This is a genomic window from Streptomyces sp. NPDC042201, from assembly GCF_055582185.1.
Genome location: NZ_JBVJDS010000007.1, coordinates 57,672 through 113,657, shown reverse-complemented (window position 1 = coordinate 113,657; position 55,986 = coordinate 57,672). Strand labels below are relative to the sequence as shown.

Here is a 55,986-nt window from a genome sequence, read left to right as displayed (position 1 = left end):
AGGGTCCAAGGACCGGCCGTGTCTGGTGCTGTCGGTACGGGGCGGGACCGTGCTGGTCGCGAAGATCACCACGAAGAACCACGACGAGCGGCCGGGGGTGATTCCGCTGCCGCCCGACGTGGTGGGTGACACCCGGGGGCGCCCGAGCTTCCTGGAGACCGGCGAGCTGCGGGATGTGCGCCTGAAGGAATTCCGCCGCCGCGCGGGAGCCGCGGACCCGGCCCTGTGGGACCGGGTCCGGCATCTGGCCGGCTGATAGCCCGGCCGACGGCCCCGCTGACGGCCCGCGAAGATCGATCCGACAGGGCCTACGCCCAGAGCTGGCCGTGCAGCGTTTCGATCGCTTCTTCCGTGGTGGCGGCCGTGTAGACGCCCGTGGAGAGGTACTTCCAGCCGCCGTCCGCGACGACGAAGACGATGTCCGCGCTCTCGCCGGCCTTGACCGCCTTCTTGCCCACGCCGATCGCGGCGTGCAGCGCGGCGCCGGTGGAGACGCCCGCGAAGATACCTTCCTGCTGCAGGAGTTCGCGGGTACGGGTGACCGCGTCGGCGGAGCCGACGGAGAAGCGCGTGGTGAGGACGGACGCGTCGTACAGCTCGGGTACGAAGCCCTCGTCGAGGTTGCGCAGGCCGTAGACCACGTCGTCGTAGCGCGGCTCGGCGGCGACGATCTTGATGTCGGGCTTCCGCTCCCGCAGGAAGCGGCCGACGCCCATCAGCGTGCCCGTCGTGCCGAGGCCCGCCACGAAGTGGGTGACGGAGGGCAGGTCGGCGAGGATCTCCGGGCCCGTGGTGGCGTAGTGCGCGCCCGCGTTGTCGGGGTTGCCGTACTGGTAGAGCATCACCCAGGAGGGGTTCTCGGCCGCCAGTTCCTTGGCGACCCGTACAGCCGTGTTGGAGCCGCCCGCCGCGGGGGACGAGACGATCTCCGCCCCCCACATGGCGAGCAGGTCGCGGCGCTCCTGGGAGGTGTTCTCCGGCATGACGCAGACGATGCGGTAGCCCTTGAGCTTGGCCGCCATGGCGAGCGAGATGCCGGTGTTTCCGCTGGTGGGCTCCAGGATCGTGCAGCCCGGCGTGAGCCGTCCGTCCTTCTCGGCCTGTTCGACCATGTGCAGGGCGGGGCGGTCCTTGACCGAGCCGGTCGGGTTGCGGTCCTCCAGCTTGGCCCAGATCCGGACGGTGTCCGAGGGGGACAGCCGCGGGAGCCCGACCAGGGGCGTGTTGCCGACCGCCGCCAGCGCCGAGTCGTACCGCATCAGGCCGTGTGCGCGTCGGGCGCGCCGCCGGCCACGGCCGGGAGGATGGTGACGCTGTCGCCGTCGGCGAGCTTGGTGGAGATGCCGTCGAGGAAGCGGACGTCCTCGTCGTTCAGGTAGACGTTCACGAAGCGGCGGAGCTGGTTGCCCGCGGCCGGGTCGATGAGGCGCTCCCGGATGCCGGCGTGCCGGATCTCGAGGTCGTCGAACAGCTCGGAGAGCGTGTCACCGGTGGCCTCGACGGCCTTGGCTCCGTCGGTGTACGTGCGGAGGATGGTCGGGATGCGGACCTCGATGGCCATGACATGGGCTCCTGTTCGGGAGATGGCGTGACGGGCGCGCGGCTCGGGCCCCCGCGCGAGGGGGTGGTGCGGAAACGGAAAAGCTGCGCTCGGGGCCGTCGCTCAGCCGGCAGCGCTGTCGGTACAGATGGCACTGGCGAGGCGGCACAGGTCGACGTGCAGCCGCGCCACGAGCAGCGGGGTGCTCGGCGTCTTGTCGCTCACGTCGTGGAAAACCATGCGCTCATCGTATCGATTCCCGGTCCGCGGCCCGGCATGTGATCTCGCCTGGCGGACGATCGACGTTCGTCAGGCGGACGGCGGGAGATAGACGACGGTCGGCGCGCCGGTCACGGGGTGGGTGCTGACCTCGGCCTTCACTCCGTAGACGGCCGCGAGCAGCTCGGGGGTGAGGACCTCGCGGGGGGTGCCGGAAGCGACGAGGTGGTTGGCCGGCTCGTCGAAGACGAGCGGGGACGGCTGGGGGCGACGGTCAGGTCGGCGCCGCCCAGCGCCGCCACCGGCAGCAGGGCGCGACAGGTGGCGCCGACGGCCATCCTCGCGGCGTGCGGTACGACAGGCCCTGAGCCTCCTCCGGGGGATTTCCGCGTCCCCTGGCTGGTGGGAGAAGGGCGGCAGGTCAGTTCCTGGCTGCCAAGCAGAGCTTGGTCACAGTGGCGGGACCGCGCCGGTTTCGCACCGGCTTCCTGGGTCCTGCCGCCTCGTTTCGGCGCTCAGTCTGTCAGACCGTCCCGCTGTCGGACGATCTCGACGTCCTCTTCGGTGACCTCGCCCTCCGCGATGCGGTAGGAGCGGAACTGGAAGGGGCCCGCCTCGTCGGAGTCGGCGGTGGAGACCAGGACGTAGTGGGCGCCCGGCTCGTTGGCGTACGTGATGTCCGTGCGGGACGGGTAGGCCTCGGTCGCGGTGTGCGAGTGATAGATGATCACGGGCTCTTCGTCACGGTCGTCCATCTCCCGGTAGAGCTTCAGCAGATCCGCCGAGTCGAACTCGTAGAAGGTGGGCGAGCGTGCGGCGTTGAGCATGGGGATGAAGCGCTCCGGGCGTCCGGTCCCGGCAGGCCCCGCGACCACGCCGCAGGCCTCGTCGGGATGGTCGCGCCGCGCGTGCGCGACGATCTGGTCGTGCAGGGCCTGGGTGATGGTCAGCATGGTGGAAATATAAGACCGACGGTCCGAACGGACCCGGTGGCCCCCTGGCCGGAGATCCGGGGGGCCACCGGGCCGGACGTGCCGCTGCGAGCGGACCGAGCCTCGGAAGCCGGTCGCGGAGCCGTGCCGCTACTCCGTGGCGGAGGCGTACTCGGGGGTGCCGTCGCTGTCCGTGATCCGCGGGCGCTTCTTCAGGTACTGCCAGCCGACCGCCAGGGCCACCGCCCAGACCGCCCCCACATACAGACAGACGCGCGCGTCCTTGTCGTACGCGATCAGACAGGTGACGAGGGCCAGGAAGGCCACCGCGACCCAGCTGAACAGCGCGCCGCCCGGGGCGGGGAAGGACGAGGCCGGCAGCCGGCCCGCCACCACGGCGCGGCGGTAGCGGATATGGCTGACCAGGATCATCATCCAGGTCCAGATGCCGGCCGCCGTGGCCACGGACGTCACATAGCCGAAGGCCTTCTCCGGAACGATGTAGTTGAGGACCACACCGATGCCCATCAGGGCGACGGAGACGGTGATGCCGAACGCCGGGGTCTTACGGGAGTTGAGCTTGCCGAAGAGCCTCGGCGCCTCGCTGTTGGCGGCGAGGTCGCGCAGCATCCGGCCGGTGGAGTACATCCCGGAGTTGCAGGAGGACAGCGCGGCGGTCAGCACGACGAAGTTGACGATGCCGGCCGCGAGCGGGATGCCCATCTTCTCGAAGGCTTGTACGAACGGGCTGGTGCCGGCCGAGAACTCGGTCCACTTGACGACCGCCAGGATGACGATGAGCGCGCCGACGTAGAAGACGATGATGCGCCAGGGCAGTGTGTTGATCGCCTTGGGCAGGGTCTTCTCCGGGTTCTCGGACTCGCCCGCGGTGACGCCGACCAGTTCGACGGCGAGGTAGGCGAACATGACGCCCTGAAGGGTCATCAGGCTGGAGCCGATGCCGTTCGGGAAGATCCCGTCGTGCGCCCAGAGGTTGGAGACATGGGCGGTGTCACCGGCGTCGGAGAAGCCGAGGGTGAGCACCCCCAGACCGATGACGATCATGCCGATGATCGCGGTGACCTTGATCATCGAGAACCAGAACTCGACCTCACCGAAGATCTTCACCGAGATCAGGTTCACACCGAAGAGCACCACGAGGAACACCAGCGCGCTGACCCACTGCGGGATCTGCGGGAACCAGAAGTGGATATAGATCGCGGCGGCGGTCAGCTCCGCCATGCCGGTGACGACCCACATCAGCCAGTACGTCCAGCCGGTGGCGAATCCGAAGAACGGGCCGAGGAACTCCCGGGCGTACTCCGCGAAGGAGCCCGAGACCGGCCGGTAGAGGAGCAGCTCGCCGAGCGCCCGCATGATGAAGAAGATCACGACGCCGGCGAGGGCGTACATGAGGATGATGCTGGGTCCGGCCTTGGCGATGTTCGCCCCGGCGCCCATGAAGAGGCCGACGCCGATCGCGCCGCCGATGGCGATCATCTGGACCTGACGGCTGCCGAGTCCGCGCTCGTAGCCCTCTTCGGCCGGGCCGCCCTCGGTCGGGCCGCCGGGTCCTTCGCCGCCGTACTCCCTGTCGACCTGCGCAGAGGTCATGGTGGTGCTGCCCTTTCTCCATACTGATCCGCGCCACGCTCGGCCCGTGATCAGTTCCCGGTTCCCCCCGGATGCGATGGAGTGCTACCGGCGGGTAGCCGGTGTCAGCTCCCCCGGGGACAGGGGTGGCGCCCCCGGGGGATCGTGAAGATCTATCACGGCGGAAGGGGCGTTCCGCGGACGGCGCTGTGGCACAGCCCACAAGGAGAAGCGGACAAATCTCCCCCGGAATCGCAAAGGTCGCCGGTGCGGTGACGGGATCGTTATCCCGAATTGAGGGTCAGTTGAGCGTGCGGAAGAGGGCCGCCGGGTGGCCGCGAGGCGGCCGGCGGACGACGCCGGAACCGGCCGGGTCGACGTGGGATCCGGCCGGGTCCGTCGTGGGATCCGGCCGGGTCCGTCGTGGGATCCGGCCGGGTCCGTCGTGGGATCCGGCCGGGTCCATCACGGTCCGTCAGGGCATCAGCGTCTCGACGAGCGTCTCCTGGAGTGCCCCGAGCCAGAGGTACGCCATCACCATCGGCTTGCGCGGATCGGAGTCCGGCAGCCGGTACAGCTCGCCGCCCTCGTCCTCGTCCGTGACCTCCAGGCGGGTGCCGATCGTCAGCCGCAGATCGTTGAGCGCGCCCAGCCAGTGCAGACAGTCGTCGGGGGTCAGCTTGAGTACGGCGCCGCCCTCGCCCTCCGCAGCGAGCGCGTCCAGCGTGCGGACGACCGCTATGCCGTCCTCGCGCTTGCGGCCGCGCAGATCGTTCTCCGTGAACCGCCTGAACTCCGAGGAGAACTCCCGCAGTTCGTCGTCGTCATCGCCGTACGCGTCGGGGAAGAGCCGGGCCAGCGCCGGGTCGGCGGGCGGCTCGCTCGGGCCGACGGCGAAGAGCGCGGCGAGCGGGTCCTCGCCCTGGGCCGGCTCCTTGCCGGGCCCGATCAGCTCCAGCAGCTGTACGGCCAGCGAGCGCAGGATCGAGATCTCGACCTCGTCGAGCGCGACGGCCGCTCCGCCGCCCGGGATCGCCTCGAAGTGCCCGGCCATCAGGCGCGGTCCTGCGAGAGGGTCGCCCACAGTCCGAATCCGTGCATCGCCTGCACGTCGCGCTCCATCTCCTCGCGGCTGCCGCTGGAGACGATCGCGCGTCCCTTGTGATGGACGTCGAGCATCAGCTTGTGCGCCTTGTCCTTGGAGTAGCCGAAATAGGTCTGGAAGACGTACGCCACATAACTCATGAGGTTGACCGGGTCGTTGTGGACGATCGTCACCCAGGGCACATCGGGTTCGGGGACCGCGAAGGTCTCCTCGGCCGATTCGGGGCGTTCGATCTCAGTCGGAGCAACACTCACGGTTCGGGACGACCTTCTTCTCTGCCGGGGCGTGCCGGGGCGTGCGGGGTCTGCCGGGGCACGGGGGCACAGCACCCCGGGGTTCACAGCCTCACATGACCCATGCTGCCACCCAGGAGGGCCTGTCGCACAAACGGCCTCTTAGAAATCGTCAGAGTGACGAGTATGGGGGGTAGCATCCGTCATATGAACACTGCGGACCTTGGGCTGCCGGTGGACGTGCCGTCGACCGCGCTCTTCACCGACCAGTACGAGCTGACCATGCTCAGGGCGGCACTTCAGGCAGGCACGGCCGACCGTCGCTCCGTCTTCGAGGTCTTCACCCGGCGGCTGCCCGAGGGGCGCCGTTACGGGGTGGTGGCGGGCACCGGCCGGGTGCTGGACGCCGTCGAGAACTTCCGCTTCGACGCGGACGTACTGGGCTTTCTGCGGGAGCACGGGATCGTCGACGAGACGACGCTCGCGTGGCTCGCCTCGTACCGCTTCAGCGGGGACATCTGGGGCTACCCGGAGGGCGAGGTGTACTTCCCCGGCTCGCCGATCCTGCGGGTCGAGGGCTCCTTCGCGGAGTGCGTGCTGCTGGAGACGGTGATCCTCTCGATCCTCAACCACGACTCGGCCATCGCCGCGGCGGCCTCCCGGATGGCGGCGGCCGCGAACGGGCGCGGGCTGATCGAGATGGGCGCGCGCCGTACGCACGAGCTGTCCGCGGTCGCCGCCTCGCGCGCCGCGTACGTCGGCGGCTTCGACACCACCTCGGACCTGGCGGCCGGGTTCCGCTACGGCATTCCGACGGTGGGGACGAGCGCGCACGCCTTCACCCTGCTGCACGACAACGAACGCGACGCCTTCCAGGCGCAGGTCGACGCGCTCGGCCGGGGGACGACGCTGCTGATCGACACGTACGACGTGGCCGAGGCCGTGCGGACCGCCGTGGACATCGCGGGGCCGGAGCTGGGCGCGGTCCGTATCGACTCCGGCGATCTGCTGCTGGTCGCCCACCGGGTACGGCAGCAGCTCGACGAGCTGGGCGCGGTGAACACCCGGATCGTGGTGACCTCGGACCTGGACGAGTACGCCATCGCCTCGCTGGCGGCGGCGCCGGTGGACGCGTACGGCGTGGGCACGCAGCTGGTCACCGGCAGCGGGCAGCCGACCTGCTCCATGGTCTACAAGATCGTCGCCCGCGCGCGGTCCGCGGACCCGAAGGCCCCGCTGCAGCCGGTGGCCAAGAAGTCGCTGGGCGGCAAGACCTCGATCGGCGGCCGCAAGTGGGCGGCGCGGCGCCTGGACGCGGAAGGGTACGCAGAGGCCGAGGTGATCGGCACCGGACCGGTACCGCCGGAGCTGCTGGACCGGCAGCTGCTGGTGCAGCTGGTCAAGGGCGGCGAGATCGTGGCGCGCGAGCCGCTGGACGCCGTGCGCGAGCGGCACATCGCCGCGCGTGCCGGGCTGCCGATGTCGGCGATACAGCTCTCGAGGGGCGAACCGGTGATCCCGACCGAGTACCTGTGAGGCGTGTGCCATGGCTGGGGCGGGCAGGCGTGGAGCGAGGGCGGTCCGTGCCGGACAGGGGTACGGGCGGTCCCGTACCCCCTCCCGCCTCGCGGCCCGAGTCTCTACGCTCGAACCGCCCCGGAACGACACCCGCTCCCCCGCTCCCCACTGAAGGACACCCGCCATGCACCGCGCATTGATCGTCGTCGACGTGCAGAACGACTTCTGTGAAGGCGGCAGCCTCGCGGTGGCGGGGGGCGCCGATGTCGCCGCCGCCATCACCGATCTGATCGGCCAGGCGCCGGCCGGCTACCGGCATGTGGTCGCCACCCGTGACCACCACATCGATCCGGGCGATCACTTCGTCACGGCCCCCGCCGTCCCGGACTATGTCCACACCTGGCCGGTGCACTGCGTCGCCGGTACGGAGGGCGTGGGCTTCCACCCCAATTTCGCCCCGGCCGTCGCCTCGGGCGCGATCGACGCGGTCTTCGACAAGGGCGCGTACGCGGCGGCGTACAGCGGCTTCGAGGGCACCGACGAGAACGGCGTCACGCTGGTCGACTGGCTGCGGGCGCGCGAGGTCGCCGAGGTCGATGTGGTGGGCATCGCGACGGACCACTGCGTCCGCGCGACGGCGCTGGACGCGGTCCGTGAGGGCTTCACCACGCATGTGCTGCTCGGCCTGACGGCGGGGGTGTCGCAGGAGACCACCGGCCGCGCCCTGGCGGAGCTGCGCACGGCGGGCGTGGCACTGACCGGCAAGCCGGTCCTCCGGAACACGCCCTTGGACACGGTCTAGGCCCCCAGGACCCTCAGGCCCGCAGGACGTCCTGCGGGGGGCGGCGCTGCTCCGGCAGGGGCACCGTCGCCCGCGGCCTCAGCAGCGCCCGTATCGGCTGCCAGAGCTGCTCCAGGCACTCCGGCGTGGTCCGCCACAGCAGACCGTCCGGGTGGTGGAGCACCGCGGTGATCTCGTCCGGCGTCGGGGGCTCCGCGTTGCCACGGAGGTAGACCGCCCGCAGGCCCAGATTCCGCAGCCTGGTCAGGGCGCGGGCACGGTTCGCCGCGTGCACGAGAACGCGCACCGTATCGCCCTCGGCGGCCGGGCTCGGCAGCGTCAGCGCCACCACCACCCTGCCGTTCGGGAGCTTGCTGAAGCCGCCGCCTGCCATGTCCTTCATCTCCCCCGTGAGACGTCGTGTCAATAAGAGATCCGTAGGACGCACCTAAACACGATCGGCCGCCGCCCGCTAGAGGGCGACGGCCGATCATGCTTTGACCTGCGATTACTCGTGGTTACCTACTGGAGGGCCCCACGTGGACCGTCATCGTCTGGCCATCCAGAGGCTGGCTGAGGATGCTGATCCGGGTGTTGGTGTCAGCTACCTGGACACTTCCGAGCGGGTTGTCCGCACTCCAGTACGTGCCCTTGCGGTCGTCGAAGACCGGCGCACCCAGCTGGGGAGAGATCCGCGTGGCCTTGTCCGCCTTGTGCAGCGTCAGACCGGAAGTCGGCCACCAGCTGAACGTCGAGTCGTACGCCTGGATCCGGTTACGCATCAGCGTGCCGTCCGACCACTTCAGCGCCTTGGCGTGAGCGTCGATCGGCAGGACCAGACCCTTACCCGGGTGCTGGCTGGTGTTGTTGTCCTTCTGCGAGGTGTCCCACAGCCAGATCAGCAGACCGGTCTGGTAGGGGAAGTGCTCCACCTTGCTGTCGTTCGGCGCCGCGAAGCCGAAGTTGTACGGGCCGACCTTGAGGGTCTTGTCGTACGAGACGTACTGGCGGTTCTCGGCGATGTAGTACTGCGGGTAGTCCAGGGTGAAGGACTCGCCGATGCGCGAGAAGCCCTTCGAGGTCCAGCCCGCGTCGTCACCCTCGGCGTTGTCCGTGAACAGCGCCGAACCGTCGGCGGTCACGCTGATCGCGTCCGCGGTGAAGCCCTTGCCGGCCACGCCGCCGTCCGTCTGGTAGCGGAAGCGGAGGTCGAACTTCTGGCCCGCGTAGGCGTCCAGCGGGAAGACGAGCTTCTTGTAGCCGCCCGAGACATCCGTGAGCGCCGGCTTGTCGGCCGAGTCACGGGTGATGGCCTTGCCGTCGGCAGTGCCCTCGAGAGGCGTCCAGTTGGAACCGTCCGTCGACACCTCGGTGTACAGGTAGTCGTAGTCGGCCTCGATGTCCCACCAGCCCTGGAGCTCCAGCGCCGCCGTGGACTTGCCGGTCAGGTCGACCGAACGGGTGAGGGTGTTCTTGAGGTCGTCACCCATGTCGCTCCACCACTGCTTGGAGCCCTCGGCGGGCTTCACCACAGAGGTGGTCTCACTCTTCTTCGGCAGCTCGACGATCAGCGCCTGCGGGTTCTTGGTGTTGTACTCCGAGACACCCAGCTTGGTGGTGGAGCTCGTCGCGGCCTTGGCCTCGGCGTAGTCCAGCCAGCCGAGCTGCAGCTTGTCCCAGGCGGTCATGTCGCCCGGCAGATCGCCGATCGCGTTCTTGCCGGTGCCGAGCCAGGAACCCGACGACATCAGGGTCCAGAAGGCGGTGGAGTTGTCACCGCCCGCGGTGTCGTACAGGTCCGGCAGACCGAGGTCGTGGCCGTACTCGTGCGCGAAGACACCGAGGCCGCCGTTCTCGGGCTGCATGGTGTAGTCACCGACCCAGATGCCGCTGTCGCCGATCTGGGTGCCACCGGCCTTGTTGTTCGACGGGCCGGTGCTGCCCGCCTGGGTGCCGTAGGCGTACCAGCGGTGCGCCCACAGCGCGTTCGTGCCCTCGGCGCCGCCGCCGGCCGACTCGTCCTCGCCCGCGTGGACGATCTGGAAGTGGTCGATGTAGCCGTCGGCCTCGTTGAAGTTGCCGTCGGCGTCGAAGTCGTAGCGGTCCCACTGGTCGTACTGAGTGAGGTCCGCCTTGATCTCGGCGTCCGTCTTGCCCTGGGCCTTCTGGTCGGCGGTCCAGGCGGTGACACCGTCACGCACCGCGTCCCAGACGTTGGCGCAGTTGGAGCTGCCACAGTAGTTCGAGCCGTAACGGGCCTCGTTGTACTTGACCTTGACCCAGTCGGAGACCTCGCCGTCGACCGAGTAGCGCCCGGAGGACGTCTTCTCGTAGTAGGTCTTCAGCGACTCCTTCTGCTGGCCCTTCTTGTCCTTGCCCTCACCGAAGTAGAGGTCCTGGAAGTGCTGCTGGTTGTAGTCGGCCTGCCAGGCGGTGGAGTTGTCCACCTTCCGGTCGGGCTCGGCTATCTCGTTGTGCTGCGGGCCGGGCTCGCCGCCGAACTTGGCGACGGGCGGCTTGGGGCCGTCGGCGCCGTCCGGGTCGTACATCGTGGTGTTGTCGACGTCGTCGCCGAACTCCACGAGGATGGTGAAGATCTTGTCGGTCTTCTCCCGGCCGAGCTCGACGTACTTCTTGTCGCTGAGCTTCACGACCTTGGAGGCGCCGCGCTTCTCCAGCTTGGCGTCACCGGAGATGACCTGCTGGAGCGCCGCGTCGCGCTGCTCCGACTGCTGCTTGCTGAACGGGCCTTCAAGGTCGTGTTCGACCTGGCCCTTCTGCGGCGCCGGGTCACGGCGCTCAATCCCCGAGGGACCGGATGCGGGGTTGTCCTCGGCCTGTGCGGTGGTGAAGGCTGAGGCCGTCGCGGCGGTCGCGGCCAGAGCCACGATCACCGCGGACACTCTTCTCGCCCGTGAAATGCTGCTCACTTGATGCTTGTCCTCCCTGGCGCACGCGATCCGCGGACCGGGAGTGAGGGATCCGCGCGCGTATGCGCGTCATAAGTGACGACATTGGACCGGAGTTGAAGGAGAAAAGACAGACCTTGACTTGAACTGGTCAAGTGCACTATGCGAGAGCCCGGCCCCGGTATCCGGACGGGGTGAAATTCGGACAACAGGCGCACATTTTCAGCCCGTTAACAGGGGGAGTGACTCGATGCGCCCCCCGTGCACCGGCACCGTGGGTTAGGTCACGCTTACTACCTGTTCCTCCCGGGCATCCACCGTCGTAGAGTCGCTGGAGAGTGCGACCTATGTGCGAGACACGCGAGACACCCCCCAACACCCATGCTCCGAGGGACGGATACCGCCATGCCGCGTCCGACTGCCGCACAGCTCGCTTACGGTTCCGCCACCGTCGTCTGTTCCACGCTCGCCATGCTGCTGCTCTCCCGTACCACCACCGGTATCGGTGTCGCGGTGATCGGAATCGCCGCGCTCGGCCTGGGCCTTCTGGTCGCCCTGACCGTGCCCTTGCCGCGCAGGTCCAGGGCGGCGCGTACCGCCCGCGCCCATCGGACGGCGGCGCCCACGGATGCCCGGTCCGCGGGATCCCCGATGTCCGCCGCGCGCTCGCACGCGGGTGCGGAGGCCAGGGTCGGACAGCACTCACTGCGCCGCTGACACCACGACCGTCCTGGCGGCCTTGTCGTGCAGGCCCTGCCGGTAGGGCCTGCTGGCCAGGATCGTCACGATGATGATGACCCACCAGAGAACGAGGCAGCAGATCAGCGCCGGCAGCCAGAGCACGGCCGCGCGCAGCACCGAGGCGCCGGTGTCCGGGACCGTGCCGTTGTTCAGCATCGCGACCCGCAGCTTCATCCAGCGCTTGCCGAGGGTCTGCCCGGTCTTTCGCATCATCAGGGTGTCGTAGCCGACGTACGCGATGATCGAGATGACCGACCAGAGCCACTGCCTGCCCGTATTCACCTGATTGGTGAAATCGTTCCAGCCGCCGGTGCTCGCCGACGATGTGCTCCAGCCGCCGACGAACACCGACAAGATCGCCAGCGGGATGAAGACGATGAGGGCGTCGACGACCCGGGCCACGAACCGCTTGCCGAACGGCGCGAGCGGGGGCATCCCGGCGAGGGGGTCCGTGCCGCCGTACGGGCCTCCGCCGAAGGCGTTCGGGTCGTAGGGCGGGGGCTGGCCGCCGCCGGGCTGAGAGCCGTACGGAGAGCCATGAGGCGAGCCATAAGGATCGCCGTAGGGGGAGCCAGACGGAGGACCCTGCGGAGGCTCCGGCGGGGGCTCCTGCGCCGAGCCGTGCGGCGAGCCCTCCGACGGCGGAGGCTCCTGCGGCTTCTTGAGGAACGGATCGTCCTCGGGGGGCTGGCCGGGCGGCGGCGGGTCGTTACTCATGGGGGCAGTGCACCGCGCCGGACAGGGGGCCGCAACGGCTCACCGTCCGTTCGGGGGAACGCGTCCCGCCGACGGGTTCGGACCGCCCTTCAGCCTGTCCCTCAGCCCGTCCTTCAGCCCGCCCCTCAGCCCGCCACGAAGGTACGGGCCGCCTTGTCGTGCCAGCACTGGCGCCACGGCCGGTCGATCAGACACCACAGCACATTGACGACGCCCACGACGAGCACCCCCAGCACGCCGTAGACCAGCCAGCGGCGCAGCGCGGCGCCGAAGGCCGGGGCCTCGTGCGACTCGATGTCCCGTACCTCGAGACCGCAGAGCTTCTTGCCCAGCGTGCGCCCCCACTTGGCGGTCGGCAGCGCCTCGTAGAGCACCCCGATGACCAGCAGTGCGGCGAGTACGCCGCCGAGGTAGCCGGCCGTCGTCCCGTCGAGCAGCCAGACGGTGACCGTCTCACCGGTCTGCTTCGCCGCCTCGATCTTCCCGTCGATATGGGTACGGGCCTTGGAGACGAGCGGGACGGCGACGGCGCCGACGATCGCTCCCAGTACGACGGTGTCGATGAGGCGGGCCACGAACCGCTTGCCGAGACCCGCGGGCCTGGCCGCCGCCTGGGCCTGCGCGGCCTGCAGGAACGGGTCGTTGACCGGGGGCTTCCACGGCACGACGGGCTGATCGGGCTGCGCGAGCTGGTGCACCTGCTGGGCCCAGGACGCGGCGCCGCCGCCGGCACCGGGGCTGACGGGCTGCGACTGCGGCTGCGACTGCGCGGGGAGCTGCGGCTGAGGCTGCGGCTGCGCGGGCGCCGCGCCCCTGCCGGAGGCGCCCGGGTTCAGCGCGCGGATCGCCATGGTGCCCTCGGGCTGTCCCGTACGGCCGGCCGCGGCGTCCTCGTCCTTCGCCCGGCGGGCGGCGCGCAGGGCGCGGATGGCGACGGTGCTGTCGACGGGCGGCTGGCTGGTCTCACGGGGCGTATGCGGCCGGCGCGTACCGGCGGCGTCCTGGCCGGCGTCCGGCCGGTCCGTACCGGCTCCGGATCCCGCGCCGCCGGATCCCTGACCGGTGCCTGTCCCCGTGCCCGCTCCCGAGGCGGGTCTGATGCCGCGTCGCATGGCGCGGATCGCGATCGTTCCGTCGGTGGGCGGCCGGCCGTCGTCCGGGCCGGGCCCCAGGGCGCGTACGCCGGGCAGGGCGCCGCCGGTCGGATCTCCGGGCGTGGGCGGCGGTACGTCATGGGGCGTCGCGGTGGGCGCGGGCGCCGGGTCGGGCACACGGGGGTCCTGGCCGGCCGCCGCTCCCCAGGAGACGCGGTTGTCGCGCTCGCCGCCGAAGCCGGTCTGACGCGAGGCGTCGGCCTGCCACACGGACGCCGGTTCCTGCCGGTGCTCCTCGGGCGGCTCCTCGTCGAGGAACATCGGCCCGGTCTCGTCGACGACGGGCGACGTGGGGGCGGCCATCGGGCCACCCGGCATCCCCTCGCCGGCCGGCGGCACCTCGCTGCCCTCGGGCGCGGGCCGGCTCGTACCGGGCACCCAGGCGGCGCCGTTCCAGTACCGGACGTATCCAGGGATGGACGGATCTGGATAGAACCCTTCCCGGGGTGCGTTCCCACCATCACCAGGAGGAGTAGCCACTGACCCCAACTCCGTTCACTCACCACACGTTTGACCTGTCCGGGCCACGGGATTCGCGTGGCACATGCCGCAGCGGCGACCGGGCGCGTACCTCCGCTTGTCCAAGGAAGACATTAACGAAGAACGGGGGGCCCGTAAGAAGGAGACGAACAGAATGCCCGCGTTCGTGCGGCTTACTGAAGACGTCACGGCGCAGCGCGGGGCTCCGGAAGCAGGATCCACCCGCTCGGACGTACGAAAAATAGGACACGAGTGCCCAAGAGGCGGCTGTGGCAGCCTTACCGGCCCCCGGGAGCCGGCCCCCGCGCCGCCCTGCGGCTCGGGCACTTTCCTGTCACGGAATGGACACAGAAAGTCCTTACCGAAAGTCGCGTCATGAACGGAGGGGTAGAGCCTCTCATCTGGTACGGCCCCACCGCAGGGCCCCTTGCCAGGAGAGGAAGTGCTGCTCATGCATACCGTTGTGGAACGCGAGCTGGAGCTGAATCTGGTGCTGTCGCCCGAGCGCGGCATCCCCGTTCCGGCTCGGCTGACCTATCGCACGGACGAACCGTTCGCCGTGCAGATCACCTTCCATATCCGCTCCGAGACCCCCGTGAAATGGACCTTCGCCCGCGAGCTGCTGGTGGAGGGGGCGTTCAGACCGTGTGGGCAGGGGGATGTCCGCATCTGGCCGACGCAGGTCGGCGGGCGCAAAGTCCTCTGTATCGCGCTCTCCTCGCCCGACGGCGACGCCCTGCTGGAGGCGCCCTCAGCGACGGTGTTCTCGTGGGTGGAGCGGACGCTGCGGGTCGTGCCCGCGGGTACGGAGACCGAGCGGCTCGGCATCGACGACGCGCTGGCCGAGCTGCTGGCGCGGACCCCGGCCGACGATCTGTGGCTGCGGGATCCCTGGCCCTCGGACGAGTCCGCGGACGGTGAGGCGTAGGGCGTACCCCAGAGATCGCCGCACCGGCCGCCGGCTCGGACAGCTCGGACAGCTCGGACCGCTCAGCCGGCTCCGGCAGCTGAGACAGCTCCGGCAGCTCCGGCAGCTGAGACACAGCTCCGGCAGCTCAGAACAGCTTCCCGGGGTTCAGCAGCCCCAGCGGGTCGAACGTCTGCTTGATACCTCGCTGCAACTCCAGCCCCACCGGACCCAGTTCGCGCGACAGCCACTCCTTCTTCAGCACACCGACGCCATGCTCTCCGGTGATCGTGCCGCCCAGCTCCAGCCCGAGTGCCATGATCTCGTCGAAGGACTCACGCGCCCGCCTGGACTCGTCCGGGTCCGCCGCGTCGAAGCAGACGGTCGGGTGCGTGTTGCCGTCGCCCGCATGGGCGCAGACACCGATCGTCAGCCCGTACTTCTCGCCGATGCGCTCCACGCCCTCGAGCATGTCGCCGAGGCGCGAGCGCGGTACGCACACGTCGTCGATCATGGTGGTGCCCTTGACCGCCTCCAGCGCGGTGAGCGAGAGCCGACGGGCCTGAAGCAGCAGTTCCGACTCGGCCGCGTCCTCCGCGGGCACCACTTCCGTGGCGCCGGCCTCGGTGCACAGCGCGCCGACCGCCGCCAGATCGGCTGCGGGGTCCGGGGTGTCGAAGGCCGCCAGCAGCAGCGCCTCGGTGGTGTCGGGGAGGCCCATGTTCGCCATCGCGTTGACGGCGCGGACGGTCGTACGGTCCATGAGTTCGAGCAGGGACGGAGTGTGCCCGCGCTCCATGATGCGGCAGACGGCGTCACAGGCGGCGGCCGCTGAGCCGAACTCGGCGGCCAGGACGAGCTGCTGGGGCGGCTGGGGCTTGAGTGCCAGGACGGCCTTGACGACGATGCCGAGGCTCCCCTCGGAGCCCACGAAGAGCCGCGTCAGGTCATAGCCGGCGACACCCTTGGCGGTACGGCGGCCCGTGGTGAGGAGACGGCCGTCGGCAAGGACGATGTCCAGCCCGAGGACGTACTCCGCGGTGACGCCGTACTTGACGCAGCACAGCCCGCCGGAGGCGGTCCCGATGTTCCCGCCGATGGTGCACATCTCCCAGCTGGACGGGTCCGGCGGGTAGTAGAGACCCCGCTCACCGACGGCGCGGGAGAGGGTCGCGTTGATGACGCCCGGTTCGACGACGGCGATCCGGTCGACCGGATTGATCTCCAGGATCCGGTCCATCTTCGTCAGGGAGAGGACGATGCACCCGTCCGAGGCGTTCGCGGCGCCCGACAGTCCCGTACGGGCCCCCTGCGGGACGACGGGGACGCGCAGCGCGGTCGCGGTGCGCATGACGTGCTGGACCTGTTCGACCGAGCGTGGCAGGACGACCACCGCGGGCGTGCCCGCCTCGCAGAAGCTCGCCATGTCATTGGCGTAGGAGGCGGTGACGTCCGGATCGGTGATCAGGGCTTCGGCGGGGAGCCCGGCCCGTAGCTGTGCGAGAAGGTCGTCCATGATCCCAGCGTCGCACCCGGGGCCATCGGTGTGAACCCGTCTGCGATCCACACCGCAAGACCGGGTGTGTTCTTCATATTGACGCACAGTAATCAGCATGAACGCCATGAAGACGGAGCAGGTCAGGCAAGTCAGAAAGGCGGCCCTGGCGGTCGGGGTGGGTGCGGCGCTGGTCGGGGGCGTCCTGCTGTTCGTCCCCGACCAGGGCCCCGTGCCCCCGCCGAGCCCCGAGGCACGGGCGATGATCGCGGTGGGCGCGGGGGCGCCGGCCGCGGTCCCGGACCTGACCGCGCTCATCAGCAACCGGGAGACCTGGCTGCGCACCCATCCCGAGGACGATCAGTCGTGGTCCGTGCTCGGCGCGGCCTATGTGGAGCGCGGGATGAGCGGGGCGGATTCGGCGTCGTACCCGAAGGCCGACCAGGCGCTCCAGCGCTCGCTCGCGGTCCGGCCGGCCGAGCGCGGGAATCTCATGGCGCTGGTGGGTCTCGGCTCGCTCGCCAACGCCAGGAACGACTTCGCCGCCGCCAAGAAGTGGGGCGAGACGGTACGGAATCAGGAGCCCGCGCAGTGGATGGCGTATCCGGTGCTGATCGACGCGTACAGCGGTCTCGGCGACTACAAGGCGGCGGCCAAGGCCCTGGACAAGCTGAAGGAGCTGCGGACCGACGGGCCGGTGCTGGAGCGCTCGGCCCAGGTCTACCGCGCCCGCGGCTGGCGTGAGGACGCCATGGCGAAGGCGACCGAGGCGGTCGCGGGCGCCGGGGCGCCGACGGAGAAGGCGGAAGCGCTGTCCATGCTGGGTGAGCTGGCCTGGGACCGGGGTGAGCCGCAGGAGGCGCTGGGACACTACGACGCGGCGCTGGCGGCGGCGAGCGGACACTACGCGTCGCGGGCCGGGCGGGCGAGGGCGCTGGCCGCGCTGGGCAGGACGGAAGAGGCGTACCGCGACTACCAGACCGCGCTTGAGAAGCTGCCGGAGCCCGAATACGCCCTGGAGCTGGGCGAGTTGTACGACTCATTGGGCCTGAGCGGCGATGCGCAGAGCCAGTACGCGACGGTGCTCACCCGGGCCAGGGAGGCGCAGGGGGACGGGGTGGACGAGGACCTGGTGCTCGCCCGGTACGAGACCGCGCACGGGGATCCGCAGGCGGCGGTCGCGCGGCTGAGGACGGAGTGGGAGCAGCGGCACCGGAGCATGGAGGTCGCGGACGCGCTGGGCTGGGCGCTGTACGAGGCGGGTGAGGACGACGAGGCGCTGAAGTACGCGAAGAGGGCGACGGAGCAGGGGCAGGGGCGCGCGCTGTTCCTGTACCACCGGGGGGAGATCGAGCGGTCGCTGGGCATGGACGGATCCGCCCGCCGCCACATCGGGGAGGCGCTGCGGCTGAATCCCTCCTTCTCGCCGCTGCTGGCGCCGAGGGCGCGGGAGGCGCTGAACGAGCTGGGCGAGATGCCGGAGGGCGGGCCGGAGAACATGTACGGGGACGGGGAGGAGGAGGAAGTCGAGCTCGTACCGGCCCGGAAGCCCGCGCCGGGGCGCTCGGGCGCCCCGTCCAGGAAGGCGGAGTCCGCGACCCCGACCCCGACCACACCGGGCCTGCACGCTCCGGTGGGGACGATGGCCCCGGCGAAGCCGTCGCCCGCGACGTACGGCCGAGGCTGAGCGCACGGCCGGTCGCTGGGGCGCGCGCCGTGGACCGCTGGGGCGCGCGCTGTCAGACCGCCGCCGTGCCGATCAGCGCGTTACGGGTGACCAGCGCGGCCAGCTCCTCTTCGGCCAGGCCTTCCGTGCCCTCGGGGCGGCGCGGCAGGACCATGTAGCGGGTCTCCGAGGTGGAGTCCCACACGGTGATCTCCATGTCCTCGGGGAGCGTGAGGCCGAACTCCCCGAGGACGGCGCGCGGTTCGCGGACGACCCTGGACCGGTACGCCTCGCTCTTGTACCAGCTTGGCGAGGGGCCGAGCAGCCGGATCGGATAGCAGGAGCAGAGGGTGCAGACGATGACATTGTGCGTGTGCGCGGTGTTCTCGACGACCCGCAGCCGCTGCGGCTGCACTCCCCCGGCGGCCAGGCCGAGTTCGGTGATCGTGGTGGTCGCGTCGGCGAGCAGCCGTTCGCGGAAGGCCGGGTCGGTCCAGGCCCGTGCCACCACCCGGGCGCCGTTGGCCGGCGAGGCACCGGAGAGGAACGCGTCGATGACCTCGTCGAGCGCGGGGCCGGCCACGATCCCGCGCTCTTCGAGAAGGGTTTCCAGGCGCCGTACCTGCCGGGAGATCCGGGCGTCGGTGTGTGTACCGCTCACTGCGGGTCGTCCTCCAGATAGCTCTCGAACAGGTCCAGTACGACCCGGTGGTCGCCGTCGCCCCACAGCTCGCGGGCGGCGAAGCTGACCGCGTACACCTGCTCCACGGGCGCGTCCCCGCGCCCCTGGGCGTTGATGTCGGCGAGCGGCGCGCGGCCCTCGGGCTCCACGATCGTGCCGTGCTTGCCACGGGCGTAGCGCGGCAGCCGGGTGTGGTGGGGCGGGTCGTGGTGCACAGTGCGTACGGACGCCCCGATCGCGAAGCGGTCGCGCACCGGACCACCCGCCGCTCGCACCGCCCGCTCACCGGCCGCGCGCTCACCGGCCACCCGCTCATTCATCGAGCTCGCCCGCCTCGATGACGCCCTTGCGCTCCAGCAGCGTACGGATCGCGTGGAACCACCGCTCGTAGTACGAGGCGGCCAGATACTCGCCGGGCGGCATGGACTCGACGGCGTCGCGGAACTCGTCGAGGTTGAAGACCTTCCCGGCGATGAGAGCGCGGTTGAGGGCGAACACCCGTGCCTCCCAGTCCGCGTGGAAGGGCTCGGTGTCGTCGGTGGTGTCGATCGGCCCGAAGCCCTGCATGCCGCCCACGTCATTCATCCTCGCCATGACCGCACCCTAAGGGCTGTCCGCGAGCACCGCCCGGCATTCGGCGCGGACGTGGAGCGGCCCCACGGGTGAGTTTCCGTGGGGCCGCTGCACAGCCGGGTCGCGCTCGGGCGCCGCGCGTCAGAGGTTGCCGCGCTTCTCCTGCTCGCGCTCGATCGCCTCGAAGAGCGCCTTGAAGTTGCCCTTGCCGAAGCCCATGGAGCCGTGCCGCTCGATCATTTCGAAGAAGACGGTCGGCCGGTCCTGAACGGGCTTGGTGAAGATCTGCAGCAGATAGCCGTCCTCGTCACGGTCGACCAGGATCTTCAGCTCGCGCAGGGTCTCGACGGGCACCCGGGTCTCGCCGGCCCACTCGCCGAGGGTGTCGTAGTACGAGTCGGGGGTGTCGAGGAACTGGACGCCCGCGGCCCGCATCGCCGTGACGGAGGCGACGATGTCGTTCGTGGCGAGCGCGATGTGCTGGACGCCGGCCCCGCCGTAGAACTCCAGATACTCGTCGATCTGCGACTTCTTCTTCGCGATGGCGGGCTCGTTGATCGGGAACTTCACCTTGAGGGTGCCGTCCGCGACGACCTTCGACATGAGCGCGGAGTACTCGGTGGCGATGTCGTCGCCCACGAACTCCTTCATGTTGGTGAAGCCCATGACCTTGTTGTAGAAGCCGACCCACTCGTTCATCCTGCCGAGCTCGACATTGCCCACGCAGTGGTCGATGGCCTGGAAGGTGCGCTTCGCGGCGGGCTCGACGATCGGGGCGGCGGCGCCGAAGCCCGGGAGGTACGGACCGTCGTAGCCGGAGCGCTCGACCAGGGTGTGGCGGGTCTGGCCGTAGGTGGCGATGGCGGCGAGGACGACGGTGCCGTGCTCGTCCTTGACCTCGTACGGCTCCTGGACGCCACGGGCGCCGTGCTCGGTGGCGTACGCGTACGCGGCCCGCGCGTCCGGCACCTCGATGGCCAGGTCGACGACGCCGTCGCCGTGCTCCGCGACATGCTCGGCGAGGAAGCGGCCCCGCTCGGTGGACGGCCTGATGACGGAGGTGAACACGAAGCGGGCCGCGCCGTTGGTGAGGACGTAACTCGCGGTCTCGCGGCTGCCGTTCTCCGGTCCGGAGTAGGCGACGAGCTTCATGCCGAAAGCCGTGGAGTAGTAGTGCGCGGCCTGCTTGGCATTGCCGACGGCGAAGACGACCGCGTCCATGCCCTTGACCGGGAAGGGATCGGCTTCGCGCGCGGTGTCGGGGGCGGTGTCGAGGTTCATCGAGGTGTCAGCCATGGCCTCAGGCTCCCGCCGTTCCACAAGGTGCGCAACAGTTCGCGCATTCGCTGAGCACTGTGCACAGTGGATCGGGAGAATGGCGGGGCTATCTGCACAGGATGACTACAGCGTGACGGGCCACGATCACACGGCCCACGATCTCAGGGGGACGGTCATGAGCATCGACGGACTCGACGGCAGGCTCATCGTGCTGCTGGCACAGGAACCCCGGATCGGGGTGCTGGAGGCCTCGCGCCGGCTCGGGGTGGCGCGCGGGACCGTACAGGCGCGGCTCGACCGGCTTCAGTCGAACGGAGTCATCCGGGGGTTCGGGCCGACCGTCGACCCCGCCGCCCTCGGCTATCCGGTCACGGCCTTCGCCACGCTGGAGATCAAACAGGGGCAGGGCACGGACGTACGGGCGCACTTGGCGACCGTCCCCGAGGTGCTGGAACTGCACACCACCACCGGACAGGGGGACATGCTCTGCCGGCTGGTCGCCCGCTCCAACGCCGATCTTCAGCGGGTGATCGACCGGGTCCTCGGCTTCGAGGGCATTGTGCGGGCCTCCACCGCGATCGTCATGGAGAACCCCGTACCGCTGCGGATCATCCCGCTGGTGGAGCAGGCGGCGGAGGACTCCGACCGGGGCTAGGTCCGGCCCGGTCCGCCCTGGTCCTCGCTGCCCGAGAGGTTGCAAAGGGTCCGTTGCAAATAAAGGGTTGCAACGAATCCTTTGCAACTTTACGGTGGTGTCATGCCCGACACCCCCGACGCGCCCGCGTCCCCCGGCTCCCCCGAGCCCTCGCTGTTCACGCTCGACCCGCACTCCCTGCGCGGGCTGGCCCATCCCCTGCGGATGCGGCTGCTCAACTCCCTGCGGCACCAGGGCCCCGCCACCGCCTCCCAACTGGCCGACCGCCTGGACGAGTCCAGCGGTGCCACCAGCTATCACCTGCGCCAGCTCGCCGCGTACGGCTTCATCGAGGACGACCCGGAGCGCGGCAAGGGGCGGGAGCGCTGGTGGAAGTCCGTCCATCAAGGCATGACGTTCGGCGACTCCCTCTACTTCGACCAGGACCCCGAGGTCCGCGGCGCCGTGGACTTCTATATGCATGAAGTGGCGAATCTGCACACCCAGGAACTGACCACCTGGCTCGGCACCAGGCGTGAGTGGCCCGACAGCTGGGCCAGGAATTCGGACCTGAGCAATTTCACGCTGCGGCTGACGCCGGGGCTCGCGGAAGAGCTGGACCGGAAGATGCACGAGCTCGTCAACAGCTACCGCGACCTCGCTCCGGCGGACGGCACGGAGGGGGCGGAGGACGCCGCCCAGGTCCGCGTCCATCTGCACCTGTTCCCGCGCGCGACCGACTGAAAGGGCCCACCTGTCATGCATCCCGACGTCCATCTCCAGCTGCACTCCCTACGCGCCGACGAGCTCCGCCGGGAGGCCGCCTGCCGCCCCGACCTCCACCCTGCCGTCCGCCCCGCTCCCCGTGCCGGGCTCCGTACCGACTTCCGCGCCGCCCTCCGTACCCGACTGGGCTGGACCCTGGTCGAGCTGGGGCTGCGTCTCGTCAACCGACCGGCGCTGTCCAAGGCCCGGCTCGCGTGACCGGCACGGGGGGACAGCGAAAACCGCTCGCGGCCGTCCTGGCCGCCAACGCCGTCTCGGCCGCGGGGACGGCCCTGAGCCTGATCGGCATCCCCTGGTTCGTCCTGCAGACCACCGGCAGCGCGGGCCGCGCGGGCGTCGTCGCCTTCTGCGCCACACTGCCGATCATCATCGCCGCCGTCATCGGCGGCCCGGTCATCGACCGGATCGGGCGGCGGCGGATCTCCATCGCCTCCGACCTGCTGTGCGCCACCGCCGTCGGCGCGGTTCCGCTGCTGCACTACGCGGGCGTACTGGAATTCTGGATGCTCTGCGCGCTCGTCGCCGTCAACGGTCTCGCCCATACGCCGGGCAGGACCGCGCGCTATGTCCTCCTGCCGGATCTCGCCACACACGCGGGCATGACCCTCCCGCGCGCCGCGAGCCTCTTCGACGCCGTCGAGCGCGGGGCCAGGATGGTCGGGGCCGCGCTCGCCGGTCTGCTGATCGCACTGATCGGCGCGGAGTCCGCGCTGCTGATGGACGCGGCGACCTTCGCGGCATCCGCCCTGCTGGTCACGGCGGGACTGCACGGCATACGCGCCGCGGAGCCGGTGAAGGGTGCGGCGCCCGTCTCCTTCCGCACGTACAGGACCGAACTGCGCGAGGGATACGCCTTCCTGCTGCGCACCCCGCTCCTGCTGGCCGTCGTCCTGATGGTGATGGCCATCAACGGCCTCGACCAGGGCTGGAACGCGGTCCTGCTGCCGGTGCACGCCGAGCGGAATCTCGGCGGAGCGACGGAACTGGGCCTGCTCACCGCCACGTTCGGCGCCGGAGGACTGCTGGGCGCGCTGCTGTACGGCGCTGTCGGGCACCGCTTCTCACGCCATGCCGTCTTCGCCGTGTGCGCGCTGGTCTGCGGTGCGCCGCGCTTCGCGGTGGCGGGGCTCACGGACTCCACGTGGGCGCTCGGGGTGACGATGGGCGCGGCCGGACTCGCGGGCGGGACGCTCAACCCGATCCTCACGACGGTGATCTACGAGCGCGTACCGCTGGAACTGCGCAGCCGGGTGTCGGGCGCGATGACCGCCGGCTGCGAGCTGACCATGCCGCTGGGCGGGCTGACGGCGGGCCTGCTGGTCGAGGGCTCGGGAGTGGGTCCGGCGCTGCTGCTGATGGGTGGGGCCTATCTGCTGGCGACGCTGAGCCCGCTGGTGTTCCCGGCCTGGCGCGGCCTGAACGGCGAGGCCGGCGGAGAGACCGGCGGCTATGTCGGTGGTAAGGCGGGCGTTGGGGCGGGCGGCGAGGTGGCCGACGACATCAGCAGCTCGGAACCCGGCTGCCCTTCTCCAGCGCCCGGAGCGCGGACACCGCGCCCTTCAGCGTCGTAACGGGCACCAGCCGCATCCCCTTGGGAAGCTCGGACTTGGCGTCCGCGCACTCCGCCTCCGGGACGAGGAAGACGGTCGCGCCGTCGCGGCCCGCCGCCTGTGTCTTGAGGGACACCCCGCCGACCGCGCCGACCCTGCCGCTGCCGGTGATCGTGCCCGTACCTGCGATCGTGCGGCCGCCGGTCAGATCGCCGCCCGAGCCGTCACCGTCGAGCTTGTCGATGATGCCGAGGGCGAAGAGCAGCCCGGCGCTGGGGCCGCCGACATCGGCGAGATGCAGACTGACGCGGACCGTCTTCGGGTCCTTGTGCAGATAGCCGAGGGCCGCCTGGGTCGCGGTGTCCTGTGACCGCACCATGTCGCGGACGTTGTGCTTCTCGATCTGCTGGTCGGACTGTCCCGACGGATAGACCGCCTCGCGCGGCAGCACGGCACGGTCCGTGCGGAACCAGCCGTCGATCACATCGCCGAAGTCGACATCGGCGGAAGGACCGGTCGCCACGATCGTCGTCATCCGCAGCTCGCCCCTGGTCTCCCGGGCGGGCACCCCGCTGATCGTGATGACCTCCCGGCCCTGGTTGGCCCCGAGGACATCCGCGGTCAGACCGGGCTGCGCCAGGGCGTACGGCAGCGGGGCGACGCCGACGATGACGAACAGCACGACGATCGGAAGCGCGCAGAGGACGAGGGCGCTGGGGCGCGAGAGACGAGAGAACACGGTGTCAATGTAGCGGCCGCCCGGGACCGCCGGTCCCGGGCTCCGTCCGGAGCGCCCCCGCACGCCGGGAACGGTCCCGCGCCGTATGCCGGGCGCGGGGTGTCGCGGCAGGTCAGCGGGGGATGTCGCAGGACCTCGAAGCAGGTCAGCGCACGGCCTCGCGGCAGGTCAGCGCAGGGCGTCCGCCACCTCCCTGGCCGCGTCGACGACGCGCGGACCCACCCGTTCCGGTACGGAGTCCGCGAGCATCACCACGCCCACGCTGCCTTCGACCCCGGTCACCCCGACCAGCGCGGCGGCCGCGCCGCTCGCGCCCGCCTCCAGCTCGCCGTGGGTGAGGGTGCAGCGCGGCTCGGTGAAGGAGCTCTGCCGGGCGGCGAGTATCGCCTTGCCCGCGGCGCCCCGGTCGAGCGGATGGCGGAAGCCGGCCCGGTAGGCGACGTGGTAGTCGGTCCAGGTCGGCTCGACGACCGCGACGGCCAGGGCCTCGGCTCCGTCGACGAGCGTCAGATGCGCGGTGGCACCTATGTCCTCGGCGAGCGAGCGCAGCGCGGGCAGGGCGGCTTCCCGTACCAGCGGATGCACCTGGCGGCCGAGGCGCAGCACACCGAGGCCCACCCTGGCGCGGCCGCCCAGGTCGCGGCGGACCAGAGCGTGCTGTTCGAGCGTGGCGAGTAGTCGGTAGACGACGGTCCTGTTGACCCCGAGTTTGTTGGACAACTCGGTGACGGTCAGGCCGTGGTCGGTGTCGGCGAGCAGTTTGAGGACGCGCAGTCCCCGGTCGAGCGTCTGGGAGGTCTCCGCGGTCACGACGCCCTCTCCTTCGGAGTGAGTGACGACGGCACTCTCACGAAGGCCGCGGCGCCGGTCCCATCGGCACCGCACGGAGAGGCCGCCGGCGGCCCTGGCACACCGGCTGCGCTCCGCTGCGGATGCGCAACGGAGCGTTTACATGTGCCGGGACAGTAGCGAGCGGCACCGCTGAGCGGAAGACCTCGTCCAGAATCCGGTCACAGAAGGAAAGTTGGTCCCGACAGCCACGAGTGGCCGCTGCCCGGATCAGGCAGCGGCCACAGAAAGGAAAAGATGGGGTGAGGAGAGGAGGTGAGGAGAGGAAAGGAACAGCTACGGGTACGGCGTCACCGCATCCGGGTGGCCCACTCCTGGACCTTCGCGATCCGCTCCCGGATCTGCCCCGCCGTCGCCTCGGCGCTCGGCGGCCCGCCGCACACCCGGCGCAGCTCCGTGTGGATCACCCCGTGCGGCTTGCCGCTCTGGTGTACGTACGCGCCGACCATCGTGTTCAGCTGTTTGCGCAGCTCCAGCAGCTCCTTGTGGGACACCACGGGCCGCCGCTCGGCGGGCAGTTCGAGCAGGTCCGCCTCGGAGTCCGGCTTCTTGCGGCTGTGCGCGATCTGCCGGGCCTGCCGCTTCTGGAGCAGCAACTGCACCTGGTCGGGCTCCAGCAGGCCGGGAATGCCCAGATAGTCCTGCTCCTCCTCGCTGCCCGGATGCGCCTGCATGCCGAATTCGGCGCCGTCGTACAGCACCCGGTCGAAGACGGCGTCGGACTCCAGGGCCTCGAAGGGCAGCGCGTCCTGCTCCCCGGTGTCCTCGTCCTGCAGCTTCTCGGCCTCCGCCATCTCCTTCTCGGACTCGGCGTAGGGGTCCTCCTCGCCGGTCTTCTTCGGCTTGTCGAGTACGTGGTCGCGCTCGACCTCCATCTCGCTCGCGAAGCCGAGCAGGCCCGGGATGGTGGGCAGGAAGACGGACGCGGTCTCGCCACGGCGCCGGGACCGCACGAAACGGCCGACGGCCTGCGCGAAGAAGAGCGGGGTCGAGATGGTCGTCGCGTACACGCCGACGGCGAGGCGCGGCACGTCGACGCCTTCCGACACCATGCGGACCGCGACCATCCAGCGGTCCTCGCTCTCGCTGAACTCATCGATCCGCTTCGACGCGCCGGTGTCGTCGGAGAGGACGACGGTCGCCTTCGTACCGGTGATCTCGCGGATGAGCTTGGCGTAGGCGCGCGCCGAGTCCTGGTCGCTCGCGATGACAAGACCGCCGGCGTCCGGGATGCCCTTGCGCACCTCGGTGAGCCGCCGGTCGGCGGCGCTCAGCACGTTCGGCATCCAGTCGCCGCGCGGATCGAGCGCGGTGCGCCACGCCTGGGAGATGGCGTCCTTGGTCATGGGCTCGCCGAGCCGGGCCGCGATCTCGTCACCGGCCTTGGTGCGCCAGCGCATGTTGCCGCTGTAGCTGAGGAAGATGACGGGCCGGACGACGCCGTCGCCGAGGGCGTTCCCGTATCCGTACGTGTAGTCGGCGGACGAACGCCGGATGCCGTCGTTGCCCTCCTCGTACGCCACGAAGGGGATGGGGTTGGTGTCGGACCTGAACGGTGTACCCGTCAGCGCGAGGCGCCGGGTGGCGGGCTCGAAGGCTTCGAGGCAAGCCTCGCCCCAGGACTTGGAGTCGCCCGCGTGGTGGATCTCGTCGAGGATGACGAGGGTCTTGCGCTGCTCGCAGCGGTTGCGGTGCAGCATGGGCCGGACCCCGACACCGGCGTACGTGACGGCGACGCCGTGGTAGTCCTTGCTCACCGGCCCCGCGCTGTAGTCGGGATCGAGCCTGATCCCTATCCGCGAGGCCGCCTCCGCCCACTGCTTCTTGAGGTGCTCGGTCGGCGCGACGACGGTCACCTGCTGGACGACATGGTGGTGCAGCAGCCAGGAGGCGAGGGTCAGCGCGAAGGTCGTCTTCCCGGCGCCGGGGGTCGCGACGGCGAGGAAGTCACGTGGCTGCTCCTGGAGATATCGGCCGAGGGCACCCTCCTGCCAGGCGCGCAGCTTGTTGGCGGTGCCCCAAGGGGCGCGGCCCGGGAAGGCGGGTGAGAGGTGGTGGGAGGAGGCTGTAGTAGTCACGGTCTCCGGTTCGGACGTGGGGTTACGTACGACAACCGGGCCACCCTACCGGCGGCGCGACGGCTTCCTCGTACCAGCGACGCCCCGAGCGGGCGGATGCGACAGCGGTCACATTTCTGGGGCCGGCAGATCCCAGAGCCACTCCGAGAGGGCCTTCACCTCATCCACCCGGCCCGTGGCCCACGTGGGGTCGGACTGGCACCACGGCCGGACCTGTACTGCCTAGGTCCTGTCCGGCGGATCTTCGGGGGCCCGGGACGCCTGGCACGGCACCTCGCTGCGTTGTCGAATCGTCCAAGTACGTCCAGTACGAGCACGATCCTCCGCCTTGCGATGCTCCCCCGTAGCCTGAACGGCACGGGAGGTGCCCCCTCCACCAGACGCCCCGGGCTGATCCCCGAAGATCCGCCGGACAGGACCTAGCGCACCCGTACCCGCGTCGCCACCCACACCCCCACCAGCGCCACCGCGGCCATCGGCAGGAACACCGCCGCGAAGGCCGCCGGGTGCGAGCCCGTCGTACCCGCCGCGCCTGCCACCGCGTGGCCGCCCACCGCGCCGCCGCCCAGCGCCGCGAACGCCGCGCCGCCCGCCGCCAGCAGCAGTACGTTCGACAGCCCGTCGGAGATCTGGAGCGCGGCGGAGTTCGCGCCGGCCTCCTCCGGGGCCGAGAGCTTGAGCAGCAGCACGCTCGTCGACGCGATCACCGCGCCCATGCCGAGGCAGCCGACGCCCCAGGCGGCGCCGAGGATCCATACCGGCACGGACTCGATCAGCACGCTCGGCGCCGTCGCGATGGCCAGCGCGACCAGCACCATCCCGCCGGCCATCAGCCGCTCGCGGTACGGCTCCATGCGCGGCCTGGACTGTACGTACGAGCCGAGCGCCCAGGTCGCGCCGCCGAGCGCGAGCGAGAGCCCGGCCATCGTCGGCGACAGCCCGCGCTGGGTGACCAGCATCAGCGGGACGAAGCTCTCCGCCGCTATGAAGGCCCCGGCGGAGACGCCGCGCAGCAGCACCACGGACGGCAGCCCGCGGGCCGCGCGCCAGGTGCCGCCCGGCAGCAGCCCGAGGACGGCGGGGACGAGCAGCGCGACACCCGCGACCGCCGGGACGAGCGAGAGGGGGCGCAGGTCCTGGCCCGCGTACTGGAGCAGCGCCGCACCCAGCGAGATCCCGAGGGCGAGCCGGATCCTGCGCCGGTCGAAGGCCGCGGCGGGCGCCGTGGGGTCGGCGGGGCCGGACGCCATCCGCCGGATCGCGGGCAGGGCGAGCGCCAGCGGCAGCACGACGAGGGCCGGAATGCCGAGGAAGACCCAGCGCCAGCCGAGATGTTGGGTGACGGTGCCGGAGGCGAGCGGTCCGACGACGGAGGGAATCACCCAGCACGCGGCGAACGCGGCCATGATCGCGGGCCGCAGCTTCTCCGGATAGGCGCGGCTGACGACGACGTACAGCGCGACGATGACCAGTCCGCCACCGAGCCCTTGGACGGCCCGGCCGAGGATGAACAGCCACATCGTGCCGGCCGTACCGGCGACCACCAGCCCGGCGGCGAAGGCACTGATCCCGGCGGCGAGCGGCGCGAGCGGGCCGCTGCGGTCGGCCCACTGGCCGGAGAGCACCATGGCGAAGAGGCTGGTGGTGAAGTACGCGGAGAAGGCGAAGGCGTACAGCGGGATGCCGTCCAGCTCACGCGCGGCCACCGGCATCGCGGTGCCGACGGCGGTCGCCTCGAAGGCGATGAGGAGGACGACCGAGACGATGCCGATGCTGAGAGCCCGGTGCTTCGGGCCCAGTACGCCACCGCTCAGGCCGGGCATGCCGTCCAGGCCGAGGTCCGGGCAGGTCGCGGCGATGCCGGATACGGCAGGCAGCGGGGTTACGGCGGACAGGTCGGCGGGAGCGACGTCGGCGTCGCCGGGTTCCAGGGCGGTCATGGCCTCAGCGTAAGGGGCGTAGCCACTGTTGAGCCCTGTCGCGGGACGGAACGGCCCTGGTCCCTTGGTCGTACGACCAGGCGCCCTGAGGCGGCCGGTTCGGGCCGTTCCGGCCGGTTCCAGCCGGTTCCGTCCGCTCCCGGCTGGTTCTGGCGGGTCCTGGCCAGTGCCGGACACTCCTCGCCGCCCCTTCGGCCGACCGTGAACGGAGTGTGGCAGTCGCGTTGCGTGACGCCCGGAAGCCTTGAGCCCCGCTCGCCACCCCCCTACGGTCATGAATGGTGAAAGGCACGGCCGTGTGCCCGAGTGGTTGAGGGACTCGCCTGCAAAGCGAGTTACGCCGGTTCGATTCCGGTCACGGCCTCCACGGACGCGACAGCGGCCGCCCCCGGGGGACGGGGACGGCCGCTTCGGCCTGCGGTGGCCGCGGCGCCGGTGGTGCCTGCGCGCCTGCGGTGGAGCGCCGTGCTCGCTACGCGACAGACTCCAGGGCCGGCGTCTCGGGGAGATCGCCGTTCGCCGCGCAGCCCAGTTCCTTGGCCAGCGCCAGCGAAGCCGAGTGCAGGACGGTCATGTTCGCCTTCATGAACTCGCTCCCGCTCCCGGCGGCTTCGGAACGCTTGCGCAGACTGCCGAGGATCATCGGGGGATCCCCATCGCCGTCCTTCATCCTGGAGGCGTCGCACTCGAAGAAGAGCAGCGACTTCCGTTTGGAGGCAAGCGCCTTGCTCCCCATGGGATAGCCGGCCCAGCCCGGCGGGATCTCGTCCCCCTCGGCGTCCGCGGGATCCGCCAGCTCGAAGCTGATCCTGATATCCGCACGGTCCCGGATGCCGCGGGGATAGACCAGACAGAGATCGTAGGAGTCGCGCAGCCCGCTCCCCTTGTTGACCGGCCCCAGCCGCTCGTAGTCCTCGGCGGTCCGCCCGGCGACCCCCGAGACGCTCTCGCCGCCGGTCGTCGGGGTGAAGGACTTCGCCTCGGTGATCTTTTCCAGCGCCTCGGCCGCCGCGGGCGACAGGCTTCCGTCGCACTGGTCGGCCGCCTCGACGCCCTCTCCGGCCTTCGGGTCCTCCGTACAGCCCTGCGCACCGAGCAGCACGAAGGCGCACACGGCGGGGATCAGCATGCGTCGGGTTCTGTTCAAAGCCACTTTCCTCAATCCTGCGGCCGCTCGCCCTTGTCCAGATTCTGGCTGAGCACATCGTCCGCCTTGAGACCGTGACTGTCCTTTATGCGCGCCCCCGGCGTTTCCTACCGCCCCGGCAGGTCGCCGTCCTCGACACGGGCCGTGTCCAGCCCGGCCAGAATCGCGTCGACGGTCTCCGCCACGCCGAGTTCGGCCGTGTCCAGCCAGAGCCCGATACGCGGAGTCTCCTCCCGGAACACCCGGTCCAGGGCCTCGACAGTCCAGCCCGCCCCGTATCCGGTCTTACCGCGCCCCGCTTCCCTGACCGCGACGGCCGTCGGGCCCGGCGCCAGCACGACGACATAGAGGGGCCGGGTCCGTACGAGACCGACGTACTCCGCCAGGTCCGCGCCGATCACGATGTCCTGCACCACAGCGGCCCAGCCCTCACCCGCATAGGTGTCGGCGACGCTCGCGGAGAGCCGGTACCGGAGCCGCAGTTGGGCGGCGGCCTCCTCGCTCGCCCCCGGCACCATCTCCTCCCGCCCGGAGACGACCATCCGCCGGAAGACGTCCCCCCGCACATGCACGGCCCGCGGCAGCCGCTCGGCGAGCGCCTGGGCGACGGTGGACTTCCCGGCCGCCATGATCCCGGTGACGAGCACCACGGCGGAAGCGAGCGTGCCGGGCTGCGGGCCGCCGAGCTGTGAACTGCCGGGATGCGAACTGCCGGGATGCGGGGCGTTCTCGACCATGCCGCGGACCGTATCGCTATCGCGCGCGGAGCCGTCAGTCCTCGGGCATGTCGGAGTACCGCTGGAAGGTCTCGGTACCGGTACCGCCCGCCGTCCATACGACGCTGATGGAACCGCCGCTGAAGGTGAGGTCGCCACTGCGGTCCTCGGACTCCACCCGCTCCCCGCCCCGCTCGCAGAGCAGCGCGATGCGGTACTTCTTACCCGCCTCCTCGACCTTGCGCACACCCCTGCACTCGAGCCCGGAATGGACGAGCACGACCGAGATCTTGTCCGGCGCGGTGGTGTCCTCGCCCTCCAGCATCCCGAGCATTCCGCCACCGGAATCCGACCGCCACATGCCTTCGATACCGGTACCGGTGGGCGCGGCGCCTATGTCGTCCGTCTCCTCCTCGGAAGGAGTCGGCTCGGCGACCTCCTCGCTCGGGGAGAGTTCATCGCTGGGGGTCACGCTGGGGCCGGCGCTCGACGCGGCGTCCTTGCCGTCGCTCTCACCACCGCCCCCGCCACTGGTCGCGAACCAGACCCCACCCCCGACGACGAGCACAGCCGCCACCGCCGCACCGATCAACACAGCTGTCCTGCGCCCACCAGGGCCTCGGCCACCGGAGCCAGGGCTGCTCTGCGGCGGCGGAGAGGGAGGCGGATACCCGCCGTACTGCTGCACGGCGGCCGGATCCTGCGGGCCGTAGTAAGGCGGCTGCTGCGCATACGGGTTGGCCTCGACGGGCACGCCCTGCGGAGGCTGCACCGGCGGCGGAAACGCATGGGGCCCGGGCTGCCCATACTGCCCCGGCTGACCCGGCTGCCCGTACTGCCCCGGCTGCCCTTGCTGACCCGGCTGCCCCTGAGGCGCCCCGAAGCCGTCGGGCGGAGGAGGATACGGCGGCTGACTCATCGGTCTCTACCTCGATCCACGGGCCTACTGCCCGTACGTGGGGGGATCACTTGCTGGGCCTGCGCACACGCGGCCTCCGAAAGTGGATTCCAACGATTCGAGATAAGTGCGCTGGTCGGGTTCTGGTATTCGGTTCAGTTCTTATAGCCAGGTCCCGGAGGGTTGGCTTGGGGCATGGTCGGGTTCTGGCCGGGCTGCGGGGGGCTGTAGGGCGGCGGGTAGTGCGGCTGCTGGTGGTACGGGGCGAAAGCGGGGGCCGGGGGCTGGGGAGGTGTGGTGGCGCGGCGGCGGGAGCGGACGATCGGGACCGCCACCGCAGCGCCCAGGAGCACGGCCGCGCCGATGCCCAGACCGATCCAGAGGCCGGTGTTGCCACCGTCGTCGGAGGCGCCGGCCGCTGCGGGCGCCTGCTTGTCGTCCTCGTTGCTGCCTGTGGCCTTGGAGGATTCAGGAGCAGGCGCCGCGGGAGCGGCGGCCGCGAGGTCGGGCAGCGGATACTCGTCGGCCGGCCCCGGGTCGCCCGGGGTCTTCAGCGCGCGGAGAGGACGGACCACGCCGTAACCGATGTGGTCGTTGCGCTCGTTGCCGCTCGTCGGGGCGCCGATGGTGTTGAGCATGACCCGAAGGACTTGGTTGTTGGTCCAGTCCGGATGCTTGGACCAGATCAGCGCGGCGGACGCGGAGGCGATGGCGGTGGCATCGCTGGTGCCGTGCGAAGTACACAGACCGGTCTTGCCGCCGCAGGCGGCGACCATCCCTTCACCGGGGGCCGAAACATCGACCTGAGGGCCGTACTGGGACTCGTCGGTCTTCTTCACGTCCTTGCCGATGGCCCCGACACCCACGACTCCTGGGGTACCGGACGGGAACCGCACGCTGTTGTCCGCTTCGGCGTTGTTCCCTGTGGCGGCGAAGACCAAGGAATTTTTTTCGAGGGCGTACTTGACAGCATCCGTCAGCTCTTGCGATCCCTCTCGCGCGCCCATCGAGATGTTGATGACTCTGGCATTCGAATCAGCCGCGTACCGGATAGCGGCCGACGCGGACTTGTTGAACTCCTCCACCTCTGACTCACGGTTGGCGTTCCCCTGCGCGTCCCGCATGCGAATAGGAAGGATCTTGGCTCCGGGCGCAAGGCCGAAGGCGCCGTCTCCCCCACCGCTCTTGCCCGTGCCGGCGATGAGCCCGGCCATGTTCGTACCGTGTCCGTCATAGTCGGTGTGCTCATCGCCCGCTTCGTCCGGCGTCAGGTCTTTGCCCTTGAGGACCTGGCCCAGGAGATCGGGATTCGTATCATCGACACCACTGTCGATTACCGCGACGGTCACACCCGTGCCGGTGCTGATCTGCCAGATCTCCTCGGCGCCCATGGCATCCAGATGCCATTGCTGCGAGCGGATGGAGTCCGCGTACGCCGGCGTCCCCGCGCCGCCCACCAGCAGCACCGCCAGTACAGCCAAGACAGTGGTCCCGCTTCGGCCCCTTCGGGGGCTGCTGGTACGCATCTGTTCTCTACACCGCTTCCCTGCGAGATTATTCGATGACCGGAGGTACGACACGTCGACCGCTCTGCCGCCAGGTCTCCTCGTCTTCGGTGAGGTAGTCCGGCCGCTCGCCTCTCGTGTCGTCCTGACGCGCCTGCGCACCGTTGGCACGCGGCGCAATCGCTCCACCGCGTGCCATCTGACCGCCTGCCTGCCTGCCTTCGCCGGCCGCTCCTCGGACCAGGCCGGAGCCGCCCGGGGTGAAGGGGCGCGCACTCGTACGGCCAGCCTGTTGCGGGCGGCCTCCGACGATGCCGCCGGTCTCTCCGGCGAGACGGCGGCCCCCGGCAAGTCCGTTCTGGCCGGGGATCGTTCCGCCCATTCCCCCGCCGGCGCCATGTCCCATCGGCGGGCGCCCGTGCATGCCCTCGCCCCCGATGACCGTCCCGCGCGGGATCCCTCCCATGGGCCGGCCGGAGTTGGGCGGGACGGGCCGGCCACCAACGATTCCGCCATCCCGCGGCATCCGTCCGGGGGAACCACCGGTGAGGCCGCCCTGTCCAGGCATCAGAGGAGGACGGGGACTCGCGACAGGCCGTCCCGTGCCGAGCTGGCCGGGATTGCCGGACGGACCTCCACCGAACGCGGGCGTAATGCCCAACGACGGAGTGCCACCGCCGTCGGGCCCGCCCGCTGCCGGCGCCCCGTTCGGCGCTACCGGAGGGGCCGTCAGGGTGGGCCCTTGCGTGCCGATACCTGCGATCTCCGTGGTGGTTGAACGCTCCGGCCGCGTCACACTCGCCGGAGACAACGTGTCGGTACGGAGCGACGGGCCGGAATTCTCGGCCGCTCCCCCGCCACGTACCGACTGCGGATAGTCGCCGCCTCCGGACGATCCCGAGCCGTAGCCACTCCCGGTGCGTGCCAAATCCTGCCCGGAGCCGTATCGCCCGTCGTCCGGCACGAACTCCGACGGCGGCGGCCGGAACGTCGGTACCTCCAGCTTGCCCATCTGCGTCTGGGACTGCTGGTACGACTGCGCCAGCTTCCGCATCTGGGCCGCCGCCTCGATGCGGTTCCGCTCCGCGCCCGCCGCCAGCGTCTCCAGCGATTTGCTGGTCACGGCCGCCGAGTCCGGGTCGTTGCGTGCCTCGGCGGCCGCAGTCAGATTGGCCTTCGCGCCCGCGGTGTCACGCGGGATGGCGCTCTGGGCCTCGGCGATGGCATCGGAGGCACGCCCCATCCACTTCGAGGCCTCGTCGCTGTAGTCGGCCAGCCGGTACGTCGCACTGGCCAGGCTCGCGCCCCAGTCGATGAAGGCCTGATTGCCCTCGCCCGTCCATTCGACGCGCTCCGGGCGGAACTTGAGCTGCTGGGCGATGTCACGGATCTCTCCGGCCGCCGCGGCGAGCCTGTCCGCGGCCCCCTGCACCATCCCGCTCTCCGCCTGGTCCAGCCAGGCGAGCATCTCCTCGTGGGACATGCTCTCGAAGGCGGTCGTGCCGTCGACCCCGCCGCTCTCCCTGTATTCCATTTCGACGCCCTGCCTATCCCCGTAATCCCTGCCACGCCGCTACTGAATCTGGCCACCGGAGGTGTCGTCCGGCTGCCCCTGCTGCCCCTGCTGCGTCGTGTCCTGGTGCTGGTCCGGCACCGTCGGATCGCGACGCGGATCGTAGTGCTCTTTCGCGCTCTCCTGGATGGCGCGCATGCGCCTGCCGATGTCGTCGTCGAGCTGCCCGAAGCCGTCCTTGGACGCCACCACCGCGATGCCCATCCCCTCCAGCGAATCCGCCAGGAGCTTCGACAGCTGCTTCAGTTGGTCGATGACCGTGGTGTAGGCGTCGGACAGGCCGGCCGCTTCGATCCACCCAGGACCGCCACCGCCGAACTGGCCCCGGCCCACCGGCTCGGCGCCCACCTTGTCCGGGCCTGCCGCCGAGCCGTTGAGATTGATGATCAGCTGGTCGACGCGCTTCTTGAAGGCCACCATCGACTCAGGGTCGTAGAGCACAGAAGCCATCGCAGGATTGACCCTGCGCAGGGCATCTTCGTCACTCATCGGTGCCGGCCCCGACCCACCACCGTCCGCGATCAGCACAGACGCCTCCCCCGTTTTGCCAATGCTTCGCAGATCACCTTAGCCAAGGGCGGTGACACTACCTATCCCCGGGTTGCACGTGCAACGCACTTCACACGGGCGGGTGTTGGCCACCTTCACAGCCTCCGCAGGGCCTTCACAGGTAGCGGCTTGTGGCACGATTTGCTCCGGCCGTACCCGTCGCGCGGCCGAAGGACCAGGGAGAGCCGAAGGACCAGGGAGGTAGCCGCTTCGGCTTCTGGATCAGCCCGGATAGCCGGGGCCCCGGGGGTCGGCGTGCGGCGCGTGCTGGCCCTGGCCGGGCTGCGGTGGGGTGTAGGGCGGATACGGGGCGTTCTGCTGCTGGTGCGGGTACGGCTGGGGCTGGTACGGCTGGGGCTGGTACGGAGCGAAGCCGGGAGCCGGCGGCTGGGGCTGCGGGGGCACCGCGGCGCGGCGGCGGGAGCGGACGATCGGGACTGCGACGGCGGCGCCGATGACGAGCGCCGCGCCGATGCCCAGACCGATCCAGAGCCCGGGGTTGCCGCCGTCGTCCGACGCGGCGGCTGCCGCGGGCGGCTCGCTCTGCTGATCGCCCTCGGTGCCGCCCGGCGCCTTGGAGGCTTCAGGGGCCGGCGGCTTGGGAGCGGCAGCCGCGAGGTCGGGCAGCGGATACTCGTCGGCCGGGCCCGGGTCGCCGGGCGTCGTCAGCGCGAGAAGCGGGCGTACAGCGCCGTAACCGACCTGGTCGCTGCGCTTGGCACCGCCCTTGACGCCGCTCGCCGTGTTGAGCATGACGCGCAGAACCTGATTGTTCGTCCAGTCCGGGTGCTTGGACCAGATCAGGGCGGCGGAGGCGGAGGCGAGGGCGGTCGCAGGGCTCGTACCCGTGCCTTCACAGAGTTGGGTACCGCCCGAACAAGCGTTGGTGATGTCCTCGCCCGGGGCTGAGAGATCTACCTGCGGACCCCACTGCGAGACGCTCGTACGTGCGGCGTTCCGATCAAGGGCCCCCACTCCGACGACTCCCGGTGTGGCCGCCGGATACTGGATCTGGTTTCTCTTGGCTCCGTCGTTGCCCACGGAGGAAAAGATCAGCTTGTCCTTGTCGAGGGCGTACTTCACAGCCTCGGTGAGTTCGGGAGCTCCGCCCTCATCGTTTCCCACAGAAATGTTGATGACCTTGGCATCGGAGTCGGCGGCGAATCGAATTGCCTTGCTCATGCTTTCCGCAAAGCTTTCCTTGGCTCCTTTCGCCCCCCACCGCTCCTCTGCGTAGGGGAACCGAATAGGGAGGATCTTGCTGCCCGGAGCAAGTCCGTAAGAGCCCTGCGTCGGACCACGCTTTCCCGTCGCCGCAATCAGTGCCGCCATTGCCGTGCCGTGGTTGTCGACGTCGTTGTTCTCGTCGCCCGACAAGCCTGAGAGATCCTCCCCCTCCAGCACCTGCCCACGGAGATCAGGAACAGAGTCGTCAACTCCGGAATCGATCACAGCGACGGTTATCCCGCGGCCCGTGCTGATCTTCCAGATCTCATCGGCTTTCATGGCATCCAAGTGCCACTGCTGTTCACGCACGGTCTCGGCATGAGCGGGGGTCGCTGCGACACCCAGCAGCATCAGCCCCAGGCCGGTCGACACAGCACACCTGAAACCGGCCGACCGCCCACAGTTGATATGCATTTTCCCCTCAAGCCCATCCGTACGAGATCAGTCGATGACAGGCGGCACGATCCGCCGGCTGCCCTGCTGCCAGGTCTCTTCGTCCTCAGTCAGGTAGTCGGGGCGTTCGCCGTCCCTGTCGTCACCAGGAGGCTTCGTACCGCGCCCGCCCGGCGGAACGGCTCCGCCACGGCCCAGAGGTCCTGCCTGAGAGCCCGTACCGGGATTCGTGCCGCCACGAACCAGTCCCGATCCTCCGGGGGTGAACGGTCGCGCGCTGTTCTTTCCTGGCTGCTGAGCCCGTCCTCCGACGACACCACCGCTCTCGGAGGCCAGTCGACGCCCACCGGCGAGGCCGCTCTGCCCGGCGCCCCCGGCGCCGATACCGCCCATGCCTGGCCCCGCCCCACGTCCCATGGGCCCACGGCCTTGGGTTCCTTCGCCTCCGACCACCGTGCCCCGGGGGATCCCACCCGTAGGACGGCCCGAACTCGGCGGGACCGGGCGGCCCCCGACGATGCCGCTTTCGCGCGCCATCGGCATGCGGGGATTGAGTCCGCCTTGCCCCGGGAGGACGGGCCCGCGCACTCCGGGAGCCATCCGTCCGGGCCCTGTTGTACCTGGCAGGCCCGAACCACCGCTGAACGCAGGTGGTATGGCACCCGGAATCGGTGAGATCGGGCCGTCGGGCCTGGTCACCGGCTGATTCGCGGGGGGCGTGACAGACGGCGCCACAGAAACGTCGGGCAACGCCGCCACGCTGTCGATTTCCATGCCCACGGGAGTCGCACCGACTGGTCGATCGGCTCCGACCCTGCCCACACCACCCGACGCCCCGTAGTCGCCACTACCGGAGCCGTCCGAGGTCCCGCCGCGTCCGTACGCCGCACTGCCACCCGCACCCGCCGACGTGCCGCCCTCATACGTCTGGCCCGGCAACGCCTTATAGCCTTCGGGGGCGTCCCATTCCTTGCCCAAGTAGCCCGCCGGCGGCGGAAACGTAGGCGGCGTGACCAGGTTTATCTGTTCGCCCGACTGCACATAGGTCTCGGCCAGCTTCCGCATCTGCCGCACGGCTTCCGCGTGCGTCGCGTCCAGCGATGCCTGGGCGCTCGCGGCGTCCGACCGGGAGGTCTGGGCCGCCGTGCGCGCGTCGGGGTCGTTCCGGCTCCTGGGGTCCGTGGCCGCGGCCAGGTTCTTCTCCGCCGTCCGCAGGCTTGCCTGCGCGTTCTCGGTGTCGGACGTCAGAGGCATGTTGGCGTGTGCCTCGGTGATCGCCTGGGTGACCTGGGTCATCCAGGTGGCGGCGTTCTCGGCGTAACTGCCCAGGAGCAGCGTGGCGTTGGCCGTCTGGTCGCCCCACTCCCTGAAGTTGTCGCCGGCCTGCCCGTCCCATCGCACGATCCTGACGCGTGCCTTGAGGTCTTCGCCGATGTCATTGATCGTGGCGGCCGCCGCGGTCAGCTTCCCGGCGAGCATCATCGCCGTTTCCTTGCTGGCCGACGACAGCAGAGCCGTCAGCTCCGCGTGCGTCATGGACTCGAAAGGAGTCTCCCCCGACGACGGTTTCCCGCCCTTCCGCTCACCCATGTCAGATCATCCCCGTGTACGCCCGCTGGTTCATCCGTAACCGCCGCTCGTGCCGCCGTCGCCCGTGCCGCCGTCGCCCGACCGGCTCTCCGGTGCGGGGGCGTTGGCCGTGCCGTCGCCGCCCCTGGCCGCGTGCGGATCGCGGTCCTTGTCGTAGTGGGCCTCGATCTCGGCGTTCAGCGTGCGCATGCGCCGGAGGATGTCCTCGTCGAGGCTGTCGTAGTCCTGTCCCGAGGCACGCACAGCGAGCTGCATGCTCTCTATCTGCAGACCCAGCACCTTGGAAAGGTTCTCGAGTTCATCGTGAACCGTGTTGTACGAGGTGTAGAGGAACTCTGCTTCCCTGAAGCCGCTGCCCCCGAGCTGGGCCCTGGCCAGACGGTCCTGGCCGACCTTGTCGGGGGCCGCTTCGGATGCGTTGAGCTTGGTCAGCAGCTCGTCGATCCGTTTTTTGAAGGAGTCCAGCTCCCCCAGCTCGTAGATGAGGTCCTGGGCAGCCTCAGCCGCCCGGACCACCCCACCCCAGAGCCATCCCGCCCCGTTGTCCTCCGCCATTGCTGCCTCCCCGTCGCACATGGCTGCAGAGGTCATCTTATCGAGCGCCGGTGACACTCCGCATCCCCGCGCTTGCACGTGCAATGGGGCGGAGTGCGGCTGGGTGGGGCTCAATGAAGCTGGCAGTACTACGAGTTGGCGGCTGCCACCGCTGCCTGGGGGCGGATCGGGAGGCGGCTGATGGGGCGGCCGGTGGCTGCGCGGACCGCTGAGGCGACTGCCGCGGGGGAGGCGACCACGGGGGCCGCGCTGGCCGGTTTGGCGCCGAAGGGGGCTACCACGTCGCGCTCTTCCACGAGTTTCACGATGCGAATGTCCGGGGCGTCCAGGGATGTCGGGAGGGCGTAGCCCGTGAGGTCGGGGCGGCGGACCAGGCCGCGGGTGGTGCGGAGGTTCTCCGTCAGGGCCGTGCCGATGCCCTGGGTGATGCCCGCCTGGATACGGGTGGCCAGCTGGGCCGGGTTGAGGACACGGCCGACGTCCTGGGCCACGGCCATCTCGACGACCCGGATCGAGCCGAGCTCGATGTCGACGTCGACGACCGCGCGGATCGCGCAGAAGGCGAGGCCGACGAAGGCGTCGCCCTGGCCCGACTCGTCGAGGGGCTCGGTGGGGTGGGGGCGGCACTGGGCCGTCGCCCAGAGTTCCTTGCCGTCCATCGCCTCCGTGACCGTCGTGGACAGCACACCGTCGTACGAGGTGATCTTGCCGTCGGTGATCTGGAGCAGCTCGGTGGACATCCCGAACTTGTGGGCCAGCGGCTGCAGCAGCTGCGTACGGACCATCTTCGCCGCCCGCTCGACCGCGCCGCCGGAGACCCAGGTGTGGCGGCCGTGGGCGGCCGGGCCCGCCGGGGGCTGGTCCGTGTCGACCGAGGCGACGTGGACCTCTTCGATGCCCAGCGTCTCCTGCACGATCTGGCGGGCGAGGGTGGAGAAGCCCTGGCCGGTCTCGACGGCGGCGCAGATGACCGTGGCCACGCCGTCGTGGACCTTGACGGTGGCGGTGGAGACCTCGTCGGCGCCCTCGGCGCCGAGCATGTGGACCATGCCGACGGCGTAGCCGACGCCTCGGCGTACCGCGCCCGGCTCGCCCGCGCCCTCGGGGCCGCCGGGCAGCAGCCAGGCCGCCTCCGGGGTGTCCTTGGGGAGCGGGGGCAGCGGGAAGTCGCGTACGGAGCGGAGCAGTTCCGCCACCGGCGCCGGGCAGGTCACGGTCTGGCTGGTGGGAAGGATGTCGCCGGTGGCGAGGACGTTACGGAGGCGCAGTTCGGCGGGGTCGATGCCGAGCTTGGCGGCCAGTTTGTCCATCTGGCCCTCGTACGCCGCGCACACCTGCATCGCGCCCTCGCCCCGGACATGACCCGAGGGCGGGTTGTTGGTGCGTACGGCCCAGCCCTCGATGAAGGCGTGCGGGACGACGTACGGGCCGCAGGCGAAGGCCACCGCCGCCGCGAGGGACTCGGACGAGTCGTCCGCGTACGCGCCCGCGTCCAGCAGGATCTGGGCCTCGACCTTGACCAGCCGGCCTTCGGTGTCCGCGTGGTGGCGGTAGCGCAGCAGCGTGGGGTGGCGGTGGGCGTGGCCGAGGAAGGACTCCTCGCGGGTCGCGGCCAGTTTGACCGGGCAGCCGGTGCGCAGGGCGAGCAGGCCCAGCGGGATCTGGAAGCCCGGGTCCTCGCGGTCGCCGGTGGCGCCGGGGACGCCGGTGACGACGACCTTCACCCGGTCGGGGTCGAGGCCGAAGCAGGCGGCGGCCAGATCACGGTCGGTGTGGGGGTCGGTGGAGGCGGTGTAGATCTCGACGCCACCGTCGGGTCTCGGCACGGCGAGGCCGGCCTCGGCGCCGATGGGAGCGGGGTCCTGGCGGCCGATGCGGTACAGCCCCTCCACGATCACTTCGCCCGCGATCTCCGGATCGCCGTAGCGCAGCGGGATATGGCGGATCAGGTTGCCGTCGGGGTGCAGCGGCTCGGCGGCGAACGCCTTCTCGGGGTCCGTGACCGGGTCGAGTACCTCGTACTCGACGGCGATGGCGGCCGCGGCGAGCCGGGCCGTGTCGGGGTGGTCGGCGGCGACCGCGGCAATCGCCTCGCCGTGGTGGCGTACGACCTCCGAGGCGAAGACGGGGCGGTCGGCGATGCGGCGGCCGTACGCCGAGTCGCCCGGGACGTCCTCGTGCGTGACGACGGCCCGTACGCCCGGCATCCCGGCGGCGGCCGCGGTGTCGATCGAGACGATACGGGCGTGCGGGTGCGGGGACCGCAGGATCGCCGCCCACAGCAGGCCCTCGGCCCACAGGTCGGCGGCGTACGGGAACGTGCCCTCGGTCTTCGCGCGCGCGTCGGCCGGGGCGAGGGATGCGCCGAGGCCGTGCGCCGGCGGCTCCTGCTGGGGGCCGTCGAGCGGGGTCTCGGCGGCCGCGTCGTTGGTCACGCCATGCCTCCGTCGGACGAATGCGGGGGCTGGGCGCTGCCTGCCCCTGGGGGTGCCTGGTGCGGGATTCGGGCTTCCTCGGAGGCGGCTGCCGCGGCCTCCGCGCCGGCCCTGCGTTCGGCGACGACTTCACTCACCGCGTCGAGTACGCCCCGGTAGCCGGAGCAGCGGCAGAGGTTGCCGCAGAGTGCCTGCCGGGTCTCCAGCTCGCTGGGGGCGTGGTTGCCCTCCAGCAGGTCGTGGACGGTCATGGCCATTCCGGGGATACAGAAACCGCACTGCACCGCCCCGCACTTCGCCAGCGCCCGCTGGACGTCGGAGGGTTCGCCGTCGGCGGCCAGGCCCTCGACCGTACGGACCTCGGAACCGGCCGCGGTGGCGGCGGGCACGAGGCAGGAGGCCACGAGCCGGCCGTCGACCTGGATGTTGCAGGCGCCGCACTCGCCCTGGGAGCAGCCGTCCTTGGCGCCGGCGAGGCCGAGGCGCTCGCGCAGCACGTACAGGAGCGACTCGCCGATCCAGGCGTCGGTGACGGGGCGGTCGGCGCCGTTGACGCGCAGGACGTAGGAGCCGGAGGGGTGTTCGGGGCTGTCGTTGCTGCTGGTGAGCGGCTCGGGTTCCGGCTCGGGCTCCGCCTCCGGTACGGGCTCGGCGGCGGCCTCGGGCTCCTCGCCCGGCTCGTGTGCGGCAGCAGGCTCGTGCCCGGCATCAAGATCGTGTACGGCGTCGAGCCCGGCCTCACCGGTCGGATCAGCCGGGTCGGGCGCCCCCGCCTCGGGCTGCCAGGCCGCGTGAGCGCCGTCGGGGACGGGCGGCTCCGCGCCCTCCGGGCCGGTGCCGTCGTCCGGTACGGCGGGCTCGACGGGGGCCGGCTCCTGCGCCCACGGCGCGGCGGCTCCGCCCGGCAGGGTCGTCGGCGGGGCGCCGCCGCCCCACTGGGACGCCAGCATCGAGGTGCTGAACTCGCCCGATTCGTCCGGGAGGTCGCCTTGGGCGACCGGGATGGTCCACTGGCCGGTCAGCTCGGAAGGCCCTCCGGCTCCCTCGGCGCCCCCACCGTGGTCGCCCCCGCCCTGGTCGGCGCCGGTGCCCTGGTCGGAGCCCGTACCCGCGTCGCCGTAGGTCCACTGGCCCGTCATCTGCGGGTCGTAGCCGCGGGGGTCGTACGGAGCCTGGGCCTGCCCCCCGCCGCCCTGCTGCGGGTCCGGCCACTGCACGCCGCCCGCCTGCGGGTGCGGCGCCCAGCCGCCCCCCACGGACGGATCGTTCAGCGCGGGATCAGTCTGCGTCGGGTGCTCGATCTGCGGCGGTACGTATCCGTGCCCCGGCGCGGCCAGCGGCGCGTCGAAGGCGTCCTCCGGGGGCAGCTGTACGAACGCGGTCGACTCGCCGTCGTACTCGCCGCCCTGCGGGATCGGCTGCCAGCCGCCCTGCCCTTGCTGCGCCCCGGAACCGGAATTCTCGTTGGTGGTCACGACAGCGCCCTCCCCAGTGCTCGTCGGGCCAGCGCGGCGACGGTACGCCGCAGATGGAGCACGGCGGGCGCCAGCGGGGGCGCCTCCGCGCCGTCGGCAGGCGGCGCCGGGTCCGGGATACAGGCGGCGGCGACATACTCACCGAAGGCGGCGAGCGCCTCCGCCGTGAGCCCGCGTGCGCCGTCCCAGTCGATCAGCGAGGCGATCCAGCGCTCCGCCTCCAGCGGGCGCAGCGGCATCGGGGCGATGGCGCCGACCGCGCAGCGCACCCCGCGCCGCGCCGGGTCGAGCACGATGGCGACGGACGCGGTGGCGCGGCCGGGTCCGGTCCGCCCGGTCGCCTTGAGGAAGACCTGCGGGGCGTGCAGCAGGGGCACCCGTACGAAACCGATCAGCTCGGCGGGCTCCAGCATCTCCCGGCCGGCCAGCAGGTGCGAGACGGGAATCTCACGGCGCGCGCCGCCGGGGCCGGCGATCACCAGGTCGGCCTCCAGGGCCGCCAGCACGGGCAGGGCGTCCCCGGTCGGGGCGGCGGTGGCGATATTGCCGCCGAGCGTCCCGGCGTTCCGGATCTGGGGCGGACCGGCGGCCCGCGCGGACGCGGCGAGCGCGGGGATGAGGGCCGCGAAGTCGGGTCTGCCCATGCGCGCGTGGGTGAGACCGGCGCCGAGGAGGGCGTGACCGTCCTGGTAGTGCCAGCCGCGCAATTCACTGATCCGGGCGAGGCCGACGAGTCCCGCGGGCCGCAGCTGGCCCTTGTTGACGGCCGCCATCAGATCGGTTCCGCCCGCGACGGGCACGGCGGCAGGCATCGCGGTGAGCGCCGCCACAGCCTCGTCGAGCGAGGCCGGCAGAGTCACGAACTGCGCCGTCTGCGGTGCGTGCGTGGTCAACCCAGCTGCCCCTTTCCGGAGTCCCGGCTGTCCGCCTGTGTTGCCGTACCGTACGTGCTCACAGCCCGGACGTGGCAACTCTGGCACATCTTCCGCGCCGTCCGCCGCGAGGGTCCACGAAGGACGTATCCGTCCCCGACCAGGGGGAAGGTCCGGTTTCGCACCTCTTCGCCGTCACATACGGAATGCCACCCTTCGGCGGTCCTTGTACGACTTATCCTCGGACCACCACGGTGCCAGGGACACGGCCGCGGGGCACACACCTCACGCCGGGCTCACACGTTCGGGGGCGCCCCCTCGATCGGACGTCCGAGGCTGGCGTCGACTCCATCGGGGGCGGGACGCCGCTGCCAGGGCAACGGGCCGCCGGGCGGCCGGTATCCGACGCCGAGGGCGTCCAGCCGCCCGTAGTGCTCGGCCATGCGCTGCTCGAAATCGGCGAAGTCCCGTTCGGCGGGGGCCGGGAGGGTCGACCAGGCGACCTCGGCGAACGCGGCCAGCCGCGGGAAGACCTGGTAGTCGACCCGGGAGCTGTCCTGCATCACCTCGGTCCAGACGTTGACCTGGGTGCCGAGGACATGGGCCGCCTCCTCGGCGCTGAGCTGCGGCGGTACGGGCTCGAAGCGGTAGACGTCCTCCAGGGTGCGGACGTATCCGATGGGCATCGGCTCGTCCTCGCCCGCCGCCTGACGGTGGTCCAGATACACCTGCTGCTCGGGGCACATGACGACGTCGTGGCCGGCCTTGGCGGCGGCGATCCCGCCCCGGTAGCCGCGCCATGACGAGACGGCGGCGCCGGGCGCCAGGCCGCCTTCGAGGATCTCGTCCCAGCCGATGAGGCGTCGTCCGCGCGCGGTGAGCCAGCTGTCGAAGTGCCGGATGAACCAGGACTGGAGCCCGTCCTCGTCGGCCAAACCCTGTTCCTTGATGCGGGCTTGCGCGGTCGGGGACTCCTTCCACTGGTCCTTGAGGCATTCGTCCCCGCCGACATGGATGAACGTGGAGGGAAAGAGTCCGAGGAGTTCCTCGAACACGTCCTCGTAGAAGCGCAGGGTGTGGTCGGTGGGGGCGAGTACGTTCGCGTTGATGCCCCAGGTGTCCCAGACGGTGAGGGAGGCCGTGTCCACGACATCGGTGTTGCCGAGCTCCGGGTATGCGGCGATGGCCGCCTGCGAATGGCCCGGGATGTCGATTTCGGGGACGACGGTGATGTGCCGCTCGGCGGCGTACGCGACGATCTCGCGAATGTCGTCCTGGGTGTAGTAACCGCCGTGCGGTTTCTCGTCCCACAGTTCGGTGGCGCGGTGGCCCCATTTGGTGCGTGAGCGCCAGGCGCCGACTTCCGTCAGTTTCGGGTGGCGCTTGATCTCGACCCGCCAGCCCTGGTCGTCGGTGAGATGGAAGTGAAAGACATTCAGCTTGTGGGCGGCGAGCAGGTCCAGATAGCGCAGGACGCCGTCCTTGGGCATGAAGTGGCGTGCCACGTCGAGCATCAGGCCCCGCCAGGCGAAGCGGGGCGCGTCCTCGATGACGGTCATCGGTACGGTCCACTCCCGCCCGGAACCGACCGGGGCCTTCCGGTACGCGTCGGGACCGAGCAGCTGACGGAGAGTCTGCGCGCCCCAGAAGACCCCGGCCGCGCTGCCGCCGTCGATGCGGATCGCGTAGGCGTCGACGGTGAGCCGGTAGCCCTCGGGGCCCAACTCCCTTTCGACGGCGTCGCTGATCTCCAGGACGATCAGGTTGTCGCCACCGACGCCGCCCCCGTCGGCGCCGTACACATCCGCACCGCCCCCGTCGGCGCTGTCCGCGAACGGCAGGCCGGTCGCGGCCCCGACGGCCGTACGGAGCCAGCGGGCGACGCCCTCCGTGCCGGGGTGCGCCTCGATCCGGGTGTCGCTGTCGAGCGGGAACGGGCCCGCTCCTGGCTGCTCCGGCCACGCCCGCCGGGGGTCCGGGATCAGGTCCATCTCGTCCGTCCTTGGCGTTGAAGTGCCGCGACCGGGGCCGCGATTCCAGGAGAGCGCTTCATCCGAGCACGTCCGGAACACGCCGACAAGTGGTCTCAACCACTCTGTGACCGCGCACAGCACTCCACGGACCGCGAACGGCACTCCACGCAACGCGAACGGCCTCCGGGACGCGCGGCACACGCGCGTCCCGGAGGCCGTCCGACGGAGGACCAGCCGCTACTTCTTGCTGCTGTCCTTACCGCCCTTGTCCTTGCCCTTGTCCCCACCGGGGCCCATGGACTCGTAGATCTCCTTGCACATCGGGCAGACCGGATACTTCTTGGGGTCGCGCCCCGGTACCCAGACCTTCCCGCACAGTGCCACCACGGGAGTGCCGTCGAGGGCGCTCGCCATGATCTTGTCCTTCTGGACGTAGTGGGCGAAGCGCTCGTGGTCACCGTCGCCGTTCGACACCTGTGGTGTCGGCTCCACGAGGGTGCCCGTACCTGCCCCGCGCTCGGGCTCAAGAGTGCTCATAAGCGCCAAGGGTACCCACGCTCGGGGCCTCGCGGAGTCCCTGGGTCCGTGCACTCCGGAGCCATCCGCTCACGCATCGCGCCGACACGCCGTGTACGCCCCGCCCCGGGGCCGGCCGAGCGGTCAGTTGAGCGAGGGATCGTCCGGATATGTCGCGACCATGGCCAGCTCGCTGCGCTGCCGGCGCAGCACCGCCCGCCACAGGCTCTCCGGCCGCGGCGACGACACATCGCCCGGCTCCGACTCGACGACGTACCAGGCCCCTTCGCGCAGCTCGTCCTCCAGCTGGCCGGGCCCCCAGCCCGCGTATCCGGCGAAGATCCGCAGCGAGCCGAGCGCCCGCGCGAGCAGCTCCGGCGGCGTCTCCAGATCGACGAGGCCGATCGCGCCGTACACCCTGCGCCAGCCCAGCGGCCCTTCGTCGCCCGGGATGACGGCGAGACCGAGCGCCGAGTCGAGCGAGACGGGACCGCCCTGGAAGACCACCCCGGGCTCCCCCGCCAACTCCCCCCAGGGCTCCAGGATGTCCTCAACACCCACCGGGGTCGGCCTGTTGAGGACCACGCCGAGGGAACCCTCGTCGTCGTGATCGAGCAGCAGGACCACCGCGCGAGCGAAATTCGGGTCGGTGAGGGCGGGTGTCGCGACAAGCAGCCGCCCTGTGAGCGAGGACACCTCGGTCATGCGAGACATGATCTCGCATATTCGGCTTCCGCGGGGAGGGCCCGGCAGAGTGGGTGTGCGCGCAGCTCAGGGCGCACTGCGGCAGCGGGAGCGCACGGCTGGGCGGACCGGGGGACGGTGACCCTGTGCGAGGAATGCTCCACCGTGCGTGGCGCGGCGGGTTCTTTTCCAAGTCCGGTGGCCCCCAGGCCTTACGGGACAGGGGCTCCGGGCCCTTACCCTTTGATGATTGGCCACCTGCCCGCCCACTCCGGAACGCGAGATTCATGACCGGCACAGACGATGTAATGCTTGTCCACGGCGGAACCCCGCTGGAGGGCGAGATCCGCGTCCGCGGCGCGAAGAACCTGGTGCCGAAGGCCATGGTCGCCGCGCTGCTCGGCAGCGGACCGAGCCGGCTGCGCAATGTGCCGGACATCCGTGACGTACGGGTGGTCCGGGGACTGCTGCAGCTGCACGGAGTGACCGTCCGCCCCGGCGACGAACCGGGCGAGCTGATCCTCGACCCGACGCACGTCGAGAGTGCCAACGTCGCTGACATCGATGCCCACGCGGGCTCGTCGCGCATCCCGATCCTCTTCTGCGGACCGCTGCTGCACCGGCTCGGTCATGCCTTCATCCCGGGTCTGGGCGGCTGTGACATCGGCGGCCGGCCGATCGACTTCCACTTCGACGTGCTGCGCCAGTTCGGCGCGACGATCGAGAAGCGGGCGGACGGCCAGTACCTGGAAGCCCCGCAGCGGCTGCGCGGCACCAAGATCCGGCTGCCGTACCCGTCGGTCGGCTCGACGGAGCAGGTGCTGCTGACGGCCGTACTGGCCGAGGGCGTCACCGAACTGTCGAACGCCGCGGTGGAACCGGAGATCGAGGACCTCATCTGCGTACTGCAGAAGATGGGCGCGATGATCTCCATGGACACCGACCGGACGATACGGATCACCGGTGTCGACCGGCTCGACGGTTATACGCACCGGGCGCTCCCGGACCGTCTGGAGGCCGCTTCCTGGGCCTCGGCGGCGCTGGCCACCGAGGGCAACATCTATGTCCGCGGCGCGCAGCAGCGGTCGATGATGACCTTCCTCAACACCTACCGCAAGGTCGGCGGCGCCTTCGAGATCGACGACAAGGGCATCCGCTTCTGGCATCCGGGCGGCTCGCTCAACGCCATCGCGCTGGAGACGGACGTGCACCCCGGCTTCCAGACCGACTGGCAGCAGCCGCTGGTGGTGGCCCTGACCCAGGCCTCGGGCCTCTCCATCGTCCACGAGACGGTGTACGAGTCGCGGCTCGGGTTCACCTCCGCGCTCAACCAGATGGGCGCGCACATCCAGCTCTACCGGGAGTGCCTGGGCGGCTCGGACTGCCGCTTCGGCCAGCGCAACTTCCTGCACTCGGCGGTCGTGTCGGGTCCGACGCGGCTCCAGGGCGCGGATCTGGTCATCCCCGACCTGCGGGGCGGTTTCTCGTATCTGATCGCGGCGCTGGCGGCGCAGGGCACGTCCCGCGTGCACGGCATCGATCTGATCAACCGTGGCTACGAGAACTTCATGGACAAGCTCATCGAGCTGGGCGCGAAGGTCGAGCTGCCGGGCGGCGCACTCGTCTGACCTGCCCTGACCTGTCTGCGACCGGTGCACGGCCCGGATCGGCCCGCTGATGGCCCCGCTCCCCGGAGCGGGGCCATCAGGCGTCTCCAGGCGCCCCTGGAGACGCCTGATGGACGCACGTAGATACATCAGGGGCGGCCACCCGGTCCGGGTGGCCGCCCCTGTGCTGTGCCTATGGGTCTTACTTGCCCTTGGCGGCTTCCTTGAGCTTGGAGCCCGCGGAGACCTTCACGCTGTAGCCGGCCGGGATCTGGATCGGGTCGCCGGTCTGCGGGTTACGAGCGGTGCGAGCGGCACGGTGGGTGCGCTCGAAGGTCAGGAAGCCGGGGATGGTGACCTTCTCGTCGCCCTTGGCGACGACCTCGCCGACGGTCTCGGCGAGAGCGGCCAGCACGGCGTCGGCGTCCTTGCGAGTCACCTCGGCACGGTCGGCCAGGGCGGCCACCAGCTCACTGCGGTTCATGTTGTTACTCCCGTGTTCTTCTTGCCTGTAAGGCGTGAGATCGAAGCCGATGCTGCCAGGGCCCTCGGACAGTCCCCGGACCCGGGTCTGCTGACAGACCCTCGCGCCCGAATACGCATCCTGCCCCCACCAGCGGCGGGAAAGCCAATCCGGCACCCTCCGGAGTCACACGAAAAGCGCCACTGCCTCGTCGTCGTGACGTTCCGTCGACTCTGTGGAGACTCCTTGGAGCCTGGGGCCCTGAACCCCCCGGAGGCCCTGAAAACCTCCCTGGAGCGGGTGGGCTCATGGTCCGCCACCCTAGAGGGGCCCGTGGGGCCCGGCGAATCGCGACGCGCCGGGCGTCAGACGGACGTGGGGGCCGTCACACCGTCGCGCCGGCCGCCTTGGCGGCGCCGCGCACAGCGCCCGCCACCGCGCCCGCGACCTTGTCGTTGAAGACCGAGGGAACGATGTAGTTCGGGTTGAGCTCGTCCTCCGTGACGACATCCGCGAGGGCGGCCGCCGCGGCGAGCATCATTTCCGTGTTCACCGTACGGGACTGGGCGTCCAGCAGCCCGCGGAAGACACCGGGGAAGACCAGCACATTGTTGATCTGGTTGGGGAAGTCGGAGCGGCCTGTGGCCACAACTGCCGCCGTCTCGCGGGCGATCGTCGGGTCGACCTCCGGGTCCGGGTTCGCGAGCGCGAAGACGATCGCTCCCTCCGCCATGGCCGCCACATCGTCGCCGTCGAGCACGTTCGGGGCGGAGACACCGATGAAGACGTCCGCGTCGACCACGGCCTCCTTCAGCGTGCCCGTGACGCCCTCGGGGTTGGTGTTGTCGGCGATCCAGCGCAGCGGCGACTCGGGGGCGGCCTCGACCAGGTCCGCGCGGCCCGCGTGCACCACACCGTGGATGTCGGCGACCACCGCGTGCTTGACGCCCGCCGCGATCAGCAGCTTGAGGATGGCCGTACCGGCCGCGCCGGCGCCGGACATGACGACGCGTACGTCTCCGATGGCCTTGTCCACCACGCGCAGCGCGTTGGTCAGGGCCGCGAGCACCACGATCGCGGTGCCGTGCTGGTCGTCGTGGAAGACCGGGATGTCCAGGGCCTCACGCAGCCGCGCCTCGATCTCGAAGCAGCGGGGGGCGGAGATGTCTTCCAGGTTGATGCCCGCGAAGCCGGGGGCGATGGCCTTGACGATCTCGACGATGGCGTCGGTGTCCTGGGTGTCCAGGCAGATCGGCCAGGCGTCGATACCGGCGAAGCGCTTGAACAGGGCCGCCTTGCCCTCCATCACCGGCAGCGCCGCCATGGGGCCGATGTTGCCCAGGCCCAGCACGGCGGAGCCGTCCGTCACGACCGCGACGGAGTTGCGCTTGATGGTGAGACGCCGGGCGTCCTCGGGGTTCTCCGCGATGGCCATGCAGACCCGGGCCACGCCCGGGGTGTAGATCATCGAGAGATCGTCACGGTTGCGGATGGGGTGCTTGGACTGCATCTCGATCTTGCCGCCGAGGTGCATCAGGAACGTACGGTCGGAGACCTTGCCGAGGACGACGCCCTCGATCTCCCGCAGCTCCTTGACGATCTCATCCGCGTGCCCGGTGGAGGAGGCGGCGATCGTGACGTCGATCCGGAGCTTCTCGTGGCCGGAGGCGGTCACGTCCAGACCGGTCACTGAGCCGCCGGAGGATTCCACGGCCGTGGTCAGCTGAGAGACCGCGGTACCGCTCGCGGGCACCTCCAGCCTGACCGTCATCGAGTACGAGACGCTGGGCGCCGTTGCCATGACCGAGTTCCTCTTCTTTCCCTAGCCGCATTGCCGCCCCGCCCGGCCCTCGTCCCGGCGGTGCCATCCGATGGTCGCACCTACCTGCGGGTAGCAGGTAAAGGCGGGTACCTTCGGAAGGTTTATTCCGCCAGGCGAGAAACACTAGCAGCGGTGCGCGCAACGGAAACAGGTCCCCACCGTTGCTGGTGAGGACCTGCTTCCGTACAGAAAAGGTGGCACCGACCCGCCATGCTCGCCTCGCGGCAAGTGGTCGCTCGAAGCGACTAAGGTTGGGCCCGGGGGCTTGGATCGAGCCGGTGCCAACACCAGGCTAACAAACCACCCCGGTAAGCGATTCCCGCATCGCGAGTTGACTCGGAATCAATCCCGGAGCAGGTCCGGTACTCCCTCCGCGTCCGGCTCGTCCCGGGCCGCCGAGACCACCGTGAGCTGCTGCGTCGCCCGGGTCAGCGCCACGTACAGCAGACGGAGACCGGCCGGCGACTCGTCCGCGATCTCCGCCGGGGAGACCACGACCGTCGCGTCGTACTCCAGCCCCTTGGCCTCCAGGCTGCCGAGCGCCACCACCCGTTCGCCGAGCCCGGCCAGCCAGCGCGCCGCTTGCTCGCGCCGGTTCATGGCGACGACGACACCAACGGTGCCGTCCACCCGCTCCAGCAGCCGCCGCGCCTCCGCCTGTACGGTCCCGGCGAGATCCCCGTCCTGTACGACCCGGAACCGGGGCCGCACGCCGGTGGAGCGCACCGCCCTCGGGGACTCCATGCCGGGCATGGCGAGCGCCAGGACCTTCGCCGCCAGCTCGGCGATCTCGGCCGGGTTGCGGTAGTTCACGGTCAGGGTGAAGCGGCGGCGCGGGCGGGTGCCGAGCGCCTCGTCACGGGCCTCCGCCGCCTCGTCCGGGTCCGACCAGGACGACTGCGCGGCGTCGCCGACGACCGTCCAGGTGGCGTGCCGGCCGCGGCGGCCGACCATCCGCCACTGCATGGGCGTCAGGTCCTGCGCCTCGTCGACGATGACGTGCGCGTACTCGGTACGCTCCGCCGCCAGCCGCTCGGCCCGCTCACGCTGCGACTCCTCGCGCTGCGGCATCAGCTCCTCCAGACCGGTGAGCTGGTCCAGCGGGTCGAGCTCACGCCGCTTCCTGGGCCGCGGCGGCGAGCCGAGCAGCGTCTCCAGCTCGTCCAGCAGCGCCACGTCGTGCACGGAGAGCGGGCCCTTGCCTTCGGGGCCGAGCCGCTTGAGCGAGCGGGCCAGGCGCCGGGTCTCGCCCTGGTTGAGGACACGGCGGGACCAGCGGCCGAGGCGCCGCTCGTCGGCCATCGCGGCGAGCACCCCGCGCGGGGTCAGCTCGGGCCACCAGGCGTTCAGGAACTCCAGGAAGCTGTCCTCGGACGTGATGTCGTCGTCGAAGCCGCCGCGCAGCTCGGCGGCCAGCTCGGCGTCTCCCTTCGACACGTACTCGCCGGCCCGCGCGGCGGCGCCGGACTTCGACCAGAGGGCGTCCAGGAGCAGTCTTCTGGCCCGTGGGCGCAGCAGGTTGACGGGTGCGGTGCCGCTGAGGACGGAGTGCCGGATGCGGTGGAGCTCTTCGGCCTCCAGCTCCAGCCTGCGGCCGAAGGCGACGACCCGGAGCCGGTCGGCCGGTACAGGCCCGGCGGGCGTGTCATCGCGACCGCCACCCGGCGTCCCCGTTCCCGTTCCCGATCCCGTTCCCGACGCCTCGTCGTCGCCGAAGGCCAGCTGGCCCGGCTGCCCCGCCTGACCTGACCGGCCCGCCTGATGCCTGCCCCGTCCGCCCCGTCCTCCCCGGTTCCCGGCGGCCGTCGTGGCCCCTTCCAGCGCGCCCCTGGACGCGTTGCGCAGCACCTTCAGCATCCGCGCCGAGCCCTTCACACGGGCCACGGCCGGTTCGTCGTACGCCGTGGCCTCCGCGCCGTCCACCAGCGACCCCACGGCGCGGATGGCGACCTGCCCCTCCTCGCCCAGCGAGGGCAGCACGCCTTCCGTGTACGCGACGAGCAGCGGCGTCGGCGAGACGACCAGGATGCCGCCCGCGTAGCGCCGCCGGTCCTGGTAGAGCAGATACGCGGCGCGGTGCAGCGCGACCGCGGTCTTGCCCGTGCCAGGACCGCCCATCACCTCGGTGACGGAGGCCGCGGGGGCCCTGATCACCAGGTCCTGCTCCGCCTGGATGGAGGAGACGATGTCCCGCATCGTGTGACTGCGGGCCTGGCCGAGCGCGGCCATCAGCGCGCCGTCACCGATGACGGCCAGCGGAACGCCGTCCAGCGACGCGGTCAGCTCCGGGCGCATCAGGTCGTCCTCGACCCCGAGGGCCTTGCGGCCCTTGGAGCGGATCACCCGCCGGCGTACGACCCGGCCGGGGTCCACCGGCGTGGCCCGGTAGAAGGGCGCGGCGGCGGGCGCGCGCCAGTCGATGACCAGCGGCGAGTAGTCGGAGTCGAGGACCCCGATCCGGCCGATGTGCAGTGTCTCGGCGATATCGGCCGTGCGGTCGGCCCTGATGGCGTCGTCGGCGGGTTCCACTGAGGTGTACGCGCCGTCCGGGCCCTTCTTTCCGTCCTTCCCGGGCAGCAGATCGATCCGTCCGAAGAGGAAGTCCTCGAACTCGTTGTTGAGCCGGTTGAGATGGATCCCGGCCCGGAAAACCTGGGCGTCGCGCTCGGCGAGGGCTCCGGGTGTGCCGACCTGCCCCCGTTTGGCGGCGTCGTTCATCAGGAACTCCGCCTCGTGGATCTTCTCCTCGAGGCGGCGGTACACCTGGTTCAGATGGTGCTGTTCGACGCCGATCTCGCGTGCGCGTACGGAGTCGTGCTCCGTGTCGCGTACGGGATCGACGGCGGGTCCAGCGGTTTCAACAGCGGCATCCTGCGCGGCCACCGAGGCCCCCTTCATGACGTGCATCGGGCAGCCGTCAACCGTACGCGAAGGGGGCGGGTATGTCAGGCGCCGACCTCCACCAGTCGCTTGCCGTCGAACGTACGGACCTCGAAGTGATCGATCTCGTTGCTCTCCATGGCTGTACCGCCGTGGACGTACAGCGGACTCTTGGACACCTTGTGCGGGCTGTCGGCGATGCCGTACCCCCATGCGGGCACCGACCAGGAGGTGACGACCTCCTCCTCGCCGGTCTTGGAGACGGCGACCAGGCTGCATTTGAGCGGACCCTTGACGTTCTTCAGCTCCAGGACCGTGTGCGTCCCCCAGCCCTTCGGCTCCATCCCGATGGTCGCACTGACCTTCGTGGTGGCGTCGGTGGCCCGGACCTTCTCCGCCATGTGGTTGAAGAAGGCGTCCTCGGCCGGGCTGGTGGGGTGCGGCTCCGCCGTGACCTCATTGGCGGTGCCGCCGTCGCCCGAGGAGGCGACATAGGCCACCGCGGGTCCGCCGATGATCAGCGCCGCGGCCGCCGCGACCAGGTACATCCCCCGGCGCTTGCGCTGGGCGCGTTTGACGGCGACCTCGTCGACCAGCCGGTCGAGCAGCCGTGGACTCGGCTGTACGGAGACGGCGGGCGTCGGCAGCTGCGCGAAGGGCGTGGCGGACGGGCCGGGACCGGCGAAGGGGGCCGGGTTGTCCGCCAGCATGGCCAGCATCGGCTCCATCCCGGAGAACTCCTCCAGACGGACGGCGCACAGCGGGCAGCCGGCGAGATGCTCCTCGAAGGCGGTGGCTTCGGCATCGTCGAGAATGCCGAGGACATACGCACCGACGGCATCATGCACAGTACTTTCGTCGCCCAGTCCGTACTGCTCGTGCGTGGTCATGCCGAGACCCCCCTCTCCTCCAGCGCGAGCTTCATGGAACGCAGTGCGTAGAACACCCGTGAACGCACGGTCCCGCTGGGTATGCCGAGCGTCTCGGCCGCCTCATTGACCGTACGTCCCTTGAAGTACGTCTCTACGAGCACTTCCCGGTGGGCAGGGGTCAAATCGTCGAGCGCATCAGAGAGCGTCATCAGCCACAGCGCCTTGTCGATCTCGTCCTCCGCGGGCATGACCTCCAGCGGCGACGGATCGACCTCCTGCGGCCGGGCCTGCCGGCTGCGGTGGCCGTCGATGACGATACGCCGGGCGACCGTCACCAGCCAGGGTCGGACAGAGCCGGTGGCCCGGTTGAGCTGACCGGCGTTCTTCCAGGCACGGATGAGCGTCTCCTGCACGACATCCTCGGCCCGCTGGCGGTCGCCCGCGACGAGACGCAGTACATAGGCGAGCAGCGGTCCGGCGTGCTCCCGGTACAGGGCGCGCATCAATTCCTCGTCGGGAGGCGAGAGGTTGGTGCGCGGTGCCTCGCTCCGGTGCCGGGCACGGTGAGGACGGTCATCGGCCACGGCCGCATCCTTGCGCACCTGAACCTCCCGGTCGAGACCTTCATGGCTGCTTCTCCCCCATCACTACGGAAGATCGGCAGCGGGCACTCAACGGCCGGGGAAAAACTTTCAGATCTTTCGCCACGGCCGGCCACACGGCCGCACGGCCCGGGGGCTCAGGGATCCGGACTCACGGCCGCACGGCCGCCCGGCCTCCGGGCTCAGGCGCGGGCGAGGGCCACCCGGCGGCGGTGTCTGGCGACCCGCTCGCGGTTGCCGCACACCTCGCTGGAGCACCAGCGGCGCCGCCGCCCCCGCGAGGTGTCCAGATACACCCGGCGGCAGCTGTCGCCCTCGCACTGCCGCAGCCGGGCCCGCGCGGCCGGGTCGGTGAGCAGCTCCACCGCGTCCCTGGCGACCACGGCCAGCAGCGCGTCGCACTCGGGCTCGGTGCTCAGCGCCCGTACGAGATCACCGTCCTCGCCCCGTACGGCCCTGATCCCCGGTGGCGCCCCCGCGGCCAGCGCGTTGACGCGCTCCAGGGCGGCGGCCGCGTCCCGGCCGTCGATCTC

52 protein-coding genes, 1 tRNA gene, 1 pseudogene and 1 riboswitch (2 of these 55 running past the window's edge) are annotated in these 55,986 nt (G+C 70.6%); of the genes and pseudogenes, 12 read left to right on the top strand and 42 right to left on the bottom strand.

Going from position 1 to position 55,986, the window contains the following annotated elements:
* A protein-coding gene (locus ACZ6MZ_RS18685) for a type II toxin-antitoxin system PemK/MazF family toxin (RefSeq protein ID WP_389783196.1) crosses the window boundary here: on the top strand, positions 1–256 show its 3' portion. It extends 248 nt beyond the left edge of the window; the window shows 256 of its 504 coding nt (coding positions 249–504); its start codon lies off the left edge, out of view; it ends in the stop codon at positions 254–256.
* A gap of 52 nt (positions 257–308) precedes the next feature.
* Here the strand turns inward: ACZ6MZ_RS18685 and ACZ6MZ_RS18680 are convergent, their stop codons facing one another.
* From ACZ6MZ_RS18680 to clpS, 8 genes and pseudogenes are all read right to left on the bottom strand, one after another.
* Positions 309–1,259 (bottom strand): PLP-dependent cysteine synthase family protein, encoded by a 951-nt coding sequence (locus ACZ6MZ_RS18680; protein ID WP_384185018.1) that lies wholly within the window; start codon positions 1,257–1,259, stop codon positions 309–311.
* A complete protein-coding gene (locus ACZ6MZ_RS18675; protein WP_389783194.1) occupies positions 1,259–1,561 on the bottom strand; it encodes a MoaD/ThiS family protein in 303 nt (100 codons plus the stop codon). The genes ACZ6MZ_RS18680 and ACZ6MZ_RS18675 overlap by 1 nt, the downstream gene beginning before the upstream one ends.
* Before the next feature lie 102 nt (positions 1,562–1,663).
* Entirely contained in the window at positions 1,664–1,780 is a 117-nt protein-coding gene (locus ACZ6MZ_RS18670; protein ID WP_384185023.1) for a putative leader peptide, read from the bottom strand.
* A 69-nt stretch (positions 1,781–1,849) separates the two neighbouring features.
* Positions 1,850–1,984: pseudogene (locus tag ACZ6MZ_RS18665) on the bottom strand (histidinol phosphatase); the annotation flags it as partial.
* A 177-nt stretch (positions 1,985–2,161) separates the two neighbouring features.
* Positions 2,162–2,307: riboswitch (cobalamin riboswitch) on the bottom strand.
* The gene (locus ACZ6MZ_RS18660; protein ID WP_389783192.1) at positions 2,275–2,712 is read right to left on the bottom strand and encodes a M67 family metallopeptidase; all 438 of its coding nucleotides are present in this window, start codon (positions 2,710–2,712) and stop codon (positions 2,275–2,277) included. Its footprint overlaps the riboswitch before it by 33 nt.
* 129 nt (positions 2,713–2,841) lie before the next feature.
* Complete coding sequence (locus ACZ6MZ_RS18655) at positions 2,842–4,305, bottom strand: amino acid permease (RefSeq protein WP_469353037.1); 1,464 nt, start codon at positions 4,303–4,305, stop codon at positions 2,842–2,844.
* Positions 4,306–4,759: 454 nt separating this feature from the next.
* On the bottom strand, positions 4,760–5,338 hold the full coding sequence (locus ACZ6MZ_RS18650) for a DUF2017 domain-containing protein (protein WP_384185030.1): 579 nt from the start codon (positions 5,336–5,338) through the stop codon (positions 4,760–4,762).
* Positions 5,338–5,643: an ATP-dependent Clp protease adapter ClpS gene (clpS, locus tag ACZ6MZ_RS18645; protein WP_384185032.1), complete on the bottom strand. Its 306-nt coding sequence runs from the start codon at positions 5,641–5,643 to the stop codon at positions 5,338–5,340. Before clpS ends, ACZ6MZ_RS18650 begins: the two co-directional genes overlap by 1 nt.
* A gap of 186 nt (positions 5,644–5,829) precedes the next feature.
* Between clpS and ACZ6MZ_RS18640 the strand changes: the two genes are divergently transcribed.
* Together ACZ6MZ_RS18640 and ACZ6MZ_RS18635 are read left to right on the top strand one after the other, a co-directional pair.
* Positions 5,830–7,158, top strand: a complete 1,329-nt coding sequence (locus tag ACZ6MZ_RS18640) for a nicotinate phosphoribosyltransferase (RefSeq protein WP_389783187.1) — start codon at positions 5,830–5,832, stop codon at positions 7,156–7,158.
* A gap of 166 nt (positions 7,159–7,324) precedes the next feature.
* Positions 7,325–7,942, top strand: coding sequence for an isochorismatase family protein (locus tag ACZ6MZ_RS18635; protein WP_469353034.1), 618 nt, complete (start codon positions 7,325–7,327; stop codon positions 7,940–7,942).
* Positions 7,943–7,955: 13 nt separating this feature from the next.
* Here the strand turns inward: ACZ6MZ_RS18635 and ACZ6MZ_RS18630 are convergent, their stop codons facing one another.
* The gene (locus ACZ6MZ_RS18630) at positions 7,956–8,315 is read right to left on the bottom strand and encodes a hypothetical protein (RefSeq protein WP_384185040.1); all 360 of its coding nucleotides are present in this window, start codon (positions 8,313–8,315) and stop codon (positions 7,956–7,958) included.
* A gap of 124 nt (positions 8,316–8,439) precedes the next feature.
* The gene (locus ACZ6MZ_RS18625; protein ID WP_469353033.1) at positions 8,440–10,851 is read right to left on the bottom strand and encodes an immune inhibitor A domain-containing protein; all 2,412 of its coding nucleotides are present in this window, start codon (positions 10,849–10,851) and stop codon (positions 8,440–8,442) included.
* Positions 10,852–11,235: 384 nt separating this feature from the next.
* On the opposite strand from ACZ6MZ_RS18625, the gene ACZ6MZ_RS18620 reads away from it, so the two are divergent.
* Entirely contained in the window at positions 11,236–11,547 is a 312-nt protein-coding gene (locus ACZ6MZ_RS18620; protein WP_384332659.1) for a hypothetical protein, read from the top strand.
* On the opposite strand, the gene ACZ6MZ_RS18615 is transcribed toward ACZ6MZ_RS18620, so the two are convergent.
* A complete protein-coding gene (locus tag ACZ6MZ_RS18615) occupies positions 11,533–12,288 on the bottom strand; it encodes an RDD family protein (protein ID WP_384185048.1) in 756 nt (251 codons plus the stop codon). The two genes, ACZ6MZ_RS18620 and ACZ6MZ_RS18615, sit on opposite strands and share 15 nt — an antisense overlap.
* A gap of 125 nt (positions 12,289–12,413) precedes the next feature.
* Positions 12,414–13,922, bottom strand: coding sequence for an RDD family protein (locus ACZ6MZ_RS18610; RefSeq protein ID WP_469353030.1), 1,509 nt, complete (start codon positions 13,920–13,922; stop codon positions 12,414–12,416).
* Between the two features lie 451 nt (positions 13,923–14,373).
* Between ACZ6MZ_RS18610 and ACZ6MZ_RS18605 the strand changes: the two genes are divergently transcribed.
* Positions 14,374–14,850: an SsgA family sporulation/cell division regulator gene (locus ACZ6MZ_RS18605; protein ID WP_384185053.1), complete on the top strand. Its 477-nt coding sequence runs from the start codon at positions 14,374–14,376 to the stop codon at positions 14,848–14,850.
* A gap of 127 nt (positions 14,851–14,977) precedes the next feature.
* Here the strand turns inward: ACZ6MZ_RS18605 and ACZ6MZ_RS18600 are convergent, their stop codons facing one another.
* Complete coding sequence (locus tag ACZ6MZ_RS18600) at positions 14,978–16,345, bottom strand: FAD-binding oxidoreductase (protein ID WP_469353029.1); 1,368 nt, start codon at positions 16,343–16,345, stop codon at positions 14,978–14,980.
* Positions 16,346–16,442: 97 nt separating this feature from the next.
* On the opposite strand from ACZ6MZ_RS18600, the gene ACZ6MZ_RS18595 reads away from it, so the two are divergent.
* On the top strand, positions 16,443–18,011 hold the full coding sequence (locus tag ACZ6MZ_RS18595) for a tetratricopeptide repeat protein (protein WP_469353027.1): 1,569 nt from the start codon (positions 16,443–16,445) through the stop codon (positions 18,009–18,011).
* Between the two features lie 52 nt (positions 18,012–18,063).
* Here the strand turns inward: ACZ6MZ_RS18595 and nthA are convergent, their stop codons facing one another.
* The 4 genes from nthA to hppD form a co-directional block, all read right to left on the bottom strand.
* Positions 18,064–18,651, bottom strand: a complete 588-nt coding sequence (nthA, locus tag ACZ6MZ_RS18590; RefSeq protein ID WP_469353026.1) for a nitrile hydratase subunit alpha — start codon at positions 18,649–18,651, stop codon at positions 18,064–18,066.
* A complete protein-coding gene (locus ACZ6MZ_RS18585; protein WP_469353024.1) occupies positions 18,648–18,992 on the bottom strand; it encodes an SH3-like domain-containing protein in 345 nt (114 codons plus the stop codon). Before ACZ6MZ_RS18585 ends, nthA begins: the two co-directional genes overlap by 4 nt.
* Positions 18,985–19,266, bottom strand: a complete 282-nt coding sequence (locus ACZ6MZ_RS18580; protein ID WP_384192208.1) for a hypothetical protein — start codon at positions 19,264–19,266, stop codon at positions 18,985–18,987. Before ACZ6MZ_RS18580 ends, ACZ6MZ_RS18585 begins: the two co-directional genes overlap by 8 nt.
* A gap of 120 nt (positions 19,267–19,386) precedes the next feature.
* Complete coding sequence (gene hppD / locus ACZ6MZ_RS18575) at positions 19,387–20,526, bottom strand: 4-hydroxyphenylpyruvate dioxygenase (RefSeq protein WP_384192214.1); 1,140 nt, start codon at positions 20,524–20,526, stop codon at positions 19,387–19,389.
* A gap of 172 nt (positions 20,527–20,698) precedes the next feature.
* Between hppD and ACZ6MZ_RS18570 the strand changes: the two genes are divergently transcribed.
* From ACZ6MZ_RS18570 to ACZ6MZ_RS18555, 4 genes are all read left to right on the top strand, one after another.
* Positions 20,699–21,178, top strand: coding sequence for an Lrp/AsnC family transcriptional regulator (locus ACZ6MZ_RS18570; RefSeq protein WP_384192205.1), 480 nt, complete (start codon positions 20,699–20,701; stop codon positions 21,176–21,178).
* Between the two features lie 102 nt (positions 21,179–21,280).
* Positions 21,281–21,901, top strand: a complete 621-nt coding sequence (locus ACZ6MZ_RS18565) for an ArsR/SmtB family transcription factor (RefSeq protein ID WP_389783169.1) — start codon at positions 21,281–21,283, stop codon at positions 21,899–21,901.
* A gap of 15 nt (positions 21,902–21,916) precedes the next feature.
* On the top strand, positions 21,917–22,141 hold the full coding sequence (locus tag ACZ6MZ_RS18560; RefSeq protein WP_389783168.1) for a hypothetical protein: 225 nt from the start codon (positions 21,917–21,919) through the stop codon (positions 22,139–22,141).
* Positions 22,138–23,514 (top strand): MFS transporter, encoded by a 1,377-nt coding sequence (locus ACZ6MZ_RS18555; protein ID WP_469353022.1) that lies wholly within the window; start codon positions 22,138–22,140, stop codon positions 23,512–23,514. Before ACZ6MZ_RS18560 ends, ACZ6MZ_RS18555 begins: the two co-directional genes overlap by 4 nt.
* On the opposite strand, the gene ACZ6MZ_RS18550 is transcribed toward ACZ6MZ_RS18555, so the two are convergent.
* The 4 genes from ACZ6MZ_RS18550 to ACZ6MZ_RS18535 all read right to left on the bottom strand — a co-directional run bounded on the left by ACZ6MZ_RS18550 (position 23,444) and on the right by ACZ6MZ_RS18535 (position 29,099).
* Positions 23,444–24,232: a S16 family serine protease gene (locus tag ACZ6MZ_RS18550; protein ID WP_469353021.1), complete on the bottom strand. Its 789-nt coding sequence runs from the start codon at positions 24,230–24,232 to the stop codon at positions 23,444–23,446. The genes ACZ6MZ_RS18555 and ACZ6MZ_RS18550 overlap by 71 nt on opposite strands.
* 168 nt (positions 24,233–24,400) lie before the next feature.
* A complete protein-coding gene (locus ACZ6MZ_RS18545) occupies positions 24,401–25,042 on the bottom strand; it encodes an IclR family transcriptional regulator (protein ID WP_384192191.1) in 642 nt (213 codons plus the stop codon).
* 329 nt (positions 25,043–25,371) lie between these two features.
* The gene (locus tag ACZ6MZ_RS18540; RefSeq protein ID WP_389783163.1) at positions 25,372–27,159 is read right to left on the bottom strand and encodes a DEAD/DEAH box helicase; all 1,788 of its coding nucleotides are present in this window, start codon (positions 27,157–27,159) and stop codon (positions 25,372–25,374) included.
* A 419-nt stretch (positions 27,160–27,578) separates the two neighbouring features.
* Positions 27,579–29,099 (bottom strand): MFS transporter, encoded by a 1,521-nt coding sequence (locus tag ACZ6MZ_RS18535; RefSeq protein WP_469353018.1) that lies wholly within the window; start codon positions 29,097–29,099, stop codon positions 27,579–27,581.
* Positions 29,100–29,391: 292 nt separating this feature from the next.
* On the opposite strand from ACZ6MZ_RS18535, the gene ACZ6MZ_RS18530 reads away from it, so the two are divergent.
* Positions 29,392–29,466 (top strand) — tRNA-Cys (locus ACZ6MZ_RS18530).
* Positions 29,467–29,571: 105 nt separating this feature from the next.
* Here ACZ6MZ_RS18530 and ACZ6MZ_RS18525 read toward each other — a convergent pair.
* The 15 genes from ACZ6MZ_RS18525 to ACZ6MZ_RS18455 form a co-directional block, all read right to left on the bottom strand.
* On the bottom strand, positions 29,572–30,246 hold the full coding sequence (locus ACZ6MZ_RS18525; RefSeq protein WP_469353017.1) for a hypothetical protein: 675 nt from the start codon (positions 30,244–30,246) through the stop codon (positions 29,572–29,574).
* Between the two features lie 107 nt (positions 30,247–30,353).
* Positions 30,354–30,983 (bottom strand): AAA family ATPase, encoded by a 630-nt coding sequence (locus ACZ6MZ_RS18520; RefSeq protein ID WP_469353016.1) that lies wholly within the window; start codon positions 30,981–30,983, stop codon positions 30,354–30,356.
* 34 nt (positions 30,984–31,017) lie between these two features.
* Positions 31,018–31,557: a hypothetical protein gene (locus ACZ6MZ_RS18515; RefSeq protein ID WP_384335971.1), complete on the bottom strand. Its 540-nt coding sequence runs from the start codon at positions 31,555–31,557 to the stop codon at positions 31,018–31,020.
* Between the two features lie 458 nt (positions 31,558–32,015).
* Entirely contained in the window at positions 32,016–33,386 is a 1,371-nt protein-coding gene (gene mycP, locus ACZ6MZ_RS18510) for a type VII secretion-associated serine protease mycosin (RefSeq protein WP_469353334.1), read from the bottom strand.
* Positions 33,387–33,414: 28 nt separating this feature from the next.
* A complete protein-coding gene (locus ACZ6MZ_RS18505; RefSeq protein WP_469353014.1) occupies positions 33,415–34,899 on the bottom strand; it encodes a hypothetical protein in 1,485 nt (494 codons plus the stop codon).
* A 39-nt stretch (positions 34,900–34,938) separates the two neighbouring features.
* Positions 34,939–35,388: a hypothetical protein gene (locus ACZ6MZ_RS18500; RefSeq protein WP_389678762.1), complete on the bottom strand. Its 450-nt coding sequence runs from the start codon at positions 35,386–35,388 to the stop codon at positions 34,939–34,941.
* A 321-nt stretch (positions 35,389–35,709) separates the two neighbouring features.
* On the bottom strand, positions 35,710–37,128 hold the full coding sequence (gene mycP, locus ACZ6MZ_RS18495; protein WP_469353013.1) for a type VII secretion-associated serine protease mycosin: 1,419 nt from the start codon (positions 37,126–37,128) through the stop codon (positions 35,710–35,712).
* Positions 37,129–37,155: 27 nt separating this feature from the next.
* The gene (locus ACZ6MZ_RS18490; RefSeq protein ID WP_469353011.1) at positions 37,156–38,643 is read right to left on the bottom strand and encodes a coiled-coil domain-containing protein; all 1,488 of its coding nucleotides are present in this window, start codon (positions 38,641–38,643) and stop codon (positions 37,156–37,158) included.
* An 84-nt stretch (positions 38,644–38,727) separates the two neighbouring features.
* The gene (locus tag ACZ6MZ_RS18485; protein ID WP_389792557.1) at positions 38,728–39,252 is read right to left on the bottom strand and encodes a hypothetical protein; all 525 of its coding nucleotides are present in this window, start codon (positions 39,250–39,252) and stop codon (positions 38,728–38,730) included.
* 128 nt (positions 39,253–39,380) lie between these two features.
* Positions 39,381–41,687 carry a xanthine dehydrogenase family protein molybdopterin-binding subunit gene (locus ACZ6MZ_RS18480; RefSeq protein ID WP_389792559.1) on the bottom strand — a complete coding sequence of 769 codons (2,307 nt, stop codon included), beginning with the start codon at positions 41,685–41,687 and terminating at the stop codon, positions 39,381–39,383.
* Positions 41,684–43,162 (bottom strand): (2Fe-2S)-binding protein, encoded by a 1,479-nt coding sequence (locus ACZ6MZ_RS18475; RefSeq protein ID WP_469353008.1) that lies wholly within the window; start codon positions 43,160–43,162, stop codon positions 41,684–41,686. The genes ACZ6MZ_RS18480 and ACZ6MZ_RS18475 overlap by 4 nt, the downstream gene beginning before the upstream one ends.
* Positions 43,159–44,055: an FAD binding domain-containing protein gene (locus ACZ6MZ_RS18470; RefSeq protein ID WP_384192150.1), complete on the bottom strand. Its 897-nt coding sequence runs from the start codon at positions 44,053–44,055 to the stop codon at positions 43,159–43,161. Before ACZ6MZ_RS18470 ends, ACZ6MZ_RS18475 begins: the two co-directional genes overlap by 4 nt.
* A 275-nt stretch (positions 44,056–44,330) precedes the next feature.
* Complete coding sequence (locus tag ACZ6MZ_RS18465) at positions 44,331–46,025, bottom strand: beta-N-acetylhexosaminidase (protein WP_469353006.1); 1,695 nt, start codon at positions 46,023–46,025, stop codon at positions 44,331–44,333.
* Positions 46,026–46,244: 219 nt separating this feature from the next.
* The gene (locus ACZ6MZ_RS18460) at positions 46,245–46,544 is read right to left on the bottom strand and encodes a DUF3039 domain-containing protein (RefSeq protein ID WP_384192144.1); all 300 of its coding nucleotides are present in this window, start codon (positions 46,542–46,544) and stop codon (positions 46,245–46,247) included.
* Between the two features lie 123 nt (positions 46,545–46,667).
* Positions 46,668–47,228 (bottom strand): YqgE/AlgH family protein, encoded by a 561-nt coding sequence (locus tag ACZ6MZ_RS18455; protein WP_384192141.1) that lies wholly within the window; start codon positions 47,226–47,228, stop codon positions 46,668–46,670.
* A 266-nt stretch (positions 47,229–47,494) separates the two neighbouring features.
* Between ACZ6MZ_RS18455 and murA the strand changes: the two genes are divergently transcribed.
* The gene (murA, locus tag ACZ6MZ_RS18450; protein WP_384192138.1) at positions 47,495–48,835 is read left to right on the top strand and encodes a UDP-N-acetylglucosamine 1-carboxyvinyltransferase; all 1,341 of its coding nucleotides are present in this window, start codon (positions 47,495–47,497) and stop codon (positions 48,833–48,835) included.
* Between the two features lie 181 nt (positions 48,836–49,016).
* Here the strand turns inward: murA and ACZ6MZ_RS18445 are convergent, their stop codons facing one another.
* The 6 genes from ACZ6MZ_RS18445 to ACZ6MZ_RS18420 form a co-directional block, all read right to left on the bottom strand.
* Entirely contained in the window at positions 49,017–49,298 is a 282-nt protein-coding gene (locus tag ACZ6MZ_RS18445) for an HU family DNA-binding protein (protein WP_004571953.1), read from the bottom strand.
* 364 nt (positions 49,299–49,662) lie between these two features.
* Positions 49,663–51,078, bottom strand: coding sequence for an NAD-dependent malic enzyme (locus tag ACZ6MZ_RS18440; protein ID WP_469353002.1), 1,416 nt, complete (start codon positions 51,076–51,078; stop codon positions 49,663–49,665).
* Between the two features lie 363 nt (positions 51,079–51,441).
* A complete protein-coding gene (locus ACZ6MZ_RS18435; RefSeq protein WP_469353000.1) occupies positions 51,442–53,982 on the bottom strand; it encodes a HelD family protein in 2,541 nt (846 codons plus the stop codon).
* Between the two features lie 62 nt (positions 53,983–54,044).
* Positions 54,045–54,869, bottom strand: a complete 825-nt coding sequence (locus tag ACZ6MZ_RS18430) for an anti-sigma factor family protein (protein WP_469352998.1) — start codon at positions 54,867–54,869, stop codon at positions 54,045–54,047.
* A complete protein-coding gene (locus tag ACZ6MZ_RS18425; RefSeq protein ID WP_384189230.1) occupies positions 54,866–55,453 on the bottom strand; it encodes a sigma-70 family RNA polymerase sigma factor in 588 nt (195 codons plus the stop codon). Before ACZ6MZ_RS18425 ends, ACZ6MZ_RS18430 begins: the two co-directional genes overlap by 4 nt.
* Positions 55,454–55,635: 182 nt before the next feature.
* Positions 55,636–55,986 carry the 3' portion of a CGNR zinc finger domain-containing protein gene (locus tag ACZ6MZ_RS18420; protein ID WP_469352996.1) on the bottom strand. It continues 243 nt past the right edge of the window, so the window shows 351 of its 594 coding nt (coding positions 244–594); its start codon lies off the right edge, out of view; it ends in the stop codon at positions 55,636–55,638.

Excerpts from the sequence above, each read along its gene's own strand:
- hppD (WP_384192214.1), bottom strand. The coding sequence starts at position 20,526 with ATGAACCTCGACACCGCCCCCGACACCGCGCGCGAAGCCGATCCCTTC.
- ACZ6MZ_RS18520 (WP_469353016.1), bottom strand. The coding sequence starts at position 30,983 with ATGGTCGAGAACGCCCCGCATCCCGGCAGTTCGCATCCCGGCAGTTCA.
- ACZ6MZ_RS18635 (WP_469353034.1), top strand. The coding sequence starts at position 7,325 with ATGCACCGCGCATTGATCGTCGTCGACGTGCAGAACGACTTCTGTGAA.
- ACZ6MZ_RS18600 (WP_469353029.1), bottom strand. The coding sequence starts at position 16,345 with ATGGACGACCTTCTCGCACAGCTACGGGCCGGGCTCCCCGCCGAAGCC.
- ACZ6MZ_RS18680 (WP_384185018.1), bottom strand. The coding sequence starts at position 1,259 with ATGCGGTACGACTCGGCGCTGGCGGCGGTCGGCAACACGCCCCTGGTC.
- ACZ6MZ_RS18485 (WP_389792557.1), bottom strand. The coding sequence starts at position 39,252 with ATGGCGGAGGACAACGGGGCGGGATGGCTCTGGGGTGGGGTGGTCCGG.
- ACZ6MZ_RS18455 (WP_384192141.1), bottom strand. The coding sequence starts at position 47,228 with ATGACCGAGGTGTCCTCGCTCACAGGGCGGCTGCTTGTCGCGACACCC.
- ACZ6MZ_RS18660 (WP_389783192.1), bottom strand. The coding sequence starts at position 2,712 with ATGCTGACCATCACCCAGGCCCTGCACGACCAGATCGTCGCGCACGCG.
- ACZ6MZ_RS18440 (WP_469353002.1), bottom strand. The coding sequence starts at position 51,078 with ATGGCAACGGCGCCCAGCGTCTCGTACTCGATGACGGTCAGGCTGGAG.
- mycP (WP_469353013.1), bottom strand. The coding sequence starts at position 37,128 with ATGCATATCAACTGTGGGCGGTCGGCCGGTTTCAGGTGTGCTGTGTCG.
- ACZ6MZ_RS18580 (WP_384192208.1), bottom strand. The coding sequence starts at position 19,266 with ATGGCGAGGATGAATGACGTGGGCGGCATGCAGGGCTTCGGGCCGATC.
- ACZ6MZ_RS18650 (WP_384185030.1), bottom strand. The coding sequence starts at position 5,338 with ATGGCCGGGCACTTCGAGGCGATCCCGGGCGGCGGAGCGGCCGTCGCG.
- ACZ6MZ_RS18465 (WP_469353006.1), bottom strand. The coding sequence starts at position 46,025 with ATGGACCTGATCCCGGACCCCCGGCGGGCGTGGCCGGAGCAGCCAGGA.
- ACZ6MZ_RS18565 (WP_389783169.1), top strand. The coding sequence starts at position 21,281 with ATGCCCGACACCCCCGACGCGCCCGCGTCCCCCGGCTCCCCCGAGCCC.
- ACZ6MZ_RS18640 (WP_389783187.1), top strand. The coding sequence starts at position 5,830 with ATGAACACTGCGGACCTTGGGCTGCCGGTGGACGTGCCGTCGACCGCG.
- ACZ6MZ_RS18570 (WP_384192205.1), top strand. The coding sequence starts at position 20,699 with ATGAGCATCGACGGACTCGACGGCAGGCTCATCGTGCTGCTGGCACAG.
- ACZ6MZ_RS18620 (WP_384332659.1), top strand. The coding sequence starts at position 11,236 with ATGCCGCGTCCGACTGCCGCACAGCTCGCTTACGGTTCCGCCACCGTC.
- murA (WP_384192138.1), top strand. The coding sequence starts at position 47,495 with ATGACCGGCACAGACGATGTAATGCTTGTCCACGGCGGAACCCCGCTG.
- ACZ6MZ_RS18655 (WP_469353037.1), bottom strand. The coding sequence starts at position 4,305 with ATGACCTCTGCGCAGGTCGACAGGGAGTACGGCGGCGAAGGACCCGGC.
- ACZ6MZ_RS18585 (WP_469353024.1), bottom strand. The coding sequence starts at position 18,992 with ATGAATGAGCGGGTGGCCGGTGAGCGCGCGGCCGGTGAGCGGGCGGTG.
- ACZ6MZ_RS18500 (WP_389678762.1), bottom strand. The coding sequence starts at position 35,388 with ATGGCTTCTGTGCTCTACGACCCTGAGTCGATGGTGGCCTTCAAGAAG.
- ACZ6MZ_RS18670 (WP_384185023.1), bottom strand. The coding sequence starts at position 1,780 with ATGGTTTTCCACGACGTGAGCGACAAGACGCCGAGCACCCCGCTGCTC.
- ACZ6MZ_RS18630 (WP_384185040.1), bottom strand. The coding sequence starts at position 8,315 with ATGGCAGGCGGCGGCTTCAGCAAGCTCCCGAACGGCAGGGTGGTGGTG.
- ACZ6MZ_RS18460 (WP_384192144.1), bottom strand. The coding sequence starts at position 46,544 with ATGAGCACTCTTGAGCCCGAGCGCGGGGCAGGTACGGGCACCCTCGTG.
- ACZ6MZ_RS18560 (WP_389783168.1), top strand. The coding sequence starts at position 21,917 with ATGCATCCCGACGTCCATCTCCAGCTGCACTCCCTACGCGCCGACGAG.
- ACZ6MZ_RS18595 (WP_469353027.1), top strand. The coding sequence starts at position 16,443 with ATGAACGCCATGAAGACGGAGCAGGTCAGGCAAGTCAGAAAGGCGGCC.
- ACZ6MZ_RS18505 (WP_469353014.1), bottom strand. The coding sequence starts at position 34,899 with ATGGAATACAGGGAGAGCGGCGGGGTCGACGGCACGACCGCCTTCGAG.
- ACZ6MZ_RS18430 (WP_469352998.1), bottom strand. The coding sequence starts at position 54,869 with ATGACCACGCACGAGCAGTACGGACTGGGCGACGAAAGTACTGTGCAT.
- mycP (WP_469353334.1), bottom strand. The coding sequence starts at position 33,386 with ATGCGTACCAGCAGCCCCCGAAGGGGCCGAAGCGGGACCACTGTCTTG.
- ACZ6MZ_RS18490 (WP_469353011.1), bottom strand. The coding sequence starts at position 38,643 with ATGACGCACGCGGAGCTGACGGCTCTGCTGTCGTCGGCCAGCAAGGAA.
- ACZ6MZ_RS18605 (WP_384185053.1), top strand. The coding sequence starts at position 14,374 with ATGCATACCGTTGTGGAACGCGAGCTGGAGCTGAATCTGGTGCTGTCG.
- ACZ6MZ_RS18675 (WP_389783194.1), bottom strand. The coding sequence starts at position 1,561 with ATGGCCATCGAGGTCCGCATCCCGACCATCCTCCGCACGTACACCGAC.
- ACZ6MZ_RS18535 (WP_469353018.1), bottom strand. The coding sequence starts at position 29,099 with ATGACCGCCCTGGAACCCGGCGACGCCGACGTCGCTCCCGCCGACCTG.
- ACZ6MZ_RS18615 (WP_384185048.1), bottom strand. The coding sequence starts at position 12,288 with ATGAGTAACGACCCGCCGCCGCCCGGCCAGCCCCCCGAGGACGATCCG.
- ACZ6MZ_RS18445 (WP_004571953.1), bottom strand. The coding sequence starts at position 49,298 with ATGAACCGCAGTGAGCTGGTGGCCGCCCTGGCCGACCGTGCCGAGGTG.